The sequence below is a fragment of the Nocardiopsis sp. LOL_012 genome (genome assembly GCF_048060475.1).
Lineage (GTDB): Bacteria > Actinomycetota > Actinomycetes > Streptosporangiales > Streptosporangiaceae > Nocardiopsis.
This window is the reverse complement of the sequence record NZ_JBHMIV010000002.1, coordinates 115,343-169,284: the sequence shown is the minus strand read 5'-3', so window position 1 is coordinate 169,284 and position 53,942 is coordinate 115,343. Positions and strand designations below refer to the sequence as shown.

The window sequence follows — 53,942 nt, the reverse complement described above, 5'->3', positions numbered from 1 at the left end:
GCCCCGGGCGGGACGGCGTAGTAGAGGGAACGGGAGTTCTGGAACTCCGCCCAGTTCCGGCTCGGTGAGGCCGTGGCCACGGCCAGCGGTTCCTCGACCCTGGCAGCGACCAGCGCGGCCCCGGAGCTGCGGATCGGCGGGTACCAGCCGCCCGGCCAGACGGCGGGGGTGGCCGCGTAGACCAAGAGTCTGCCGTTGGGGAAGGAGAGTGGCCGCTCGGGCCAGTCCATACCGGGGGCGGGTTCGATGTCGGCCAGGCGCGCCATACCGCCGAAGCGGACCGGTCCGGTGGCCTCGTCCAGGGGGCGATGCCTGTCAGGATGGGGCGTGACGTGCGCTGCGAAGGCCCACCGCTCCCTCAAGCGCAGGTGGGTGGCCTGGTAGAGCGCGCCCTGGCGGGCGGTGCGCGTGGCGCGGTCCAGGGCCAGCCCGACCCGTGTCTCGGGTTCGAAGGGCTCCTCGGGGGCGAGTCTGAGCCGCCTCCTGGCCACCCTGCCGCCAGGGGCGACCAGTGTGCCGTGCAGGTAGTCCTGCAGGGCTCGGCCCGACATCCACCCGCTGAGGGTCTCGGGATCGTCGACGCCGTCGGGGACGGCGAAGGTGCGCAGGCGCGCTCCGTGGTCGGCGGCTTCCTCGTCCAGGTCGCTTCTGGTTCCGTCCTCGGCCCGCTCCAGGGCCGACATACGCCGCACGTCACCGCGCGGGGGGTGGACGAGGTCGGCGGGGACGGGGAAGTAGGGCTCCCATTCCCGCCCCTGCGATCCGCGACGCCGGGCCAGGACTGGTCCGCGCACGCTCTCCGGTTCACCGCCCAAGCCGCCGTCCCTGGAAGCGAGGGCCCCCGCGACGGTGGAGGGCCAGGGGCGGACGGTCTGTGCGCTGCCGCCGGTCCCGGCGTCGAAGGAACGGCCGTCGCGCACCTGGACCGTGTCGTGGGGGCGCAGCAGGAGCCATCGCTCTCCCAGGCCCCTACCCGAATCGGCGAAGGGGGTCGGGACGTGCGGTGTGTTCACTGGGCCTCCTGACGCAGGAAGAGGGCGACGCGGACCGCTCCCTCATCGACCAGGCGCTTGCCCGGTGCCATGCGCTCCAGGGCGCGGGCCGCCTCAACGGCGAAGGCCCTGCGTTCCGCACTGTCCTTCTTCTTCGGGATGCTGTCGTCCTCGCTCACCTCTTCGCCGGTCGCGGTGGTCAAGGACGTGTGGCGCTGCACCAGGCGGCGCATCTCCGCCCGGGCGACCTCTCGGTCCAAGGCTTCGTAGCCGCCCTGGTCCTGCTCTCCCCCGCCGTCGAGGTGCACCTGTTCGGTGAGCAGGTCAGGAAGCAGGCGCGGTGACAGCCGGGCACGGGGGTGGCTGTCGTAAGAGGCGAACAGGTCGAGGGCATCGACCGGGGAGCCCTCCGACGCGGGTGCGCCGTCCCGTCGCTCCTGCCACGGCAGGACGCATTCCGCGTGGCTTCCGCTGCCTCGGATGAACCCGACGCCCAGGCTGTTCTTGCCGTCGCGTTCCTTGGCCTTCTCCAACAGTTCGTGCGCCTGGGCGAGGGCACGGCGGAGCGAGGAGCCGTGGTGGAAGAACAGGATGCCGTTGCTCGCGTGCGGCAGGCCAGGAGCGATGGCCGACCGGGCGGTGCGGGCGGCCTCCAGCGCGCGGGCGGCGGGGACGAGGGCGAGCAGGTCGTCGCCGCCCGCGTAGACCACGAACCCGCCCACCCGTTCGACGGCTTCGCGCTGGTCCCGTGCGGTGCGGGCGAGTCGGCCCGAGACCTCGGTGTGGACGGTGTGTCCCTGGGACAGGTCCATGTCGGACAGATAGCGCCCCATGGAGTCCAGGTCCTGGACCAGGACGGCCAGGTGGGGTGAGGGTGGCCGGACGCCGTGTTCGGACATGGTTCGGGCGAGTGCGTCGGCGGCCTCACGTCCGTCGCGGACCGCGGAGGCGAACTTCGGTTCGCCGCGTCTGGCCTCGGACGCCTCAGGGGAGTCGGTGAACTCGCGGGCGAGGACGTCGAGGTGCCAGGATTCGGGAAACACCCAGCGGCTGCCGCGACCGCGCAGCCACCTGGGGTCGCCCCCCTCGGGTTCCTCGGGCAGGCCGGCCGTGGGGGGTTCGGTGATCGGGTCTTTGCCCAGGGCAAGGGCGGCCCGGTGGAGTCGGCTGACGAGGGCACTGATCTCGGGCACCGTGTTCCACCGTTCCAGGACGGCACGCCGGTAGGGGCTGGAGGCGATGGCGTTGGTGGAGGAGAAGGTCACACGACTGCCGGGTTCGGTGTGCTGCCACAGGCGCTTGGCCCAGTTGGCGACGGCCAGCCGCTCGTCTTTCATGTGCTCGAGCGCCTTGGCCGGGACCTCCGCGGAGCGCCAGCGCGGGGAGAGCATGCACAATTCACCGGGGGTGTCATCGGGCTGCTCGAAGTTCCGGGTGTTCTTGCGCTGGGCCAGGGACCGCTGGGCCCGGTCCCACTGGTCGGCGTAGGACGCGGACGGGTCGGCGGGCACGCTCACCCACTGCACCGTCGGCCATCCGGGGGTCGCGTGCATGTGCCGTCCGAAGACGTCGTACACCCACTTCTCCCACACGGCGTCCAGGCGGTCCTTGGTGTCGGAGGCCGCCGTGCGACCGGTTCCGGGTTCGAGTAGGGCCACGACGCGGTTGGGCATCCCGTCTCCGACGCCATCGGTGCCCTCGCCGGTGGGGGCGGGGAAGACGATCGTCGCCCCGTGGGCACTGACCAGTCGGCTGACCGCCTTGTCGGCCAGGTGGGCGACGATCTGGCTGCCCGAGCGGAGATCCGCGGTGGTGCGGGATTCGGTGATGTAGCGCTGCACGCCGGAGAGGGCGATGACGACCAGGTCGCGCGGGTCGTTCCCGCTCATCTGCCTCCGATCGGTTGATGGTTCTGGCTGTGAAGGGTGGTGTCGATGGGTCCCGTGTTCCTCTCTCGGACAGTGCTGTCCTGTGAGGCGGGCAGGTCGTATACGTGGACGCGGACGTGACCGAGGCCGTGAGTGGTCTGTGCCCCGGCCCCGGCGAAGGCGGCGAACGACCACAGGGCAGCGAAGGCCCGCTGCGCTGCGTGCGAGGTGCGGGGCGGCAGGCCGAAGACGGCGCGGCCGACGAAGCCCACACGCTGGCCCGAACCGGCGCCGACGGCGGCGGTACGGATGTCGTGGCGTGCCAGGTGGACCGCGCCCAGGAGTTCGGTGACCGCCTTGGAGGGCAGCGGTCGGGGACTGTAGACGTCCCAGCGGCGGGCCAGACCCGCGAGGAGGAGTTCGGGTTCGGGCAGGGGGAGCTGTCGGCCGGCCCGACTGATGTAGGCGGGGGTGACGAACTCGACCCGCACCTTCACCGAAGGCGGTGCGGCCGCGAGGCGCGCGTAAGGGGCCGTGTTCCGGTCGCCCGGCTGGAGGCGGTGGGTGCGACCGCCCAGCCGGGCGGACGTGTCCGGCCGGGAGGGCAGTTCCGGCTCGGTGGGATCGTCCAGCCAGCTCAGGAGCAGCCGATCACCGGCGAGAGCCGCGGTGAAGGGCTTGACCTGCGCGGTGTGGTCGTCCCCGGGCTCCTCCAGGAGGGTGCAGGCCAAGGCGTGCAGGTGCGCGGGGCGTACGGGCCCGGAGGGCCGGGGTGTGAGGGTGAGTGTCCACCGGGTGGGCACACAGTTCTCCCGAGTGGCTGAGGGGTGCTGTGGCGTCGGGATGCGGTTTGCCGCGACGTGGCGATCACGCTAGCAGGACCGGTTGCACGCTGTCAGGAAAACCGTGCGGAAGTGGCCGGTTCCGGCACAGGTCTGGCGCATGTGATGGGACATGGGCTAGAGAGGGGTCGGAGCCCGACCAACCCGCAGGGCATGGGGAACAGCTACACAGGCTCATTCCGGCGCAGCACTACCGCACCGGATCTATCGGAGCAGCTTCTGCTCCCGGGACCAGGACTCGAAACCGCCCCTCGCAAAAGGAAGGCGCATGCCCGAATCCCGGAGTGCGTCGGCCAGGACCGAGGCGCCCGCCACCGTGCAGTCTCCCCTCCGGCAGGCATCGGCGATCAGCCCCATGGTTCCGCAGACGGACAGGCCGTGCCTGCGGGCGACCTTGCGCGCGAACCTGTCGTCTAGAACGAGAACGCCTCCGCGAAGGTCGGCATACGCGCACAGCATGGTCTCGCCGACGTTGTGGTCATCGGTCAGGCCCATGCGACCGGCCCACTCCGCGTAGGCGACGAGAAAGTCCAGTGAATCGGTGGGGACCGTGCTGATCCACGCCGCCTGCACCACCTCGGCATACGCTTCGGCGTCGTTGCGCCGGATCTCGTCCAGGACCGATCTCGTGGTCAGGCACGGACGTTCTCTGGCCAGGTCTCCCAGAACGTCCAAGCGGTCGGCCTTGGCGGCGTGCAGGAGCGGTGAGGCGTCGAACAGGAACGGGGCGTCGAAGGAGGACAATCCGCTATTCCTCGGTGAGTTCCTTGAGAGTGATCTGGCCGTGCATCATCTCCACGGCGCGCGTGGGGGTGATGAGTTCTCTTCGCACGGCTTCCACCACCGCGGAGGCGTAGCGGGGGGAGACACGGATGGAGTCCAGGTCGGCCTGGGGCTTCCACCCGAGCGCGTCCTTGAACTCGACGTCGGTGGGCGCGCCAGCGCGCAGCCTTCCAGCTTCCTCCTGGCGGGACGACTCGCTGCGCTGGAGCTGGGTGAGGGCGAGCCCCCAGGAGACCCGGTAGGTCGCCGAGAGCCACACCAGGGTGTGGCGGCGGTCGCGCTCGGCCACCCCTTCCATGGCGGCGCGCACCCTGGACACGGGGAGCAGGAGTTCCGCGGCGAAGACCTCGATCATCCTCTCCCGCTCCTCGCGGGAGGCGTGGACGCCCAGGTCGGTGGAGAACTCGTCGCCCAGGACCATGTGCCCGAGTTCGTGGGCGGCGGTGCTGCGCCGTCGCCCCGGCTCCTGCTGCGTGCCGACGACGGCCACGGCGACGTCCCCCTCCACCAGGGAGGCGCCGTCCGAGGGCAGCGGGACGACGGCGAGGAACTGCCCGGCCCGCTCACACACGTCCGCGACCGATTCGATGGGGTCCGCGTCCAGCCCCAGGCGGGTGCGCAGCCACTCGGCGGCTTCGCGGGCGCTGCGGGGGTCGGAGACCTCGCCCGGGTAGCGGAGCAGGGGGTTCGGCCGCAGTACACCCAGGTCGATGAGCTGGTGGACCTCTCTGGACCACTGCGAGAGGCAGGCTTCGGTCCGGTAGGCGCTGCGGGCCGCAGCGCTGTCTCCTGCGCCGCTCTGCTCGGTGAACGCGGTCCTGCGTGAGACCACCTCGGGCACGGGTGCGAGGAAGTGGGTGACGGGGAAGTCGAGTTCCCCGGCGATGAGGGTCAGCTCCATCGCGTCGATGCGGCGGTCGCCCTTCTCCAGCTTGGAGATCATGCTGCGTTCCAGGCCGATCCGGTCGGCGAGCTCCTGTTGGGACAGTCCCGCCGATGCACGGCTCTCCCGCACCCGTTCGCCGATGCGCGCCCAGCTCAACTCATCCACCATGTGTGCGATCATCGCACATTTGGCGCCGCTCGTGTGCGGTGCACCGCACACACGGGGTGCGGAACCCGGACCACGGCACGTCGAGGCCGGCCCGACCTCGACGGTCGGGCCGGCCTCGGCCTCACGGGCTACCCGGCGCTCACACCAGGTCGAACCGGTCGGCCTCCATGATCTTCACCCAGGCGGCGACGAAGTCGTCGACGAACTTGCCCTTGGCGTCGTCGGAGGCGTACACCTCGGCGAGGGCGCGCAGCTCGGAGTTGGAGCCGAACAGCAGGTCGACGCGGCTGCCGGTCCACTTGACCGCGCCGGAGGCGTCCTTGGCCTCGAAGGTGTCCGAGGTCTCGGAGGTCTCTCCGGTCGGGGTCCAGGTGGTGCCGAGGTCGAGCAGGTTGACGAAGAAGTCGTTGGTCAGCCGCTCGGGGGTCTCGGTGAGGACGCCGGTGGTGGAGTTGTCGTAGTTGGCGCCCAGCACGCGCAGGCCGCCGACCAGGACGGTCATCTCCGGGGCGCTCACGCCCAGCAGGTTGGCCCGGTCGATGAGCAGGTACTCGGCGGGCAGGCGGTTGCCCTTGCCGTAGTAGTTGCGGAAGCCGTCGGCGACGGGCTCCAGGTAGGCGAAGTTGCCGGCGTCGGTGTGCTCCTCGCCCGCGTCCACGCGGCCGGGGGTGAAGGGCACGGTGACCTCACGGCCCGCGGCCTGGGCGGCCTGCTCCACGCCCACGCCGCCCGCGAGGACGATGAGGTCGGCCAGGGAGACCTTCTTCTCCGAGGAGGCGTTGAAGTCGGCGGCGATGGCCTCCAGCTTGCCCAGGACGGTGCGCAGCTCGGCCGGGTTGTTGACCTCCCAGTCGATCTGCGGCTCCAGGCGGATGCGGGCGCCGTTGGCACCGCCGCGCTTGTCGCTGTCGCGGTAGGTGGAGGCGGAGGCCCAGGCGGTGGAGACGAGCTGGGAGATGGTCAGGCCGGACTCGGCGACCCTGGCCTTGAGCGCGGCGACCTCGGCGTCGCCGATGGTCTCGCCCTCCTGGGCGGGCAGCGGGTCCTGCCAGATGAGGTCCTCCTGCGGGACCTCGGCGCCCAGGTAGCGGACCTTGGGGCCCATGTCGCGGTGGGTCAGCTTGAACCAGGCGCGGGCGAACGCGTCGGCGAACTCCTGCGGGTTCTCGTAGAAGCGGCGCGAGATGGGCTCGTAGACCGGGTCGAAGCGCAGCGACAGGTCGGTGGTGAGCATGGTCGGCTTGTGCTTCTTGCCGGGCTCGTGGGCGTCCGGGATGATCTCCGGGGCGTCCTTGGCGATCCACTGCTGGGCGCCGGCGGGACTGTGGGTGAGCTCGTACTCGTACTCGAACAGGTTCGTGAAGAAGCCGTGGCTCCACTCGGCGGGCGTGGTGGTCCAGATGACCTCCAGGCCGGAGGTGATGGTGTCGTTGCCCTTGCCGGTGCCGTGGTTGTTCTTCCAGCCCAGGCCCTGCTGCTCCAGGCCGGCGGCCTCGGGGTCGGCCTCCAGGTTGCTGTCGGGGGCCGCACCGTGGGTCTTGCCGAAGGTGTGCCCGCCGGCGATGAGGGCGACGGTCTCCTCGTCGTTCATGCCCATGCGGCCGAAGGTCTCGCGGATGTCGTGGGCGGCCAGCAGCGGGTCCGGGTTGCCGCCCGGCCCCTCCGGGTTGACGTAGATGAGGCCCATCTGGACGGCGGCCAGCGGCTTCTCCAGGTCACGGTCGCCGGTGTAGCGCTGGTCGTCGAGCCAGGTGGTCTCGGGGCCCCAGTAGACGTCCTCGTCGGGCTCCCACACGTCCTCGCGTCCGCCGCCGAAGCCGTAGGTCGGCAAGCCCATCGACTCCAGGGCCACGTTGCCGGCGAGGATCATCAGGTCGGCCCAGGAGAGGTTCTGGCCGTACTTCTTCTTGACCGGCCAGAGCAGGCGGCGGGCCTTGTCGAGGTTGACGTTGTCGGGCCAGCTGTTGAGCGGGGCGAAGCGCTGCTGTCCGGCGCTGCCGCCGCCGCGGCCGTCGTGGGAGCGGTAGGTTCCGGCGCTGTGCCAGGCCATGCGGATGATGAGCGGCCCGTAGTGCCCGAAGTCGGCGGGCCACCAGTCCTGGGAGGTGGTGAGGACCTCGGTGATGTCGGCCTTGACCGCGTCCAGGTCCAGGGCCTTGAACGCCTCGGCGTAGTCGAAGCCCTCGCCGAGCGGGTTGGCCACGGCGGGGTTCTTGGCGAGGATCTTCAGGTTGAGCTTGTTGGGCCACCAGCCACGGTTGCCGCCGCCCTCGGTGGGGTGGGGAGCGCGGCCGTGGGCGACCGGGCAGCCTCCGGTGGCGGTTGCTTCGTGGTTTTCAGACATCGATGTCCTTCCGAGCCAGGGAGGAGGTGAACACAGGGAAGCGGGCGCGGGCGGCGTCAGGAGCCGTCCGCGTTGGAGCAGTCGGGACACAGGCCCCAGTAGACGACCTCGGCCTCGTCGATCGTGAAGCCGCGGTCGTTGGACGCGGTCAGGCACGGCGCGTGGCCGATGGCGCAGTCGACATCGGCGATGGCCTCACACGACCGGCACACCACGTGGTGGTGGTTGTCGCCCACGCGCGTCTCGTAGCGGGCCACAGAGCCCTGTGGCTGGATACGCCGCACCAGGCCCGCGCTGGTCAGTGCCTTGAGCACGTCGTACACGGCCTGGTGGGAGACCGCCCCGATACTGCCGCGCACGGCGCCGATGATCGACTCGGTGTCGGCATGCGGGTGTTCGTGCACGGCGGACAGCACAGCCATCCGGGGACTGGTCACCCGCAGCGATGACTCGCGCAGCATGCGCTCGAAATCCAAGGGTGTCGGCATGTCTCGAAGTCTGCCCGCTTTTCTGGAACAAGTCAAATGATGTGATGGAACCAGTCAAACAACGTAGTAGGTCAGGCGTGGCAGGCCAGGGCGGAATCCCCTGTCCCCCAGGGGCTCCGGAGCCCTACTCTGGTTCCCGAACGAGACGGAAGGCACCCATGTCGCACACCCCACCCGCCCCCATCGACACTTCCCAGCCCCACTCCGCACGCGTCTACGACTACTGGCTCGGCGGCAAGGACAACTACCCCGCCGACCGGGCGATGGGCGACCAGATCCTGTCGGTCCTGCCGATGATCGGCGAGATGGCGGTCCAGAACCGTGCCTTCCTCAAGCGCACGGTCCGCTACCTGGCCCAAGAGGTGGGCATCCGCCAGTTCCTGGACATCGGCACCGGCCTGCCCACCGTGGAGAACACCCACGAGGTGGCCCAGGCGGTCGCCCCCGAGTCGAGCATCGTCTACGTCGACAACGACCCGCTGGTGCTCACCCACGCCCGCGCCCTGCTCACCAGCAGCCCCGAGGGCCACACCGCCTACATCGACGCCGACCTGCGCGAACCGGAGAAGATCCTGGCCGAGGCCGGGAAGGTCCTCGACCTGGAGCAGCCGGTCGGACTCATCCTGCTGGGGGTCCTGTTCCACTTCCCCGACGACGAGGTGTACACGATCGTGCGCACCCTGGTCGACGCCCTGCCCCCGGGCAGCCACGTGGTACTCACCCACGCCACCAACGTCGCCACCGGCGAGGCCATGGAGGAGTCGGTGCGCATGTGGAACGAGTCCTCCCCCGCCTCCATCATGCTGCGCACCCCGGAGCAGATCGAGGGCTTCCTGGAGGGGCTGGAGCCGGTCGAGCCCGGGCTGGTCTCGATCACCCAGTGGCGCCCGGCACCCGCCGAGATCGGTGAGCCCCAGCTCATGGACGAGTTCGGGGTGGTGGCCCGCAAGGCCTGAGCCGTCGGGCCTCACGCGCTTCCGGGCCGGGCTTGCACAGCCCGGCCCTCGGTGTTCCCAGGGGCGCCTGCGGAGAGTACTTTGTGACACGGAACACTCTTCCGGTCACCTCCCGTACTCAGGAAGGCCGACGTGATCCCCTCCCTCCACGACACACCGCCCGCCCCGCCGCCGAGGACCGACCCCCACCTGGGCGCCCTGCGCGCCCTGGCCCGCGGGGACGGCGAGCGCGTCCTCCTCGCCGCCGACGACCCCGCTACCGTCGAACCCGTCGTGCCCACCCTGGACCTGGCCGTACCCGCCGAGGAGGTCGGCTTCGCCTTCGAGGGCGTCGCCTACGGCCCGCACTCCCTACCCGTCACCTGGTGAACCGCAACCGCGGACAGCGAGAAGGAGAACCCTATGCGCGTGGAACTCGACGAACCCAAGTGCGTCGCCTCGGGGCAGTGCGTGGTCATCGCCCCCGACGTCTTCGACCAGCGCGACGAGGACGGCGTGGCCGTCATCCTCGAGGAGCACCCGCCCCAGGACCAGAGGGAGGACGTGGAGGAGGCCGTGGCGGTCTGCCCCGCCGCCGCCCTGCGCCTGGTGGCCGAATGAGGCGCGTCGCCGTGGTCGGTGCCTCGGCCGCCGGGCTGGCGGCGGTCGAGACGCTCCGGCGGCAGGGGTTCGGCGGCGAGGTGGTGCTCATCGGCGACGAACCCCACCCGCCCTACGACCGGCCGCCCCTGTCCAAGCAGATCCTGTCCGCGCGGTGGGAGCCCGACCGGCTGGCGCTGCGCACCCCCGACGTGCTGGAGGGCCTGGACGTCCGGCTCCGTCTGGGCTCGGCCGCCACCGGACTCGACACCCGCGCCCGCGAGGTGGTGCTCACCGACGGGGAGCGCGTCGCCTACGACGGACTCGTGGTGGCCACCGGCGTACGGCCGCGGCGGCTGCCCGGCACCGGCGGGCACGTCCTGCGCACCCTGGAGGACGCCCTGGCGCTGCGTGAGGGGCTCAGGCCCGGCCGACGCCTGGTCGTGGTCGGCGCCGGGTTCCTGGGTGCCGAGGCCGCCGCATCCGCCCGGGAACTGGGCTGCGAGGTCACCATGGTCGAACCCGCGCCGGTCCCGCTGGCGCACGCCGTGGGCGAGGAGGTGGGCCGGGTGCTCTCCCGGCTGCACACCGAGCGCGGCGTGGACCTGCGCACCGGCACGGGCGTGGCCGAGGTCCACTCGGACGGGGTGGCCCTGGAGGGCGGCGAGACGATCGGCGCCGACGAGGTGCTGGTCGCTGTCGGGTCGGTGCCGGGCACCGACTGGCTGGCGGGCAGTGGTCTGGAGGTCGGCGACGGCCTGGTCTGCGACGCCTACTGCTCGGCCGCGCCGGGCGTGTACGCGGCCGGGGACGTGGCGCGCTGGGAGCACCCCCGGTTCGGTTCGATGCGGGTGGAGCACCGCACGCACGCCGCCGAACAGGGGATGGCCGCCGCACGCAACCTGCTGGCACCCGAGGGGAAGGGCAAGCCGTTCGCACCGGTGCCCTACTTCTGGTCGGACCAGTACGGGGTGCGGATCCAGGCCTACGGGCATCTGCGGGGCCACGAGGAGACGGCGGTGGTCGAAGGAGACCCGGGCTCGGACCGGTTCGTGGTCGCCTACCGCGCGGGCGGGCACGTCACCGGGGTGCTGGCCGTGGGCGTCCCGCCGAAGGTACTGCGCTCCTGGCGCAGGGCCGTCGCCGACGGCGCGCCGTGGAAGGACACGGTCGAGGGGGCGGTCGCCGATGCGGTTCGATGAACGCGAGGTGGGGGCCGCCGCCGGCGCCGACCTACTGATCGACGGCGGTCATGCGGCGTGGATCCGCTGGCACACACCGCGTCCCTGACGGACCCGTGCCCGCCCCGGCCGGGGCGGGCACGGTGCGATCGCTAAGCGCCGTCCTGTTCGCGTTCCACCTGGCGGTTCCAGTCCTGCTTGCCCGCCTGCCAGCCGTCCTCGTTCAGGCCCAGGCGCCAGTAGCCGGAGATGGACACGTCCTCGCGCGGCAGGCCGCGCTCCTTCAGCAGCAGGCGGCGCAGTTCCTTGACCGACCCCGCCTCGCCGTGCACGAACGCATGGACGCGGCCCTCAGGGAAGGCGAAGCCCTCCACGGCGGCCACCAGGGCCTCGCCCGCCGGTGCGTCGCCCCTGTGCACCCAGGTCAGCGCCGTCTCGGCGGCCGACTCCAGCTTCTGCTCCTCCTGGGGTCCGGCCACCTCCACGAACACGTGGGCGCGGGCGTCGGCGGGCAGGCTCTCGACCGACGCCGCGATGGCGGGCAGCGCGCTCTCGTCGCCCACCAGCAGGTGCCAGTCCGCGTCCGGGTCGGGGGTGTAGCCGCCGCCGGGGCCGACGAAGCGCACCTCGTCGCCGGGCCGGGCGCGGGCGGCCCAGGGGCCGGCGAGCCCCTCGTCGCCGTGCAGAACGACGTCGATCGCCAGTTCCCGCGCCTTCTCGTCCCACCAGCGCACGGTGTAGGTGCGCATGACGGGCCACTGCTCGCGCGGCAGTTCCTCGCGGATGCGCGCCAGGTCGAAGGGGAAGGGGTACTCCACCCCCTCGGGGGTGAAGAGCAACTTGACGTAGTGGTCGGTGAACGCGCCGACGGTGAGGTCGGCGAGGCCGGGACCGCCCAGCACGATGCGGAGCATGTGCGGGGTGAGCCGCTCCACGCGCTGCACCTGCGCGAGTCTGGCCCGCGGTCTCCTGCGCTCGGGACGCTCTGCCATGGGGCCTTCCTTCCTCATCGGGGCCGCCGCCGGGGCCGGGCCCGGTGGGGCCCGGCCGCGCCGTCACACCTGGGGTACCTGGACGTCCAGCTTCTCGGCGGCGGCGGTGATCTGCTTCCAGACCTTAGCCGCCACCGGCACCCCGTTCCCCGAGCGGTCCACGGCGACCGCCGCGCTGTTCTCGCCCGGGTAGCGGATCTCGGTGCCCTCGTCGGCGCGCGGCAGGCCCTTGAGCGTGTCCAGTGCGAGCGCGACGTCCTCGGCGTAGGCGTCGGCGTCACCGAAGGCGGCCGGGTCGAACGCGATGACCAGGGCGTTCTGCCGGTGGACGCGCCCGTCGGGGTCGTCGCCGTGGAACGAGGACAGGATGGGGGCCTGCACCAGGACGCTGGTGATCAGTTCGAAGAGCAGGGACATCCCGGCGCCCTTGGCTCCGCCCAGGGGCAGCGGCATCTTGGCCAGGTTCGGGTCGGTGGTGGGCACGCCGTCGGCGGTGGCCGCCGCGCCCTCGGGGAGTTCGGTGCCGCTGTTGCGGTACTGCGCGATCTTGCCGAGGGCGATGGTGGCGGTGGCCATGTCCAGCAGGACGGGCGGCCGGCCCCGGGCGGGGACCGAGATCGCCAGCGGGCTGGTGGCGACGGCGGCGCCCTTGACGCCGGTGTAGGCCATGTTGGGCATGCCGGCGACGAAGCCCAGTCCGATCAGCCCCTGCTCGGCGATCCTGGAGGTGTAGTAGCCGATCGCGCCGGTGTGGACGGTGCGGCGGACCGCGACCGTGCCCACGCCGTTGGCGCGGGCCCGCTCGGCCGCCTCGTCGGCGGCGATGCTGAGGGCGACCGGGCCGGGGGCGCGGTCGGCGTCGACGACGGCGACGCCGGGCACGGTCGACTCCACCGTGATGTCGGCCTCGGCGTTGGCCTCGCCCGATGCGAGCAGTTCCAGGTAACGCGGGACGCGGGACATGCCATGGGAGTCCACGCCGCGCAGGCTGGCCCAGGTCAGCACGTCGCTGATGGTCCGCGCGTGCTCGGGTGTGGTGCCCGCGGCGCGGAACAGGTCCGTGACGAACGCGGCGAGCGCGTCGGCGGGGACCACGGTCTTGGGTGGTGCCATCGGTGTACTCCGTTGTGGTCGGTGGCTGTGGTCAGCGGGAGACGGCGACGTTGACGACGGCGGTCGTGCCCTCGCGGACGGCCTTGAGCGCCCGGGCCAGCGCCGGGGCCAGGTCGGCATTGGAGGTGACGCTCTCGGCGTGCATGCCGAAGGGTTCGGCGAAGGCAGACAGCTCGGGCTGGCCGCTGAGGTCGGTGCCCAGGAAATCGCCGGTCTCCACGGCGGCGCCCTCGGGGTAGAACCGCAGGTGGTTGAGTTTCATCGACCGGTACTGCCGGTTGTTGAACACGACGACGAGCAGCGGCAGCCCGTAGGTGCGGGACGCGTCCAGAGACTGGACGATGGGGTTGTACATGAACGCGCCGTCGCCGACGGTCAGGACGACGGGCCGCTCGGGTGCGGCGAGCTTGGCGCCCAGCGCCCAGGCGATGCCCTGTCCGAGTCCGCCCTGCACGTACAGGTAGGAATCGGGGGTGGACCTGCGCATGTGGCGCTGGACCAGGCGGCTGTGGGTGATGGTCTCGTCCACCACCACGGGGTCGTCGTCGGCGAGTGCCTCGCGCAGGGCGGCGACCAGCCCGACCGGGTCGATGTCCGCGCTCTCGGCGGCGCGCCGCTCGGCCGCCTCGAAAGCCTCGGTGTCGGCGGAGCGCCGCTGGAGCTGGGCGGCGCTCCGCCGCTCCAGGAGTGCTGCGGGGGCGGCCTTCCCACCGGCGATCCGGGTCATCTCCCGCAGGGTGGCGGCCACGCCGCCCTCCAGGTAGTGGTCGGCGTAAAGCACCTGGTAGGCGATGTGTGGGCGCTGCGGGACCTCGTCGATCACCACCACCTTGGCCTTGGCGGGCCGCCTGCTCGGCGGGTAGAACGGCGCGCGGCAGTTCACCAGCAGGATGAGGTCGGCGGTGTCCATGAACGGTTCGATGTCGCCGCCGGCGTGCAGTGCGTGGTCGCGGGGGAAGTTCACGCACACCGCGGAACCGGGTTCGACGACGGGGATCCGCAGGGCCTCGGCGAAGCCGACGAGCGCCTCCATCCCGTCGGCCTCGCGTCCGGTGGTCTCGGTGACGATGACCGGGTTCTCCGCCTCGGCGAGCAGGTCCAGGACCCGGGCCGTCTCGGCCGGGGCGCTGACGGTGGTGCCCTTGGCCGCGACGGTGGAGGTGTTCCGGTCCTCCCACGGCTCCAGCAGGACTTCGAGGGGGACGTTGAGATAGGTGGGGCCGGCGGGGGCCCGCTCCGCCATCTCGGCGGAGCGGGTCACCATGGTGTACAGGGTCGAGACGCTGCCCGCCTGGTTGGCCCACTTGACGAAGGGCTGCGCCATCGCGTGGGGGCCGCCCACGACCGACAGGTTGCGGTACCACTGGCCGCCGGGGTCGGGCCCGTCGCCGTCACCGTAGGTGGTCGATTCCGAGGAGGCGACCACCATGGGGGCGCCGGCGAGGAGGGCGCCGTGGATGGCCATGGAGCCCTGGAGGAGGCCGGGCCCGGCGTGCAGCAGCACGCCCTGGGCCCGGCGGGTGAGGAGACCGTAGCCGGTGGCCATGCCGACGGCGACGGTCTCGTGGGTCAGGTCGAGGTACTTCGGGCACGGGACCCCGTCGCGGTGGCGGCGGGCGAGCGACTCCCACGCCGGGGCCCACTCGGAGCCCGGCGAGGAGAAGATGTAGTCCGCCCCCGTGCGCTGGAACGCTGAGACAACGGCGTCGCCGCCGTCGAGATGGCCTGTCATGGTGACCTCAGTTCTCGATCGGCCAGTCGAGGACGTCGCAGATGCCGCGTCCCATGATCCACTCCAGCTCCTCGGCACTGAGGTCGAAGTGCTTGGTGAACTGCTCGATGGTGTCGGTGTAGCTCAGTCCGTGGCCGAGCAGCCGGGTGATGTCGGTGCCCCAGAAGCAGCGCTCGGGGCCCATCTTGTCGACCATCTCGCGCACGTACTTCTCGATGTTGAGGTTGGGGAAGGGCTGCGTGGAGTAGCCGGGCAGGGCGGAGACCTTGACGTAGATGTTGGGGTGCTTGTTCAGGTCGGCGGTCTCCTGGACCCAGTAGCCGATGGCGTCGTCGACACAGCGGGCCATGATGCCCATGTGGTCGATGATGATCTTCAGGTTCGGGTGCCGCTCGGCGATGGCGCCGAGTTCGGCCTTCCAGATGGGGGCGTGAACCATGGTGGGGATGCCGAGCTCCTCGGCGACCGGCCAGTACCAGTCGTTGGTGCCGTCGATCATCCAGTTGCGGTCCTGGGGGCGGTGGAAGGTCAGCCGGGTGCCCTTGATGTGGGGGTTCTGGGCGAAGTCCTTGAGCATCGCCGTACCCTCGACCGGGTCGTCCTGGGGGATGCGGGCCATGATCCCGAAGCGCTCGGGGTGGGCCTCGCAGGCCTCCAGGGAGTAGTCGATGCGGTTGCCCTCCCAGGAGGGGGGCAGGATGAGCGCGCGATTGACGCCGGCCTCGTCCATCAGTTCGAGGCACTCCTCGTAGCTGAAGGGCTCTTCGCGGTGGCCGTTGAGGCGGATCCGCTCGCGGGCTCCGGGGACCCAGGGGCGGTCCGGGGTCTCTTCCTTCCAGATGTGCACCTGGGAGTCGACAACGAACATGGATTTTTCCTTCTGTCTCTGAGTGACCGGCTACGGATTCGACAATAGGGATGGAATGGGCTTTTGCGGAGTCCTTGCCGTGCAATCGGTCCTTGCACGGAGCGAAAGGGTCGCGGGGTTCAGCGTGCTTTCTCGCCGTGAACGGTGTCGACCACGTGCTCGGCGATGGCCATGGACGACGTGGCGGCCGGAGAGGGTGCGTTGCGAACCGTCGTCACACGTCCGAGCCGGTGGATCCGGAAGTCGTCGACGAGGGAGCCGTCGCGGTCCAGCGCCTGGGCACGGACACCGGCGCCCCCGGTGACGACGTCGTCGAGGGTGATATCGGGGACGTACCGGTACGCCGATTTCATATAGGCGCGTTTGGAGAAAGACCCCTGCATCTCCTTGATCCCGGTGCGCCAGTGCCGCATTCCCATGGCCCAGAAACCGGGCCAGGAGAGATAGTCGGCCACGTCCCGTGGGCGTATGTCGGAGAGTCTGTAGCCCTCACGGGCGAAGGCGAGGACGGCGTTGGGTCCGACCTCCACGTCCCCCGACACCCGGCGGGTGAAGTGCACGCCGAGGAAGGGGTAGCGCGGGTCGGGGACGGGGTAGATGAGCCCGCGCACCATGTGGGTGCGTTCGGGGCGCAGCAGCATGTACTCGCCCCGGAAGGGGGTGATCCTGGGTCCGGGCCCGTCCCCGGCCATGCGGGCGACCCGGTCGGTGTGCAGCCCCCCGGCGACGATCAGCTCGCCCACGGACACGTTCCGGCCGCCCGCGAGGATCCGCAGCCCGTCCGGTGCCTCCTCGATCCGGGTGACCGGCGCGTTGAGGCGGACCTCGCCGCCCGCGTCGGCGATGTCGGCGGCGAAGGCCTCGGCGACGCGCGTGTAGTCAGTGATGGCGGTGCGCGGGGAGTGCAGGGCGGCCACCCCGGCCGCGTGCGGTTCGATGTCGCGGATCTCCTCGGGCCCCACCCGCCGCAGGCCGGGGACGGCGTTGGTGTCGGCCCTGGCGTAGATGTCGTCGAGCCGCGCCACCTCGCCGCCGTCCAACGCGACGACGAGTTTGCCGCACTCGTCGTAGGGCAGGCCGCGGTCGGCGCAGTAGTCGCGCAGCATGTCCCGGCCGCGGGTGCACAGGCGGGCCTTGAGGCTGCCGGGCTTGTAGTACAGGCCGGCGTGGACGACCCCGGAGTTGTGGCCGGTCTGGTGCGCGGCCACCCGGTCCTCCTTCTCCAGGACCACGACCCGGGTGTCCGGGCACCTGATCGTGATCTCGCGGCCGATCGCGAGCCCGACGATGCCCGCGCCGACGATACCGACGACCTCGTCAGCCATGGTGGTTCCCCCGTTTCCGGTTCTGGGGCGGGACCGTCACGAACCGGTGTTGATCGCGACGGTCTTGACACGGGTATAGAAGCGCAGTGCCTCCGTGCCCTGCTCCTTGAACGCCGAACCCGAGTCACGGAAGCCGCCGAAGGGGTGGTGCACGTCCCAGCCGATGGTCGCGGTGTTCACGGCGACCTGGCCGCACTCCACCTCGTCGACGAAACGGTGGGCGAAGGCCAGGTCGCGGGTGAAGATCGCCGCAGACAGGCCGTAGACGGAGTCGTTGACCGCCTCGACGGCCTCGTCGAAGCCGTCGACGGCGCGCACGGCCAGGACCGGGCCGAACACCTCGTGGCTCCAGACGTCCGTTTTCGGGTCCACGTCCACCAGCAGTGTGGGGTTGACGTAGCAGCCGTGGGCGCGCGCCTGGTCCGTGGGCGCGTCGCCCCCGGCGCGGACGAGGGCGCCCTGTTCGACGGCGCGGGTGATGTCGGCGAGCACGGAGTCGCGCTGGGAGGGGCTGACCAGGGGGCCCATGGTGGTGCCCTCGGCGGTTCCGGGCCCGACGGTCAGCCTCTCCAGGCGCTCGCACAGCAGGTCGACGAAGCGGTCGTGGACCTGGCGGGCGACGAGGAGGCGGCTGGTGGCGGTGCAGCGCTGTCCGGCCTGGCCGAAGGCGGCGGCCATGACGGTGTCCGCGGCGGCCTCCAGGTCGGCGTCGGCCAGGACGACGGTGGCGTTCTTGCCGCCCAGCTCGCCCTGGAAGCGCACGTTGCGGTCGGCCAGGCGCACGCGCAGGCGCTCGCCGACCCCGTTGCTGCCGGTGAAGGTGAGTGCGGCGATGCGGGGGTCGTCGAGCAGGGCGTCGGAGATCTCGGCGGTGCGCCCGGTCACGACGTTCAGCACCCCGGCGGGCAGGCCCGCGTCGTGCAGTGCCCGCGCCAGGTGGAGGGTGGACATCGGGGTCTCGCTGGCGGGCTTGATGACGGCCGCGTTGCCCGCCGCCAGGGCGGGGGCGAGCTTGCGGGCGGGGGTGAGCAGCGGGTCGTTCCACGGCGTGATGGCCAGGACCACGCCGATCGGTTCGCGCTGGACGCTGGCCCTGGTTCCGGGCCTGGCGTCGTGCAGCAGGGTGCCGTACCCCTCACGGGCCAGGGCGGAGTAGTACTCGAAGAAGTCGGCGGCCTTGCCGACCTCGCCGGTGGCCTCGGCCAGGGTCTTGCCCATCTCGGTGACCAGGGACCGGGCGATGTCGTCGGCGCGCGAGCGCAGCAGGGCGGCGGTGTCGGTGAAGATCCGCGCGCGGACGAACGGGGAGGTGCGCTTCCACTCGGCGAAACCGGCCTCAGCGGCGTCGTAGGCCCCGGTGACCTGGTCGGCGGTCAGTGCCGGTACACGGGCGGCCGGCTCGCGGACGTCGGTGGGGTCGTAGACGTCGACCGTGCGCTCGGAGCCCAGCCACCTCCCTCCCGCAAGGATCTCCATCTCTCGAACAGGCATGGCCGCTCCTCGTGACGTGTGTGGGTGAAGGCGCGGGGAGGCCGCGTCCTGGCAGCCCACGATAGGAACGGGGGGCGGTCGGGACCACGTGTCCGGGGACATCCATTGCTTGCGCGCCGCGCACTGCTGGGGGCTGGAGATCCGTGGTGGAATCTGCCCGAACCTCCAAGAAAGGGGCAGACATGCCGTACGCCGTGGTGGCCCACTACCGGTGCGAGCCGCAGGACGCCGACCTGGTCCGCGAGGCCCTGCTCAAGGCGCGTGAGCACACGCTGGACGAACCGGGGAACCTGGCCTACATCGTGCACGCCGACGCCGCGACCGAGGGCGCGTTCACGCTGTACGAGCAGTACGAGGACCGGGCGGCCTTCAACGCCCACGCGGCCTCGGAGCACTTCGCCGAGCACATCCTCGGCACGGTCCGGCCCCGGCTCGTGGAGCGCGACGTCCACTTCGGAGACGTGCTCTAGCGTCCACCGCCGATCATCGACGGCGGGGCGCACCCGAGAGAGGTCCTATGACCCGCCCTCGGGTGCGACCTGCCGCTTTTGTCATGTCTTGAGGGTGTAACAAAAAGACATCCCGACGTCCTCTGTACGAAACCGCATCCTAAGCTTGCGGTGTGACACGTAGCACACGCCTACTCCCGACGGCAGGATGAGGCCCTGTTCATCCGGTATTCACAGGCCCCTGACGAACGAACCCCCGGTTCGTCCCTTGTCAGTACGCCGTGAGGAGGCGTTCGAGAACCATGAGTGCAATCAAGACCCGATGGTCCACCGTGCCCGCGGCGGTAGCCGCGCTGGTGTTCCTGGCGGGATGCGGTGCGTCCGGCGGGGACGACGGGGACGCGGCGGCGAGCACGCTGTCCGTGAACTACGCCGGCTTCCCCGAGAGCTGGGCCCCCGGCGCGGAGATGGAACCCGGCTACATGCGGGTCCCCTACGAGAACCTCGTCTCCCTGAACGGCTCCGGCGAGATCTCCCCGGTGCTGGCCACCGACTGGGAGCAGACCGACACCGAGCTCACCCTGTTCCTGCGCGAAGGGGTGGTGTTCCACGACGGCACCCCGTTCAACGCCGAGGCGGTCAAGACCAACCTGGAGTACGTCAGGGACGGGACGGGCCCCTATGCGGGCTCGCTGTCGGTGATCGACTCGATCGACGTGGTCGACGACCACACCGTGCGGCTGAACCTCACCGAGTCCGCGCCCTCCCTGCTCACCACCCTCTCCACCCGCGCCGCCCCCATGGCCAGCCCGCAGGCGATCGAGGACGGGAGCGTCGCCGAACACCCCGTCGGCACCGGCCCGTGGTCCTACGACCCGGACTCCTCGACCACCGGTACGCGGATGGCCTTCGCCTTCTTCGACCAGTACTGGGACGGCGCGGACAGCGTCGGCTTCGACACCGTCGAGCTGTACGGCATCGAGGACGCCAACACGGCCGTGGGCGCGCTCACCAGCGGCGAACTCGACATCACCACCGCCGAGGTCGACCACCTGGAGCGGGTCGAGGGCGTGGAGGGCGTGGAGTCGCTAACCTACCCGGCCATCCGCAACAACCTCCTGTTCTTCGACCGCGGGGAGGGCGGCGTCTTCGAGGACGCCAACCTGCGCCAGGCGGTGTGCTACGCCCTGGAGGTCCCGGCCCTGACCGAGGTCATCCCCGACGTCACCCCGCGCCAGCAGCACTTCTCCGAGGGCGAGTCCGGCTACAGCGCAGACATCCCCGGCTACTCCCACGACCTGGACCAGGCGCAGGAGCTGTACGAGGAGGCCGGCAGCCCCGAGGTCGTCGTCGAGATGCTGGCCGCCCCGTTCAACTCCGACCAGATGGAGGTGTACGGCTTCCAACTCGCCGAACTGGGCATGGAGGTCACCGTCCAGACCGCGCCGCCGCCCCAGTGGTTCTCGGCCTGGTCCAGCGGCCAGTACCCCATGGGCGTGGGCAGCAACGACGAGCTGACCGCCTACGACTGGTACAACGCCTGGTTCGCCGCCGACGCCCCCGGCAACCCCGCGGGTGTGGAGAGCGAGGAGCTCAGGGCCGCCGCCGACGCCGCCATCGCCGCCGGGACCTCCGAGGAGGCCGACGAGCTGTGGGCCGAGGTCACCCGGATCATCTACGACGAGGCTCTGACCTGCGCCCACGTGGCGTCCGAGGAACTCATCCTCTGGCAGTCCCAGGAGGTGGACGGCGTCGGCGCCCCCACCCAGCCCTGGGAGCCGAACCTGGTCGACTACAAGAGCCTGCGCCCCACCGAGGGATAGGCGAGAAGCAAGAAGAAGGCCATGAGCATTCCCGAGTACGAAGCTAAGCGGAGGCAGTGATGGGCAAACTCATCGGCTACCGCCTCGCCATCGCCCTGCCACAGTTGGCACTGCTGTCACTGGTGGTGTTCTCCCTGACCTACCTGATCCCGGGCAGTCCGGCGGCGGCCGTCCTGGGAGTCCAGGCGACCCCCGACCGGATCGCCGAGGTGGAGGCACAGTTGGGCCTGGACCGGCCCTTCATGGTGCGCCTGGTCGAGTGGTACGGAAACGTGTTCGCCGGCGACTTCGGCAACTCCTACGTCTCCGGCCGACCGGTCATGGACCTGCTCCTGGAGAAGATGCCCGCGACCCTGTCGCTGGTGTTCGGCGGAGTGGTGGTGGCGCTGGTGCTCGGCATCGGCCTCGGGACGCTCGCGGGCATCCGGCCCGGCGGCGTCGCGGACCGCGTGATCGCGGCCGCGACGTCCGTCGGGCTGGCCGTCCCGCAGTTCTGGATCGGTCTGGTGCTGACCCTGGTGTTCGCCGTCAACCTGGGCTGGGTCCCCGTGATCGCCTACACGCCGATCTCCCAGGACCCCCTGGCCTGGCTGCACGGGCTGATCCTGCCCTCACTGGCGCTGGGGGTGAGCGCCGCGGCGCTCATCGCCCGCCAGACGCGCGCCGCGATGGTGGAGGCCCTCGCCTCGCGCTACGTCGACACGCTGACCGCGGCGGGCGTCTCCCCGCAGCGCGTCATCGTCCGCTACGGCCTCAAGAACGCGATGGTCCCGGTGCTGGCCGCCACGGGCATCACCTTCAGCATCATGATCGGCGCGAGCTTCGTCGTGGAGAAGGTCTTCGGCTTCCCCGGCGTGGGCAGCGCGATGCTCACCAGCGTGATCGGCAAGGACTTCCCCGTGGTCCAGGCCGGCGTGCTGCTCATCGCGTGCCTGGTCATCACCATCAACCTACTCATCGACGTGGGCTACGGCCTGCTCAACCCGAAGGCGCGTCCGCAATGAGTGAACCGCTGAAGAAATCCGACGCGGAGGAGGCACCCTCCAACGAGCGCACCTCCTCCGCCTCCGGCACCGCCCGGGTGCTCAGGCGGCTGGTACGCCAGCCTTCGGTCATCGCCTCGGCCGCCTTCCTCCTGCTCCTGGCACTGGCGTCGGCCCTGGCACCGCTGATCGTCCCCTACGACCCCAACCAGCCCGAACTCACCGCCACCCTGTTGGGCCCCTCGCCGGAGCACTGGCTGGGCACCGACGAGATGGGCCGCGACACCCTCAGCCGCCTGGTCTACGGCGCCCGGATCGCCCTCATCGTGGGGTTCGGCTCGGTGGCCATCGCGATGGCGATCGGTGTGCCACTGGGGCTGCTCCTGGGCTACCTCGGCGGCTGGTGGGACCGGCTGGGCAGCCGGACCATCGACATCTCCGACGCCCTGCCGGGCATGCTCGTCGGCTTCGTCGTCATCGCGATCCTGGGCCGCGGCCTGCTGCCGATGATGTTCGCGATCGGTGTCATCTTCTGTATGAACTTCGCCCGAATGACCCGTGCGGTGACGCTGGTGGAGCGGCGCAAGCTCTACGTCGAGGCCGCGCACGTGACGGGCCTGAGGGAGCGCGAGATCGTGTTCCGCCAGGTCCTACCCAACCTCGTCGGCCCCCTGGTCGTGCAGGGCGCGGTGTTCGTCGGATCGGCGATCATCGTGGAGTCGGCGCTGAGCTTCCTGGGCCTGGGGCTGGACAGCCACACCCCGACCTGGGGCGGGATGCTCAGCGTCGCCGCCGAGGAGCAGGTGCGCCAGCCCTTCCTGGCCTTCCCACCCGGTCTGGCGATCATCCTGAGCGTGCTCGCCTTCAACATCCTCGGCGACGGCGTCAACGACGCCATGAACAACACCCGCAAGAGGAAGCGGCCCCGGCTCGGGGCGCGCGGCGCCGCCCGTACGAAGGTCGTCCCGGCCGCCGAGCGCCGCGAGGTGCCGCCGGTGTCCGAATCCGCACTGCTGGAGGTGCGGGGCGTCACGGTCTCCGTGAACACCCCCGGGGCCGCGCCGGTGCCGCTGATCCGGGACGTGTCCCTGTCGGTGGGCCGCGGCGAGATGGTGGGCCTGCTCGGCGAGTCCGGTTCGGGCAAGTCGATGCTGGCCCGGTCCGTCCTGGGCCTGCTGCCCCCCGGCACCGAGCTCACCTCCGGTTCCATCCGCCTCGGCGGTAGGGAGCTGGCCCACCGCTCCGCGAAGGAGATGCGCGAGGTCCGCGGCAAGGAGCTGGCCGTGGTCTTCCAGGACCCCCTGGCCGCGCTCTCCCCCGTGCACACGGTCGGACAGCAGTTGGTCGAGCCGCTGCGGGCGCACCTGGGGATGTCGAGGTCGGCCGCCCGCGCCCGTGCCGCCGAACTGCTGGACCGGGTCGGCGTGGAGAACCCCCGGCGGCGGCTGGACGACTACCCGCACCAGTTCTCCGGGGGGATGGCCCAGCGCGTGGCGATCGCCATGGCGCTCACCGCCGAGCCCTCGCTGCTGATCGCCGACGAGGCGACCTCGGCCCTGGACGTAACGACGCAGAGCCAGGTCCTGGACCTGCTGTCGGACCTCAAGGACGAGTTCGACATGTCGATCCTGATGATCACCCACGACCTGGGCGTGGTTGCCGAGACGTGCGACCGCACCGCGGTGATGTACGCGGGCGAGGTGGTCGAGGCCGGCGGCGTGCACTCCCTGTTCGACCGGCCCCGGCACCCGTACACGGCGGCCCTGCTGGAGTCCAACCCCACGGGCGACGCCTCGGTGGACCGCCTGCCGACGATCCCCGGCCGGGTGCCGCTGGCCGGGGAGTGGCCCTCCGGGTGCCATTTCGCCAACCGCTGCGCGTTCGCCCAGGAGGGCTGCGCGAGCGGACCCGTACCCATCGCCGACGGCGTGCGCTGCCTGCGTACCGGCGAGTTGACCCTGGAGGTGTCGGTGCGATGAGCACCCCACGCGAACGGCTCCTGGACGTCAGGAACCTGACAGTGGACTACGAGTCCGGTTCGGCGCTGAACCGCCGCCGGTTCCGCGCCATCGACTCGGTGAGCCTGGACCTGCGGCGGGGCGAGACCCTGGGCGTGGTCGGCGAATCCGGTTCGGGCAAGAGCACGACCGGGCGGGCCGTCCTCCGTCTGGTGGAGGCCAGCGACGGGACGATCGACTTCGACGGGCTCGACGTGACGGCGCTGGGCCGCAGGACGCCGCTGTCCTACCGCCGCGACGTGCAGGCGGTGTTCCAGGACCCCTCGTCCTCGTTCAACCCGCGCCACCCGGTGTCGAAGTCGCTGACCAGCGCGCTGCGCCGCCACGGAATCGGGGCGAACCGCGCGGAACGGGAGGAGCTGGTCGCCGAGGCCTTCGAGCGGGTCGGTCTGTCCCGGGCGCACATGCGCCGGTTCCCCTCGGAGCTGTCGGGCGGCCAGCAGCAGCGGATCGCGATCGCGCGGGCGCTCGCCCTCCAGCCGAAGCTGGTGGTGTGCGACGAGGCGGTGAGCGCGCTGGACCTGTCCACCCAGAGCCAGATCATCAACCTCCTGGCCGACATCCAGGAGTCGACGGGCATGAGCTACCTGTTCGTCGCCCACGACCTGCGGGTGGTGCGCCACATCTCGGACCGGATCGCGGTCATGCACGCGGGCCGGGTGGTGGAGCTGGCGCCGACGGAGCAGTTGTTCGAGTCGCCCAAGCACCCGTACACGCGGGCGCTGCTCGCGGCCAGTCCGGCGGCGCACCCGGAGGGGCGCGAGCGGCGCCGGGCGCGGCGCAAGGCCCACGAGTCGAACCGGCAGGGCTCGGAGGCGGTGCCGCGCGGGGAGGCGGGGTGCCTGTTCCGCGACCGCTGCGGCAGGGCGATGGAGGTGTGCCGGACGCGCACCCCCGTGACCCGTGAGGTGGCGGGCGGCACACGGGTGGCCTGCCACCTCTACGAGGAGGGCCTGGCCGACCAGGTAACGCCGCTTCCGGAGAAGGCCAGGGCGTCCTGACGGCCGGCCCCCGCACGCAGGGACGCGGGGGCCGATCGGCGGGTTCGACGTGGGAAAGGGGAGCCCCCGCGAGGCGGGGGCTCCCCGGTGTCTAGGCCCCCGCGCTGCTCAGGAACGCCGCCCATTCGGCGGCGGGGAACGGAAGCTCTCCCCGCTCAGGGTGCCTGGAGTCACGGAGCACAGAGCCTCCGGTTACATCGGCAACGGCAACGCAGTTACTCCGGTCGCTGTAGGTGGATGTACGGAAGTGAAGTCCGGATCCCCTGTATCGCACCCGGGCGAGGAAACCGTGCCATTCCGCTGCGGAGAAGGTCAGTCGGGCGCCGTCACGGTGCTGGGTGTCACGAACGTCGGCACCGGTACTGTGCTCTCGCACCTCGACGCACTCGTTGTTGCCACCGCTGTAGGACGACTTGTGCCACTCAGCCACCATTGATCCTCTTCATCTCGTCGCGGACGACTTCCAGGAAGCAGTCCAACCCGGCCCCCTTCTCCCTGTGCGCATCAGCGCTGGGCAGCCTCCAGGAACGCGGCCCACTCGGCAACAGGGAACGCGATGTGCCCCAGCTCCGGCTGGGTGGAGTCCCGAACAGCGGACGCGCCGGGCACGTCCGCAACCTCGACGCACTCCTGAGCGGTGGTGCTGTACGAGGACTTACGGAAGTTCAACGGATGGGTCAGGTACACGGTTGTCCTAGTCGGTGAGTCGGTTCAGGTAGTGCACGGACTCAGCTGGAGACAGAGCCGTGCCCTGGAGATGATCCAAGACGTCGCGGTAGTCCGCGATCTGTTCCGGATCCTCCAGGTAGAGCCCATCGTGCCGTGTCTCCAGATACACGATGGGCCGGTCTACGGAGTTGGGGAAGTCCAACAGGACGAATGGGCCACCCGTGCCAGCGTGTAGTCCCGTCGAAAACGGCAGCACCTGCACGGTGATGTTCGGGTACTCGGTCATAGCCACCAGATGACGGAGTTGGTCGCGCATCACCTCGGGGTCAGTGGCGTTCGCCGGTCGGGCAAGGGTGGCCTCGTCGATGATCGCCCACAGCCGTGGCGGGGTCTCGTGCTTGAGGATGCGCTGTCGGCGCTGTCGCGCGTCGACAACCCGCTCGATGCCGTCAGTTTGAGTGAGGGCCGCTCTCGCGGACGCAGCCGCGTATTCGGGGGTCTGGAGTAGCCCAGGAATAGCACCGACCTGATATGTCGCAATAGATGACGCTTCAGCCTCGAATCCGAAGTACGGCCCTGCGAAGTCCGAGTACTTCGTCCACCAGCCCTTGATGCGGGACTGTCGGGTCAGCTCAAAGAGCGCTTCACGGCGCTGTTGGTCGGTGACACCGTAGATGTCCAGAAGTAGGCCGATATCGGTGACGTAGGGGCGCAGTCGCTTCCCGGTTTCGATGTTGGCAATTTTCGCGGGACCATTCGAGCTTCTTCGCCGCCTGCTCCAGGGTGAGCCCAGCCGCCGCACGTAGCTGCTTCAGCTCTTCAGAAAGTCTGCGGCGCCGGATGGTCGGGCTGAAGTCAGACGCGGGTTCGGGCATGCGTCGATGGTATGGGCGTGAGTACCTTGTGGCCAATGTCCGATTCACCTTATTGTCCCCACAGTGATGGATTCACTTCATGGACTTAAAAAACGGTGATTCACTGTTCTAGATGGACCATACCAACCCGATCGTGATCCTCATGGGCCTTCGCCGAAGGAGCCGCCCTGTGCGCTGCCTGCTGCTGTCCCTGCTGATGCTGTGGCCCCCCGCGTCGGCCACGGCCCGAACCGCCGCCTCCAGCCTGCGCCGCCGCTCCGGGCGGGTGCGCCGCTACGCCCGACCGCTCCCTCCCACCCGCCCCTCCGTGATCACCGGCCCCATCCCGCTGCTCGGCGGCACCTTCCCCGCCACCCCCACCGGCGCGACGGGGCGGCCCGATGAGCGACGCCGAGATCCGCCACGCGCTGGACGCCCTGATCGCGAGCCGCTGAATCGTCTCCTTCGACGAGGACGCCCACGGGACCCGCACCTACTACGCGATCCGCCCCGTGGGCTGGACCGGCCCCGGCGACCCCTTCGAACGCCTGGAGGCCCCCACCTACCGGGGCCTGTTCACACTCCTGGCCCGCCGCAGCGTCCCGGCCCAGCGCCCGCCCCTGAACGGAGACGCCTCACGACCCCGCCGGTACGCACGGTGTGCGACATCCGCCGGCTCCCCGACCTACCCGCCCTGGACCGGTGGGCCGCCCGGCACCGAACCCGGGTGCGCTGGCTCGGCGCCACCCTGGAGGGCGGCGAGGTGTGGGGCACCACCCACGGCGTCACCACCCGCGTGTGCGTCACCGCCCCCGACGGCCGCCCCCACCCGCCGATCTGGCGCTCCCCGCTGGAGCCCCGCCCGGCGGCCGAACCCCCGGACCGGACCGGCCCCGACGACGGCCCCCTCACCCCCGAGGAGGAACGCGCCGTACGCGTCCAGGGCGAGGGCCCCCTGGGGCGGGGCCGGGGCTCGCTGTCCTGTGGCCGGGGTTCGTTGTCATGGCCGAGGTTCGTCCTGCGACGAAGATGGGCGTCGATCTTCGTCCTGGGGAGAACCTCGGCCACAGGGTGCCGCTAGAGCTCGTTGCCCCAGCACATGCGGGCGACGGTCTCCACGTGGACCAGCTTGCGCCGCTGCTCGTCCTCGCTGAGCACGGCTCGGCCGGCCTGGTCGGAGAAGCCCTCGCTGGGGCTCACCGCCAGGTCGTCGATGTCCTTGACCTCGGCGGCGGCGTCCATCCGGGCCACGATCGCGTCGATGTCCTCCAGCTCGGCGGTCCGCGGGCTGACCACGCCCAGGCAGGCGTCGCGGTCGGCGGGCACCGCCCGCAGCAGGTCCATCTCGCCCTCGGTGCCCTTGCAGAAGGGCAGCACCCACCGGTCCACCGGCACCTCGGCGAACACGCGGGCGGCGGCCTCGGTGTCCACCTCCCCCTTCGCCGAGTGCGTGGGGCACAGCCCCACCCGGACGTCCTCGGGCTTGTTCAGGCCCTCCACCGCCGCGGAGTCCAGCGCGATGCAGTCGTCCAGGGACAGGTAGGGCGTGCGCCCCGGCGACAGGTGCCGTGCGTAGGCGAAGTCGTTGATCTGGACGAGCCTGGCGCCGCGGTCGATGGCGAGCTGGATCTCGTCGCGGATGATGCGGGCGATCTCCTCGCCCAGCTCGCGCACGCTCTTCCACGGGCCGCCCGGGTCGAAGGTCTGCGCCGCCAGCCAGGCCGGGGAGGGCAGGTTCACCTTGGGCACGGTCCAGGGGTGCTCACGGATGTAGGACACCCAGTCGGCGACCAGCGGGCGCCGCACCTTCAGCTCGCTCTCGGCCACCCACCTGGGGCGACCGTAGGCGTCCGCACCGTCGGTCTCGCGGAACCCCTCCACCGCGTCGAACACGGAGCTGCGGATGTCGTCGCGCGGGAAGTCGCCGTCGGTGGTGACCGTGTAGTACAGCTTCTTCTGCGCCCACACGGCCTGGGTGACGGCCTCCTGCTCAGCGGCGCGCATCTCCTCCTCGTCGATGGCTCCGGCCTTGCCGCGGCGGCGCGCCTCCATCAGGCCCGTGGGGCGGACGAGGCTGCCGTGGTGGTCGATGCGGAACTTGAAATCGTCAGCCACGCTTGTCGTCTCCTTCGTCCTTGTGCTGGGCGGAGCCGGCCCAGGCGGGGAAGTCCAGTTCGTAGCCGAACGAGGAGAGCACCTCGTCGCAGATCCGCTGGTCCTCCTCGCCGGTGCCGCCGGAGATGCCCAGGCCGCCGATGATCTCGCCGTCGCGTTTGATGGTCACGCCGCCCTCGGTGGCGACGATGGGCTGGTTTCCCATCTGCGAGAGCTGCGCGAAGAAACCGGGGTTGCTCTGCGCCCAGGGCTGGAGCATGCGGCTGGGACGGCGCATCACGGAGGCGGTGTAGGCCTTGGCCAGCGCGATGCTGGGGGTGAGCGGCCGCGCGCCGTCGGAGCGCTTGGCCAGCACGAGGAACCCGCCGTCGTCGACGATGGCGATGCTGAACGCCTTGCCGATCGCCTGCCCGCCCTTGAGCGCGGCCTCGGCGATCTCCTCGGCCTGGGCCAGGGTGAGCTTCATGAGTGGGCCTTCCTTTCGGTGAGGGTGTCGCGGACCCGGGCGACGGCGGCGTTGAACAGCTCGGGCGCCTCCCAGTACATGGAGTGCGGGGCGTCCGGCACCAGCTCCAGGAGGGATCCGGGCAGGAGCTCGTGCGCGCGCGTGACCGTGGCGGGGCTGATCACGGCGTCCTTCTCGCCCGCCAGGAAGCAGACGGGGACCCCGGAGGCGGTGATCTCCTCGATCGTGGGGCCGCCGGTGGACAGATTGCGCAGGTCGGCCATCTTAGCGACGTTGAACGTGCCCATCTGCTGGAACAGGAAGGTGCGCGCCTTCTCGTTCTCCTGGAAGTCCTTGCTCAGCAGCCGGTCGATCACCGGGAGCTTGACGGCCTCGGCGCGGTCGGCCGCGACCAGGTCCGAGAGCTCGGGGTGGCTGAGCCCGCCCAGGGAGTGGGCGAGGACGACACCGCTGATCCGCTCGGGGCAGGCCAGGGCGACCCGCAGGGCGGCCACGGCGCCGATGGACTGGCCGACGAGCATGACGTCGGTGAGGTCCTCGGCCTCCAGGACGGCGGTGATGTCGCCGGGGAACTCCAGGCTGTCGAACTCGGCCATGGAGGAGTCGGAGTTGCCGAAGCCCCGCAGGTCGACGGTGACGACGGTGTAGCGGTCGCGCAGCGCGGCGACCTGCTGCCACCAGGCGGCGTGGTGGCCGCCGGAGCCGTGCACGAGCAGGACCGCCGGGCCGGAGCCGTGGACCTCGTAGTAGATGGCGGAGCCGTCGGACTTGGCGTAACCCATCGTTGTTCTCCTTGCTCGGAACCGAAGGGCTATTCCGGACGGTTGCCGTGGTAGACCAGCTCGATCATGGTGTGGTCGGGGTCGTGGATGTAGCAGAACATCGAGTTGTTCTCGGGGCGCCGGATGGGGCGGGTGTGCCGGATGCCCAGCTCCTTGAGGTGGGTGAGGAAGCCGTCCCAGTCGTCCACCTCGATGGCGAAGTGGTAGGGCGCCATGCGCTCCATCTCCTCCACCGGCGTGAAGTGGAGGTCGAAGTTGCCGCGAGTCATCAGGACGACCCGGGTGTTGCTCTTGGGGGTGATGGCCTTGAGCCCGAAGACCTTGGAGTACCACTCCTTGGTCCGCTCGGGGTCGGTGGTCGGGAAGTTCACGTGGTGGATGTAACGGGGCCGGTTACTCATGGCTTCGTCCTTCGTCGGGGTGGCTGAGCCGGACGGGGTTCGACAGGGTGCCGATCCCACTGATCTCGATGTCCACGGTGTCGCCCGGTTCGAGCTGGCAGGTGCCGTCGGCCCCCATCCAGAGCACGTCTCCGGGGTGCATCGTGAGGTGGCGGGTGGCTTCGACGATGTACTCGTAGGGGTCGAAGATCATGTCGCCGGTGGCGAAGGCCTTCCTCGTCTCGCCGTTGACCCGCATGGTGGTGGTCTGGGCCAGGGGGTCGACGTCGGTCTCGATCCAGGGGCCCATGGGTTTGAAGGTGTCGCTGTTCTTGCTGCGCCAGAAGGAGCGGTCGGCGTGCTGCCACTCCCGGGCGCTGACGTCGTTGCCGACCGTCCAGCCGAAGACGCCGGCGCGGGCCTGCTCGTAGGTGGCGTGGCGCAGGGTGCGGCCGATCACGGCGACCACCTCGCCCTCGGCCTCGAACCGGCCGGTGACCTCGGCCGGCTTGACGATCGGCGCGCCGTGGCCGGTGAGGGCGTTGTTGGCCCGGTAGCCCACCTCGGGGCGCTCGGGGACGGCGCCCGGGTAGCCGTGGGCGAGGGCATGGGCGGCGTGGTCCTTGTAGTTGAGGCCCACGGCGTAGAACACCCCGGGCACCACGGGCGGCAGGAGGCGGGCCTCCTCCAGGGACAGGGCCGGGCCGGTGGGGGCGGGTTCACCCTCCAGGGGCGAGCCGTCCAGCAGCAGGACGGTGCCCTCCTCCACCCGGCCCCAGGCGGGCCCGGCCTGCGTCGACACGCGGCAGTACCTCACCTCAGGCCTCCAGCAGGTGGGAGACGCGCTTGGTGACGAGGTAGGCGTCCAGTCCCTCGGGGCCGCCCTCGCGGCCGTAGCCGCTGGACTTGACGCCGCCGGAGGGGGCCTCGTGCACGGAGCCGCCGCAGTGGTTGATCGACAGGATCCCGGCCTCCAGGCCCCGCACGAGGCGTTCGGCGGTGGCCGCCGACTCGGTGAAGCCGTAGGCGGCCAGGCCGTAGGGCAGGGCGTTGGCGGTGCGCAGCGCGTCGTCGAGGTCGGTGAAGGAGGTGATGGGCGCAACGGGGCCGAAGGGCTCCTCGGACATGATCCGGGCCTCGTCGGGCACGCCGGTCAGGACGGTGGGGGCGAAGAAGTAGCCGGGCCGGTCCAGGCGGAAGCCGCCGCAGCGGACCTTCGCGCCGCGGCCGACGGCGTCGGCGACCAGTTCCTCCATGGCGGCCAGGCGGCGGTCGTTGGCCAGCGGCCCCATGGTGACGCCCTCGGCGAGGCCGTCGCCGATGACGACCTCCTCGGCGGCCTCGGTGAAGGCCTCGGTGAACGCCTCGACGAGGGAGGCGTGCACGAGGAAGCGGCTGGGCGAGGTGCACACCTGTCCGGCGTTGGCGAACTTGGCGGCGGCGGCGCGCTTGGCGGCGGCCACCGGGTCGGCGTCGGCGCAGACGATGACGGGGGCGTGGCCGCCCAGTTCCATGAGGGAGGGCTTCATGGCCTGCCCCGCCGCGGCGGCCAGCAGCTTGCCGACGGGGATGGAGCCGGTGAAGGCCACCAGCCTGGTCTGGGGGGCGGCGATCAGGTGCGCGGAGACCTCGGCGGGTTCGCCGAAGACCAGGTTGAGGGCGCCGGCGGGCAGTCCGGCCTCGTCGAAGCAGCGGACGATCTCGCAGGCGGTGCCGGGGGTCTCCTCCGAGGCCTTGATGACGATGGAGCACCCGGCGGAGAGCGCGGCGGCGATCTTGCGCATGGGCGATCCGGCCGGGAAGTTCCAGGGGGTGAACGCGGCGACGGGGCCGATGGGTTCGCGGCGCACCGACAGCAGGGTGCCGGGGGCGGAGGGGATGACGCGCCCGTAGGCGCGGCGGGCGTCGTCGGCGTCCCAGCGCAGGGTGTTGGCCACGCGCAGCGCCTCGCCCCGCGCCTCCCGGAAGGGTTTGCCCTGTTCGGTGCTCATGAGGCGGCCGACGCGGTCGGCTCGGGCGGTGAGGCGGTCGGCGGCCTCGTGCAGGATCGCGGTGCGCTCGGCGACGGGTGTGGCGCTCCAGGCCTCGAATCCGGTGACGGAGGCGGCCAGGGCGCGGTCGAGGTCGGCGGCGGTGGCCAGCGGCACCTCGCCGAGGGTCTTCTCGTTGGCCGGGTTGACCACCGGGGCGGTGCGGCCGTCGCCTCCCTCGCACCACGCGCCGTCGATGTACATGCGCAGGGTGGGGTAGGTGGGTTCAGTCATTGCGGTTCTCCCGTGAGGTGCGCAGCGTCCAGAGGGTGTGGGGCGGCGCGGTCTCGTGGACGCGGGGGCCGTAGGAGTCGTCGACCCGGTCCATGTCGGCCGCGTACTCCACCCGTCCGCCGCACGGTGCGTGCAGGAAGCGGAAGACGTTGGAGCCGATGGTGTGGCGCCCCAGGCGCCGGGACTCCATCCAGCCGCGCTCGATCATGTGGTTGGCGCCCTCGACGACGTCGTCGAACCCGGGGACCTCCAGCGCGATGTGGTTCATTCCGGCGCGGTCGGGGCGGTGGCAGAGCAGGAAGTTGTGGTGCTCGACGTCGTCGGAGCACCGCATGAAGGTGCCGACGGGTTCGACGACGTCGGTGGGGACGAAGCCGAGCCGGTCGAGGTAGAGGCCGACGGCCTCCTCCCGGCCCTCCTTGGGGATGTTCAGGGCGACGTGGCAGATCCGGATGGGGCGGGCCCGCTGGATGGACTCCAGGGGTTCGCTCACGCGGTTCACGTCGCCGGTGGTGTTGCGGGGGCGGGGCTGGGGCGGGGTGAAGCCGCCGTCGTCGGCCAGGGCCAGGCCCAGGCCGAAGCCGGTCCCGTCGACGGTGTGGTGGACTCCGTCCTCGGTGCGGTGCACCTCTCGGTCGGCGGCGAGACGGGCGACGAGGGTGTCGAGTTCCTCGGCGGTGTCGACGCCCCAGACCACCTCGCGGAGGGTGGGCCCCTCCTCCAGGGGCGGGGGGAGGAAGTCGTCGGGGTCGGTCTGGAGCCGGATCTTCTGTCCGGCCAGGGTCGCGAAGACGGCCTCGATGGGGCTGGCCCTGACGAGGGTCAGCCCGAGGTCGCCGAAGAAGCGCATACTCTCCGTGAGGGAATCAACACCGTAGGTCACTGATTCGATGCGCTGGATTCCCACTGCCGCCACCTCTCTCGTGGTCGTGGACGGGTTGGCCACCGCCGACACTGGTGATCCTAGGAAGCCCCCGAAGAGGCGATCAATAGTGCGAACGGCGCTGATGGCTCAATCGTTTATTGCGCGCGGCGCGGGGCGGGCGCCTGGCCGTAGGACGGGATGGGGTTGGCGGAGAACCACTCCGTCATGAAGTCGAGGAAGACCTTGACCTTGCGCGGGGTGTGCTGCGCCGGCCCGTAGATGGCGTACAGGGACCGGTCGGGGACCGGCAGGTCCGGGAGCAGGACGCGCAGCGAGCCCTCCACCAGGTCGTCGTAGGCGGAACGGTGCGGGATCAGCGCGATGCCCCGGCCGTGGACGGCGGCCTTCTTGAGTGCGAGGTAGGAGTTGGACTGGAAGACGGCGTTGCGGATCTTGTGCAGCGTGCTCTCGTGGCCGTGGCCGATCCGCCAGACCGGGTCGTTGACGTGCACCAGGCAGTCGTGGTCGGCCAGGTCGTTGGGGGAGGCCAGCTCACCGCGGCGCTTGACGTAGTCCTCGGAGGCGCACAGGACGAACGGCAGGGCGGCGACCTTCTTCAGCCGGACACTGGAGTCGCGCAGGTCCCGGGTGTGGAAGGCGACGTCGAACCCGCTGTCGAGGAAGTCGTAGGTGCGGTCGGACAGTCCGCCCAGCTCGAAGCGCACGTTGATCTTCGGATGGGCCAGCGAGAACGCGGCCACGGCATCGCCCAGGTCGAGGCTGCCGATCCACTTGGGACAGATGATGGACAGCGTCCCCTCCGGCCGGTCGTGGATCCCGGCGATGCTGGCGTCCTCCTCGTCGATCTCGTCGAGGACCCGCTGGGCGAACTCGCTGTAGCGCGCGCCGAGTTCGGTGAGGCTGACCGACCGCGCGGTGCGGTTGACCAGCCGCACGCCGATCTGCTTCTCCAGGTCGGCCACGTGGCGGGAGATGAGTGAGCCCGACGTCCCGAGTGTCTTGGCCGCTCCGCTGAAACTGCCGACCTTGGCGACGGTGACGAAGCTGCGCATGACGAGAAGACGGTCCATGATCACCTTTCGGGTTGCTGGGGCGAGTGCCCCAGGTCACACCACCCATAGTGCACGTGAAGCCTAGCCAAAGGCCTATACAAGTACCAAATATGATATTCGTTGCAATTCGGACATCTAGGCGTCCTCGACTCGGGCGTAGCCGCGGATGTCGGGGAACGGCGGCGTCCGGTCGGCCTGGAGGTCCACCTCGAAGGCGTTGAGCAGCATGCCCAGCATGGTGAAGTTGCCCAGCGCGCCCACCGCGTCCACCAGGCCCTGCGCGCCGAAGTGCCGCTCCGCCGCGCGGAAGGTGTCCTCGGAGACCAAGCGCTCCTCCAGCAGCTCCTGGCAGAAGCGGTAGAAGGCGGCGTCCTCCTCCCGGTCGAACTCCGGTTCGCGGCGCTCGGCGATCGCCCGCACGGCCTCGGCGGGGATGCCCGACTCCACGGCCTTGTCCACGTGCGCGTTCCAGGAGTACTGGGCGTCGCGGTGGCGCGCGGCCATCAGCAGTGTCAGCTCGCGCAGGCGCAGGGGCAGGGAGGACTCGAACCGGCAGAACGCGCCGAGCGACTCGACCCGCTCGCACAGCTCCGGGCTGCGCAGCCACACCTGGTAGGGGCCGCGCACCGCGCCGCGGCGGCCGGCGATGCGGTCGGCCATCTCCTTCTGGCGGCCGCTCATCTCGTTCGGGTCGATCTTGGGCACTCGCATGGGGAACCTCGCTTCGGGGACGGTTGCAGAGCGACCGTACTGCGCGTTCCGCGCCGCTCACAGAGCCCCGGACGCAAGGTAAAGATGCACGCCGCACGGCTCCCCGCGGGCCGCCGACCGGCCTAGCCTCGAAGCGTCCCGAGAGCCGGGCGACGTGAGGAGGAGACCGTGACGGTCATCATCAAGGCGGCGGAGGTGCCCGTGCTCGACCGGGGCGGGGCGGTCTCGACCACCCCGCTGGTCACCAGGGCCGCGGCCGGCGAGGAGAACCGGATCACGAGCGGGATGAGCGTCTACCCCGTGGGCTCGGGGGCGCCGATGCACTCGCACAACTGCGACGAGCACGTCACCGTCCTGGAGGGCGAGGCCGAGGTGCTGGTGGAGGGGAGGGTGACCCGGCTCAGCCGGTTCGACACCACCTACATCCCCTCGCCGCTGCCGCACCTGTTCCGCAACGTGGGCGACACGCCCCTGCGGATCCTGTGGGTGTACACCTCGGCCACCGTGACGCGCACGTTCACCGAGACGGGCGTGACGGTGGAGCACCTGTCCCCCGAGGACCAGATGGGCAGGGACTAGTCAACGCGGCCGGGACCGGAAATCGGCCCACCGGTCCACGGCCTGTTCCAAGTCAAGGGCCGCTACCTCCTCAGGAGGCATGCCCGCGGTGTGGATCAGACGTTCAGCCAACCAATCCGGGACCGGCTCTCTGCGAGGAGTCGGGTCCGCAGTTCCTCTTGGGAAGCCGAGCCGCTCGATGACAACGGCAAGCCTCCAGGCAACGACATTGTCCCTGGAGACCCCACGAACCCGTCGGGCGGCTTCCGCATAGACCTGCGCATCAGCTCGTGCTCCCACAGCCCAGACCTCACAGATCTCCACATGCTTGTCATCGGCCACCCGGTACACAATCCGCCAGCTATTGCGCCCGACGACCAGCTTGCGGAACCCTGTGAGCTCACCCCCCAGTGGATATCCCGCTTCGGGATTCTGTTCCAAGAGAACGACCTTCTTAAGGACCTTCGAAACGACGTCAGGCCCGAGACGGCGCAGGTCGTCGACTGCCTGAGCAGTGAAAGTGATCTCGACCATCAGTCCTCAGGAAGCTCCTCAAGCGAGGCGCGGGTATGCCCGAAAGCAGCCAGGACGTCATCCAAGGACGTCCGTTGACCGTCATCCGTAAGTGCGCGTGCCATGACCAGGGCGAGATCCCTCAGGTCCGCCTCAGCCCGTTCGAGTTCGGCGAGCCGGGAGAAGGCGACTACGGCTGCCACAGGCTCACCCCGCCGCGTAACGATAACCTCGCTGCCCTGCTCCGCTTCGTGGACGACACCGGCGACTCCACGTCTGGCCGCATCGGTGACACTGATCTGCTGGGTGTGCTGAAGAATCACCATGACCTAACTGTATAGAAAAATATACAGATCGGCGAGAGGTGATTGAGAGCAGTCGCAGGTCAACCGTAAGGAACGCGGGGCTCACTCGTCGTGCGGGGGCATGGGCACGGTGTCCAGGACCCGCTCGGCGATGGCGCGGGCGGGCACGGCGTAGGCGCCGTGCAGTTCGTGCACCAGCTTCTGCGCCCGGACGGCGGGCCAGTCGCCCGGCAGGTAGGCGAGCGGGATGCGCGGGTCGCTGCGGATGGTCTGCAACCAGTCCGACATCAGGTGCAGCAGCCGCGCCAGGTCGTCGACCGCGCCCGGCAGCGGGTCCGGGGTGTCCCACCGCTCCAGGAAGCCCCGGTAGCGGGCGGCCAGGTCGTCCAGGTCGTAGGCGTCGGCGATGAGCCGCTCCACCTCGGTGGGGGCGACGGGCCGGGCGTGGAACACGCGGACGTTGTCGCCGATCCCCGAACCCTCCACGATGTGCCGCGCGTCCATCTGCGAGGGCGCGATCCACAGTCCGTTCTGCAACGGCCCGAACCCCGCCCAGGCCAGGCGGGTACGCAGGTCGTGGCGGTCGCGCTGGCGCCCCTCGGGGAAGGAGAACGCCAGCAGCGTCCACGGCGACTCGGTGTCGGTGTTGACCACGCCGGTGCTCCAGATCCGCCGCTCACCGTCGGCGAGGACGTCGGCGTAGCCGCGGGTGAGCCCGTAGTAGACCCTGCGGCCGCGGCGCTCGCGGTGGAAGTGCCCGCGCCGGGCCATGCGGCTGAGCGTGGACCGGGCGGCGTGCTCGGACACGCCGACGCGGGCGAGGACGTCGATGAAGCTTCCCGAGAACACGCCGATGTCGCGGCCGAGCACGATGTTGCCGAGGAAGCTCAGCATCAGTGACTGCGGGCGCGGCCGCGGCTCCGAAGCGTCGACGGCCCGCTCGGTCTGCTCGGTCGTCATGCGCACACCTCCGCTGGCAGGGTAGCCCGCGAAATAATGTTAGGCAAGTTCTTGACGGGAGTGGAAGATGTGCCTAAGTTCAAGATCACTGGGGTTCGGGAGTGACGCCAGTCACTTCCGGCCTCCGACGCCCCACGACGAAGGAGACCCATCACCATGGCGGACAGCATCGACCTGTCGGGCAAGAGCGCGCTGGTCACCGGGGCCGGACGCGGGCTCGGCCTGGCCTACGCCCGGCACCTGGCGGCGGCGGGCGCCTCGGTCGTGGTCAACGACGCCGACGCCGACGCGGCCAAGGCGGCCGTGGAGACCATCACCGCCGAGGGCGGCACCGCCGTCGCGGCGGTCGCGGCGGTGGGCTCGACGGAGGCCGCCCAGCAACTGGTCGGCCGCGCCGTCGAGGCGTTCGGGAAGCTGGACGTCCTGGTGACCAACGCCGGCGTGCTGCGCGACCGGGTCCTGTGGAAGATGACCGACGAAGACTTCGACACCGTCATCGACGTGCACCTGCGCGGCACCTTCACCTGCGCCCGCGCCGCCGTGAACCACATGCGCGAGCGCGGCGAGGGCGGGCGCCTGGTCCTGGTGGGCTCCCCCGCGGGCCAGCGCGGCAACTTCGGCCAGACCAACTACGCCGCGGCCAAGGCCGGCATCGCCGCCATGGCGCGCACCTGGTCGATGGAGTGCGCCCGGGCCGACATCACCGTCAACGCGATCATCCCCGTCGCCGCCACCGCCATGACCGAGACCATCCCCGCCTTCGCCCCCCTGATCGAGAAGGCCCGCGAGACCGGCGAGCCGCTGCCCGCCTGGCTGCGCAAGGGCGAGGGCTTCGGCACCCCCGAGGACGCCGCCGGACTGGTCACCTTCCTGGCCTCGGACGCCGCCTCCTCGGTGACCGGCCAGTGCGTGGGCATCGGCGGCGACCGGCTCTCGCTGTGGTCGCACCCGGCCGAGACGTCGGTGGCCCTGACCGAGGGCGGGTGGAGCGCCGAGGACATCGCCGCCGCCTGGCCCTCCACGCTGGGGCGCTCCCCCGAGAGCGTCGGCATCCCCGCCCCGGCCGTTCCGGAGGGTGAGTCCTGATGGGTATCGACCTCTCCAGCGTCACCGCGATCGACGTCCACACCCACGCCGAGGTGTCCTCGTCGGGCAACCAGTCCCTGGACGACTCGCTGCACGAGGCCTCCAGCGCCTACTTCGGCTCCGACGCCGCCCACCGCAAGCCCACGCTGCCCGAGATCGCCGCCCACTACCGCGAGCGCTCCATGGCGGCCGTGGTCTTCCCCGTGGACACCGAGTCCACCACCGGGCTGCCCGCCGTGCCCAACGACGAGGTGGCCGAGGCCGCCGCCGAGCACTCCGACGTGCTCATCCCCTTCGCCAGCATCGACCCGGCCAAGGGCCGCCTGGGCGCCCGGCAGGCCGAGCGGCTGGTGCGCGAGTACGGGGTGAGGGGCTTCAAGTTCCACCCCAGCCTCCAGGAGTTCTTCCCCAACGACCGCTCCGCCTACGTGCTCTACGAGAAGCTGGAGGAGCTCGGTGCGATCGCGCTCTTCCACACCGGCCAGACCGGGATCGGCGCGGGCACCCCCGGCGGGGGCGGCATCCGGCTCAAGTACTCCAACCCGCTGCACGTGGACGACGTGGCCGCCGACTTCCCCGGCATGCCGATCATCATGGCCCACCCGTCCTTCCCCTGGCAGGACGAGGCTTTGTCGGTGGCCGTGCACAAGCCGCAGGTCTACATCGACCTGTCGGGGTGGTCGCCCAAGTACTTCCCGCCGCAGTTGGTCCACTACGCGAACTCGCTGCTCCAGGACCGCGTGCTGTTCGGCTCCGACTACCCGGTGATCTCCCCGGACCGGTGGCTGGCCGCCTTCGACAAGCTGGAGATCAAGCCGCACGTGCGCCCCAAGATCCTCAAGGACAACGCCGCCCGGCTGCTCGGGCTGGACGGGGGCGGCGATGCGTAACGAGGGGATCGGCTCCTGGCCGGCGCGGCGGGCGCGCTCCTCCCCCGAGCGCGTCGCGATCACCCACGACGGCCGTTCCCTCACCTATGCCCAGTTGCACGAGCGCGTCACCCGGCTGGCGGCGTCGCTGCGCGGCCTGGGGGTGCACCGCGGCGACCGGGTCGCCTACCTGGGCACCAACCACCCCGCCCTGCTGGAGACGCTCTTCGCGGCCGGAACGCTGGGCGCGGTGTTCGTCCCCCTCAACACCCGCCTGTCCGCGCCCGAACTGGCGTACATGCTCGACGACTCGGGCACCCGCGTCCTGGTGCACGGCGCCGAGCAGGCGGAGAGGGTCGCGCTCCTGCGGGAGCGGGCCGGTGCGCTGACCGCAGTCGCCGTCGGCGGGGACGCTCCCGGCGGGTACGAGGACCTGCTGGCCGCCGCCCCGGCCGAACCGGTGGACGAGCCGGTGGGCCTGGACGACCCCTGCATGATCATGTACACCTCCGGCACCACCGGGCGGCCCAAGGGGGCCACCCTCACCCACGGCAACATCACCTGGAACTGCGTCAACGTCCTCATCGACGTCGACGTCACCGCCGACGAGGTCACGCTGGTCAGCGCGCCCATGTTCCACACCGCGGCGCTCAACATGACCTGCCTGCCCACGATCCTCAAGGGCGGCCGGGCCGTCATCGAACCCGGGTTCGACCCGGCACGCACCATCGAACTGTTCTCCACCGAGCGCGTGAGCTGGATGTTCGGCGTCCCGGCGATGTTCGACGCCCTGGCCGCCCACCCTGACTGGGAGGGCGCCGACACCTCCTCGCTGCGCGTGCTGATGGCGGGCGGCGCCCCGGTGCCGGACGCGACCATCGCCGCCTACCAAAAGCGCGGGCTGACCTTCCTCCAGGGCTACGGCATGACGGAGACCGCGCCCGGCGTGCTCATGCTCGGCGCGGCCGACAGCGTCCGCAAGGCCGGGACGGCGGGGCGGCCGAGCATCTTCACCGACGTGCGCGTGGTGCGCCCCGACCTCACCGACGCCGAGACCGGCGAACCCGGGGAGATCGTCGTGCGCGGGCCGAACGTGATGCGCGGCTACTGGGGTCGCCCCGAGGAGACCGCGCGCTCCCACACCCCCGACGGCTGGTTCCGCACCGGCGACGTGGCCTCGGTGGACGGGGAGGGCTTCGTCCGCATCGTGGACCGCGTCAAGGACATGATCATCTCCGGCGGCGAGAACGTCTACCCCGCCGAGGTGGAGAACGTCCTGCACGACCACCCCGACGTGGCCGAGTGCGCCGTCATCGGCGTCCCCGACGACCGCTGGGGCGAGGTGGGCCGAGCCGTCGTGGTCCCCAAACCCGGCAGCTCGCCCACCGAGGCGGGGATCCTCTCCCACTTCGAGGGCCGTCTGGCCCGCTACAAGGTGCCCAAGTCGGTGGTGTTCGCCAACACCCTGCCCCGCAACGCCACCGGCAAGCTCCGCAAGGCCGACCTGCGCCGCAGCCACGGCGCGTCCTGAACCACCCCCCGACGACCATTCCCGCCCTCTCAGGAGAAGGAACCCATGCCGCTCACCGTCAACGGACTCGACGAACTGCGCGCCGCCGCCGGCCAGCACCTGGGGCAGAGCCCCTGGCGCACCATCGAGCAGCACCGCGTCGACACCTTCGCCGACGCCACCGACGACCACCAGTGGATCCACACCGACCCGGCCAAGGCCAAGCAGGGGCCGTTCGGCGGCCCGATCGCCCACGGGTACCTGACGCTCTCCCTGGTCATCCCGATGTTCGGCGAGGTCCTGGAGATGAACGGCATCGAGATGGCCGTCAACTACGGCCTCAACAAGGTGCGCTTCCCCTCCCCGGTCCCGGTCGGCTCGAAGGTGCGGCTCTCGGCCCGCCTGGCCGAGGTCACCGACGTCCAGGGCGGTGTGCAGGCCACCGTCAACGGCACCGTCGAGATCGAGGGCGCCGACAAGCCCGCATGCGTGCTCCAGGCCGTGTACCGCTACTACGCCTGAGCGCCCCGGCCCGCGGGGGCGCGCGCCGCCGCGGGCCACCCCTCATCCCCCATTCCCCTACGAGAGGAGAACCCCCCATGACCTCTTCCTCACAGCCCCCTCCCACACCGCCGCCGGACGCCGAGGTCGACCCGAAGGAGATCCGCAAGGTCGCCCTGTCCAGCTACATCGGCACCACGGTGGAGCTGTACGACTTCCTCCTGTACGGAACCGCGTCCGCGCTGGTCTTCGGGCCGCTGTTCTTCCCCGAACTCGACCCGCTGATCGGCATCATCGCCTCGTTCGGCACGCTGGCGGCGGGCTACTTCGCCCGTCCGCTCGGCGGCGTCCTCTTCGGCCACTTCGGCGACCGGCTCGGGCGCAAGCGGATGCTGCTCACCACGATGATCATCATGGGTGTGGCCAGCACGCTGATCGGCCTGCTGCCCACCTACGAGACCATCGGGCTGGCCGCTCCGATCATCCTGGTGACGCTGCGCGTCCTCCAGGGCATCGCCGTGGGCGGTGAGTGGGGCGGTGCGGCCCTGATGACCGTCGAACACGCCAAGGCGGGCAACCGCGGCGTGTGGGGCGGTGTCACCCAGATGGGTGCGCCCACCGGCGCGGTGCTGGCCACCGCCGCCCTGACCCTGGCGACCCTGCTGCCCGAGGACCAGTTCCTCTCCTGGGGCTGGCGCGTCCCGTTCCTGGCCAGCGTGGTGCTGATCGGGGTGGGGCTGTTCGTGCGGCTGAAGATCACCGAGAGCCCGATCTTCGCGCAGGCCCAGCGCAAGGAGGCCGAGCAGAAGGCCGAGCAGAAGGCCAAGGGCCGCATCCCCTTCGTGCAGGTCCTGACCAGCCGTCCGAAGAACCTGCTGCTGGCCGTGGTGGCGGGGATCGCCGCCTTCGCCACGCAGGGCATCTTCACCGCGTTCATCATCTCCTACGCCATCGGGATCGGCTACGAGCGCTCCACCGCCCTGAGCGCGGTGGTGATCTCCTCGGTGCTGGCGATCATCCTCACCCCGGTCTACGCGCGCCTGTCGGACCGGATCGGCCGCAGGCCCGTGTACCTGGCCGGTGCGCTGGCCGTGTCGGTCATCGCGTTCCCGTCGCTGTGGCTGGTCAACACCGGTGAGGCGTGGGGGATCATCGCGGCGACGGTGCTCGGACAGGCCGTCGTGGTGACCGCGATGTACGCGCCGATGGCGGCCCTGCTGTCGGAGATGTTCGACACCCGCCTGCGCTACACCGGCGCCTCGGTGAGCTACCAGACCGCGACCGTGCTCGGCGCGGGCCTGAGCCCGCTCGTCGCCCAGTCCCTGCTCACCGCCGCGGGCGGCGGGACCGCCACGCACGGCATCTCCTGGATGCTCGTGGGCGTGGGACTGGCCAGTGCCGTGGCCATCTGGTTCACCGGGGAGACCCGGAGCCGCGACCTCTCCGACATCGACCAGGAGACCGCGGCGGCCGGATGACCACAGACGTGCCGGGCCTCTCCGGGTCGCACGTCCCCGGAGCGGTCCAGCACCCGCTCCCCGCCGGCCCCGTACCCAGCGGGGACGGCGGGTCAGCGCGGACGGGCGTTCGGGTTGCGTTCACTGGCCGCGGCGAGGTCGGCCTCGATCCTGCGCGCGGTCTCCCGCAGTTCGGGCAGGACCTCCTCGCGCAGGGAGTCCAGGCTCCGGTGGGCGGCGTGCGCGGCCACGTTCATCGCCGCGGCGACCCGCCCGTCCCGGTCGCGTACCGGGACGGCGATGGAGCGCAGGCCCTCCTCCAGTTCCTGGTCGGTCAGGGCGTAGCCCCGGCGACGGACCTCCGCCAGGTGCGCGGAGAGTTCCGGCGGAGGGTCCTCGGCGAGCAGGACCCGGCCCATCGAGGTGGGGGCGGCCGGCAGGCGGGTCCCCACCCCCAGGTCCACGCCGATGATGCGGGTGGTGGCCACCCGCGCCACGTAGCGGATGTGCTCGCCGTCGAGCACGGAGACGGAGGCCGAGTCGTGCACCCTTTCCACGAGGTCGGCGAGGTGGGGTCGGGCGATCTGCTCGAACGTGAGCCGCGACAGGGGGACGTACCCCAGTTCCAGGACGCGCGGCAGCGGGGAGAACCGGCGCCCGTCGCTCTCGGCGACGTAGCCGAGCCGGATCAGCGCGAGCAGCGAGCGGCGGACGGTGGCCCGGGCCAGGCCGGTGGCGTCGGCGGCCTCGCTCAGGGTGAGCCCGGCGGGGGCCCGCAGGCAGGCCAGGACCTCCAGGCCGCGGGCGAGCGACTGGAGGAAGTCGGCGCCCAGCTCCTCCTTGGCCCGGCGCAGCGCGTCGGAGCGCGCGGGGTCGGGCACCGGCCGCTCGTGCGTGCGGCCGTCCTCGGCCAGCGCCCGTCCAACGGTGTCGGCGCAGGCGCGCAGGCGGTCGAGCGCGTACCCGGTGAGGCTGTCGGCGGTGTGGCGGCTGGTGTGGCTGACCACGCTGACCGCGCACGGGGACCGGCCGTCGCGTCCGCGCACCGGCACGGCGACGGCGACCAGCCCGGATTCGACGAGCTGGTCGTCCACGGCCAGGCCCGATCCGGCGGTGCGGGCGATCCGGTCGGGCAGTTCCCGGGCGGCCTCCTCGGCGGTCTGGGGCGGTGCGGCGGGCAGGGCGGGGTAGGCGGCCCAGGCCCGGCTGTCCTCGGCCTCCTTCACACGCTCGCGCCAGATCCGCCAGGTGTCCTCGTCCCAGTCCGCGGCGAAGATCGCGCCCGGGGCGCAGCGCTCAGCGGGCAGCACGTCGCCGACGTGGAAGGTGACGGCCATGGCCCGGCGCCGGGGGCACTGGAGGACGAAGCGCACCCCGTCGCCGTCGGGGACGCACACCGACACCGACTCGTCGAGCGCGTCGGCCAGGGCGCGGGCGGGGGCCGCGGCGGCGTGGGAGACCGGGTCGGCGGCCAGGTAGGCGTTGCCGAGTTCGAGCAGGCGGGGGGCGAGGACGACCTCGTTCTCCTCGGCCCTGAGGTAGCCGAGCCGCACCAGGGTGCGGGTGACGCGGTCGAGGGTGGCCCGGGCCAGGCCGGTGGCGCGCACGAGGTCGCCGCGGCGCATGCGCGCCGAGGGGGCCGCCGCCAGGGCGCCCAGCACCGCCAGCCCCCGTTTCAGGGTGGTCACGGGCTCCCCGGCGGGCTTGGGAGAGGTGGTCTCGGCGACCGGCATGGGACCTCCACAGTTCCTCGTTCGGGGGAACGCTACCGGGGCTTGACACGTGCGGCGTCCTCACGCGAAACTCAAAGCGTTCATAAATGAACTTTAGTTCACTAAGCGAACATTGGCTAGACCAGCGGCCCACGGGCGGCGTTCCGGAAGGATGGAAGCGGATGGACAAAGTGGTGGCCACGACCGCCGAGGCGGTGGCGGACGTCCACGACGGGGCGTCCCTCGCGGTCGGCGGTTTCGGCGTCAGCGGCGTCCCAACCGTCGTCATCCAGGCGCTGTTGGACAAGGGCGTCCGCGACCTCTCCGTCGTCTCCAACAACTGCGGCGCGATCGGCACGGGCCTGGCGGTCCTGCTCGACGCGGGCCGGATCAGCCGGGTGACCGGCAGCTACATCGGTGCCAACAAGGAGTTCGCCCGGCAGTACCTGGGCGGCGAGATCGAACTCGAACTCATCCCCCAGGGCACGCTCGCAGAGCGGCTGCGCGCGGGCGGCAGCGGCATCCCCGCCTTCTACACCCCCGCCGGCGTCGGCACGCAGGTCGCCGACGGCGGCCTCCCCTGGCGCTACGACGGACAGGGCGGCGTGGCCGCCGCCTCCCCGCCCAAGGAGGTCCGCGAGTTCGACGGCGTCCCCTACGTCCTGGAGCGCGCCATCGAGACCGACTTCGGCCTGGTGCGCGCCGCCAAGGGCGACCGGCACGGCAACCTCGTCTTCAACAAGGCGGCCCGCAACTTCAACCCCCTCGCCGCCATGGCCGGGCGTGTCACCATCGCCGAGGTGGAGGAACTGGTCGAACCTGGGGAGATCGACCCGGACCACGTGCACGTGCCCGGCGTGTTCGTCCAGCGGGTCGTCGAACTCACGCCCGAGCAGGCGTGCGACAAGCAGATCGAGAAGCGCACCGTGACGGAGGCGAGTTCCTGATGGCCTGGACCCGAGAGCAGATCGCCGCACGCGCCGCCCTCGAACTGCGCGATGGCGAGTACGTCAACCTGGGCATCGGGCTGCCGACCCTGATCCCCAACCACCTGCCGCCGGACGTGGAGGTGACCCTGGAGTCGGAGAACGGCATCCTGGGCACCGGCCGCTACCCCCGCGAGGACGAGGTCGACCCCGACCTCATCAACGCGGGCAAGGAGACCGTCACCGTCCTGCCCGGCGCCTCCTTCTTCGACTCGGCCCTGTCGTTCGGGATGATTCGCGGCGGCCACATCGACACCGCGGTGCTCGGCGCCATGCAGGTCTCCGCCCGCGGCGACCTCGCCAACTGGGCCGTCCCCGGGAAGATGGTCACCGGCATCGGCGGGGCCATGGACCTGGTGCACGGCGCCCGCCGCGTCATCGTCACCATGGCGCACACCGCCAAGGACGGCTCGCCCAAGATCCTGGAGGAGTGCGCGCTGCCGCTCACCGGCAAGGGCTGTGTCGACCGGATCATCACCGACCTGTGCGTCCTGGACGTCACCGGCGACGGCCTCGCACTCGTCGAACTGGCCCCCGGCACCACCGCCGACGAGGTGGCCGCCAGGACCGGCGCGAAGGTCCGCGCCGACGCCGCCGTCTGAACCCGGCACACCCTTCCACCTTCCAGCCGCACTTCTCGAAAGACACCCAGATGAGCGCACTGCCACCGGACCTGCCGCAGTCCGAGATCGACGCCGAAGTGGCCAAGGCACAGGCCGCCGCCACCACCGAGCACCACCCGCCGCGCGACTTCCCGCCCTACCGCAGCAGCGCGCTGCGCCACCCGAAGCACCCGCTGATCCCGCTGCGCGACCCCGAGGCGGTCGAGCTGAGCGGGCCGGCGTTCGGCACCACCGACATCGGCCCCCTCGACCAGGACCTGACCCGCCACCACACCGGCGAGCCCCTGGGCGAGCGGATCACCGTCACCGGGCGCGTCCTGGACCGCCGGGGACGCCCGGTCCGCCGACAGCTCGTGGAGCTCTGGCAGGCCAACGCCGCGGGCCGCTACGCCCACCAGCGCGACCAGCACCCCGCCCCGCTGGACCCCAACTTCACCGGGTTCGGCCGCTGCCTGACCGACGACGAGGGCCGCTACTCCTTCACCACGATCCGCCCGGGCGCCTACCCGTGGCGCAACCACACCAACGCCTGGCGCCCGGCCCACATCCACTTCTCACTGTTCGGCGAGGCGTTCACCCAGCGCCTGGTCACCCAGATGTACTTCCCCGGCGACCCGCTGTTCCCGTTCGACCCGATCCTCCAGGCGGTGACGGAGCAGAGCGCCCGCGACCGCCTGGTCGCCACCTACGACCACGACCTGTCCGTGCCCGAGTGGTCACTGGGCTACCGCTGGGACATCGTCCTGGACGGTCCGGCCGCCACGTGGTTCGAGGACGAGGAAGAGGGCCACTGATGACCTACTCCTACGAGCTCCCGCCGACGCCCTCGCACACCGTCGGGCCGTTCTTCGGCTACGCCCTGCCCTTCCCTGAGGGCGGCGACCTGGCACCCGCCCACCACCCCGATACGCTCACCCTGCGCGGCCGCGTCCTCGACGGCGCGGGCGACCCGGTGCCGGACGCCTTCGTGGAGATCTGGCAGCCCGGACCGGACGGCTCGCGCGCCGGAGCACCCGGTTCGATGCGCCGCGACCCCGTGACCGGGCAGGGCGCCGGACGCAACGGCGTGGACTTCACCGGTTTCGGGCGGATCTCCACCGACGCAGACGGCCAGTGGGCGATGCACACCCTGCCGCCCGGGGGCGTGCCCTACGTGTGCCTGGCGGTGTTCGCCCGCGGGCTGATGCACCACCTGCACACCCGCGCCTACCTGGCCGACGACCCCGCCGACGCGCTGCTGTCCTCGCTGCCCGAGGAGCGGCGCGCCACCCTGATCGCCGAACCAGTGCCCGGCGCCCACCGCACCTACCGGTTCGACATCCGCCTCCAAGGCGAGGGGGAGACCGTCTTCCTGGAGACGGCGTGAGCCCGGACGCGCCCGCCGACGACGCGCTCGACACCGGTCTGCTCGATCCCGGGCGGGCCGGTTCGGCCGTCGAGGCCGCCACCGGTGACACCGCGTTCCTCGCGGCGCTGCTGGAGGCGGAGGCCGCCCTCACCCGGGCCCAGGCCGACCTGGGCCTGGCCCCCCGCGAGGCCGCGCGGGCGGTGGCCGAGGCCGCCGACCCGGCCCGCTTCGACGCGCGCGGCCTGGCGCTGCGCGCCCGGGGCGGCGGCAACCCCGTCATCCCGCTGGTCGCCGACCTGACGGCGGCGGTGGCCGCCGAGCACGCGCCCTACGTCCACCGGGGGGCGACCAGCCAGGACATCATGGACACCGCGGCGATGCTGGTGGCCAGGCGTGCCCTGGAACCGGTCCTGGCGGACCTGGCCGCCACCGTCCGCACCCTGGCCGACCTGGCCGCGCGGTACCGCGCCACCCCGATGGCGGGGCGCACCCTGACCCAGCAGGCCGTGCCGACGACGTTCGGGCTCAAGGCCGCGGGCTGGCGCTCGCTGGCCGCCGACGCCGAGCGCCGCCTCGCCGCGGCCCGTGCCGCGCTCCCCGTCCAGCTCGGCGGCGCCGCCGGGACCATGGCGGCCTTCGCCGAGTACGCCGCCGGGGACCCCGGTACCGGGCCGCGCCTGCTCGCCGCCTACGCCCGCCGGACCGGCCTGGCCGAGCCGCGCCTGCCCTGGCACGTCCTGCGCGCCCCGATCGCCGACCTGGGGGCGGCGCTGGCCTTCACGGCCGGGGCGCTCGGCAAGGTCGCCGCCGACGTGCTGGTGCTCTCGCGCACCGAGATCGGCGAGGTCGCCGAGGGCTCGGGCGGCGGCTCCTCGGCGATGCCGCACAAGTCCAACCCGGTGCGGGCCACGCTCATCGCCGCCGCCGCCCGCCGCCTGCCCGCGCTGGCCTCGGTTCTGCTGTCCGCGCTGACCTGCGAGGACGAACGCCCCGCCGGGGCCTGGCACGCCGAGTGGCAGACACTGCGCGAGGCGCTGCGCGTGGCGGGCGGGGCCGCGCGCGAGGCCGCCGAACTCACGGCGGGCCTGCGGGTGGACCCCGAGCGGATGGCCCGCAACCTGGCGCTGACCGGCGGCCGCGTCACCGCCGAGCGGATCACCTCCGCGCTGGCCCCGGTCGTGGGGCGCGGCCGGGCCAAGGAACTGCTCACCGAAGCCTCGCGGGCCGCCGCCGAGGAGGGGATCGCCCTCGCCGAGGCGCTGAGCCGTCTGCCGGAGCTGTCGGAGCTGTCCCAGGGGTACCTGGACGGGCTCACCGACCCGGCCGCCTACCTGGGTTCGGCCCCCGCACTGGTCGACCGGGCCCTCGCCCCCGAGGGGCCCGGGGGCCGGTGACGACCGGCCCCTGCGCACACCGCCCACCCCGAGCACTGGACGAAGGACCGCCATGACCGAACTCCACCACCGCCTCGACGGCCCCGAGGCCGCCGCCCCGCTGATCCTCGGCCCCTCCCTGGGCACCTCCCTGTCCGTGTGGAACCCGCAACTGCGCGCCCTGGCCCGCGACCACCGCGTGCTCCGCTACGACCTGCCCGGACACGGCGGCTCCCCCGCCGGCGCCGCCACGGCCGGGGCCACCGTCGCCGACCTGGCGCGGCTCGTCCTGAACCTGGTCGACGCCCAGGGCTGGGAGAGGTTCCACTACGCGGGGGTGTCCCTGGGCGGGGCGATCGGCGCCCACCTGGCGGCGCACCACCCCGACCGGGTGGCGTCGCTGGCCCTGGTGTGCTCCTCCGCCCGCTTCGGCGAACCCGCCGCGTGGCGCGCGCGGGCCGAACAGGTGCGCGGCCAGGGCCTGGCCGCCCTGGTCGAGGGGGCGCCGGGCCGCTGGTTCGCCGACCCCGGCACCGCCGACGGCCCTGCGGGCAAGGCGCTGCTGGCCGACTTGGCCGCGACCGACCCCGAGGGCTACACCGCGTGCTGCGACGCCCTGGCCTCCTACGACCTGCGCGGCGACCTGGGCAGGATCGGTGCCCCGACGCTCGTCGTCTCGGGCCGCGAGGACGCACCCACCCCGCCCTCCCACGGACGCGAGCTCGCCGACGGCATCCCGGGGGCGGCGCTCACCGAGATCCCCGGCGCGGGCCACCTGGCACCGGCCGACCGGCCCGAGGAGGTCACCGCCGCGCTGCTGGGCCACCTCTCGCCCGGCACCGACGGGGCGCGGCACGCGGCGGGGATGGGGGTGCGGCGTGCGGTGCTCGGCGACGCCCACGTGGACCGGGCGATCGCGCGCACCACGCCCTTCACCGCCCACTTCCAGGACTTCATCACCCGCTACGCCTGGGGGGAGGTCTGGACCCGCCCGGGCCTGGACCGGCGCACCCGAAGCTGCATCACCCTGACCGCCATGATCGCGCTCGGGCACCACGACGAGTTCGCCATGCACGTCAGGGCCGCGGTCAACAACGGCCTGACCGACGACGAGATCGCCGAGGTGGTCCTGCACTCGGCGATCTACTGCGGCGTGCCCGCCGCCAACTCCGCCTTCGCCATCGCCCAGCGCGTACTCGCCGACCTCAAGGACTGACCATGACCCTTCCCCAGCACACGACCGTCGCCGTCATCGGGGCGGGTCCGGCCGGGCTGCTCCTGGCCCGGCTCCTGGAGCGCTCCGGTATCGACTGCGCCGTCCTGGAGAGCCGGGACCGCACCTACGTGGAGCAGCGCCAGCGCGCCGGGATCCTGGAGCAGGGCACGGTGGACGCCCTGCGCGAGGCGGGTGCGACCGCGCGGCTCGAAGCCGAGGGCATCCCGCACGACGGGATCGAACTGGGCTTCGGCGGGCGGCGCCACCGCGTGGACTTCCCGTCCCTGACGGGCGGGCGCCGGGTGTGGGTCTACGCCCAGACCGAGGTGGTCAAGGACCTCATCGCCCTGCGCCTGGAGAGCGGCCTGCCGATGCTGTTCGAGGCGCCCGTGCACGCGGTGGAGGGCTTCGACGCCGACCTGTGCACGGTGCGCTACACCCACGGGGGCGAGGAGCGGACCCTGACCGCCGACTACGTGGTGGGCTGCGACGGCTTCCACGGGGTGGCGCGCACGGCGGTCCCCGAGGGGGCGAGCCGCACGTTCGAGCGGACCTACCCCTACTCCTGGCTGGGCATCCTGGCGGACGCCGTGCCCGCCTACGAGGAGCTGATCTACGCGCACTCCGAGCGCGGCTTCGCCCTGGCGAGCATGCGCACGCCGATCGTGAGCCGCCTCTACCTCCAGGTGCCCAACGGGGAGGACCCCGGGAACTGGTCGGACGAGCGGATCTGGGACGAACTGGACCACCGTCTGGGCGCGGACGCCTCGTGGCGGCTCAACCGGGGGCCGATCACCTCCAAGGCGGTCCTGCCGATGCGCAGTTCGGTGACAGAGCCGATGCGCCACGGCCGCCTGTTCCTGGCGGGCGACTCGGCGCACATCGTGCCGCCCACCGGCGCGAAGGGGCTCAACCTGGCCGCCTCGGACGTGACCGTGCTGGCACGGGCCTTCGCCCGCCTGCACACCACGGGTTCGACGGAGCTGCTGGAGGCCTACTCCGACACCTGCCTGAAGCGGGTGTGGCGCGCCGAGCACTTCTCCTACTTCATGACCACCACCCTGCACACCGACCCGGGGCAGTCGGGGTTCGAGACTCGGTTGCAGTTGTCGCAACTGGAGCGGATCACCACCTCGGCCTTCGCTGCGGGTGAACTGGCGGAGAACTACACCGGCCTGCCGATCGACTGACGCCGACGCCAGGTTTGATCCGGCCAGAGAGCGGCTAGAGGAGCATTGGAGGATGAAACAGGACAAAAGGGAGGAATCATGGCAATCTCCATCTCTGACCTGATGACCAGCCCCGCCCGCACCATCGGCAAGGACACGACCCTGCGCGAGGCGTCCCAGATCATGCGGGACGGCGATGTCGGCGACGTGATCGTCACCGACAGCCAGGGCGCGCTGTTCGGGATCCTCACCGACCGGGACATCATCATGCGCTGCCTGGCCACCGGCGGCGACCCCGACACCCAGACCGCGGGCGCCACCTGTACCGAGCACGTCAGCACCGTGCCGCCGCAGTGCCGGGTCTCCGAAGCCGTGGACATGATGCGCTCCCAGGCCGTGCGCCGCCTGCCGGTGACCGACGGCGACGACATCGTGGGGATCATCTCGATCGGCGACCTGGCCCGGGCCGTGGACGAGCACTCCGCGCTGGCCGACGTCAGCTCCGCGAACCCCAACCACTGAACACCCGTGTTCCCGGCGCCCGAGCGCGCCGGGAACACCGGACACGGCGGCGGCCCCGCCGCGGAGCGCGCACGGAGACGCACCGGAGCCGGTCGGGGCACGCCGACCCTTCGGCTCCGCGGAAGCGGGGCGAACGCGTATCTTCGTCAGTGCCCACCGCGACCGGGAGCCCTCGGGCGACGGGCACCGAACGCACGTCCACGCGACCGAAGGAGGCCTCTTCCGTGGCCACGCCACCCTCCCCCTACGACTTCCTGCCCCAACTGCCGTCGTTCACGCTGACCAGTGACGACGTGGCCGACGGCCAGACCCTCGCCAAGCCCCAGGTGAGCGGGATCCTGGGCGCCGGGGGCGAGGACGTCTCGCCGCACCTGTCCTGGAGCGGCTTCCCCGAGGAGACGCAGAGCTTCACCGTGAGCTGCTTCGACCCCGACGCACCCACCGCGAGCGGGTTCTGGCACTGGTCGGTGGCCAACATCCCCGCCGACGTGACCGAACTGGCGACCGGCGCCGGCGACGGCTCCGGCATCCCCGAGCCGGCCGTCACGCTGCGCGCCGACGCCGGGGGCAACCGCTACGTCGGCGCGGCTCCGCCCGCCGGGCACGGGCCCCACCGGTACATGTTCGCCGTCCACGCGGTGAGCGTGCCGAGCCTGCCCGTGGACGAGTCGAGCACCCCCGCCTTCGTGGGCTTCAACCTGTTCTTCAAGGCCATCGCGCGCGCCGTGATCACCCCGGTCTACGAACAGCACTAGGGACCGGTGCTCCGCCGCCGCCCGCCCCGGAGCCGGACGGCGGCGGAGCACGCTCAAGACGCCGGAAGGTTCACTTAGCAACCGATTCCGGCCAATTCGACCGTTCGACACCATGAGGACCGGGCGGCCCCTTACCCTCAGCGTCAACACCGGGGGAGGCGCCCCCGTCCTCGTGGAAGGAAACGGCCATGCCAGAGCAGCCGCCGACGAAGCCGACGGTCGTGGTGACCACGGCCGGATCGGCACCGACCCCCGGCACCATCCTCCACCTGCGCAGGTCGGGCTTCCGGGTGGTGGCCACCGACATGGACCCCGCCGCCCCCGGCCTGTACCTGTCGGACCGCGGGTACCTGGTGCCCGGCGGCGCCAGCGACGCCTTCCTGCCCCGCATGCGCGAACTGTGCGCGCGGGAGGGCGCGGTGGCGGTCGTGCCGCTCGTGGACGAGGAACTGGTGCCCATCACGGCTCTGGCCGAGGACGGGGTGTGCGTGCTCCTGCCGCGACCGGGGTTCGTGCGCACCTGTCTGGACAAGGCCGCCCTGATGCGGCGCCTGGACGAGGCGGGGATCGGGGTGCCCCGCACCTGGTCGGCCGAGGAGTGGCCCTCAGGCGCCGCGGCCTCCCCCGGCGGGTTCGTCGTCAAGCCGCGCACCGGCCGGGGCAGCCGCGGTGTGACGGTCGCCCACTCCCCCGACGAGGTGTCACGGGTGCTCTCCGAGAGCGGCTACGCGGCCGACGACCTCATCGTCCAGGAGCGGATCACCGGCCCCGAGTACACGGTGTCGGTGGTGGTGTGGCGCGACGGCGAGGTCCAGGCGGTGGTGCCCAAGGAGGTCGTCCTGAAGGAGGGCGTCACCCGGTACGCGGTGACCCGGCGCGCCCCCGAGGTCGCCGCCGCCTGCCGCGAGGTGCAGCGGGCCCTGCGCGCCGATGGCCCGTTCAACGTGCAACTGTGCCTGGACTCCGAGGGCCGGCCCCGGATCTTCGAGATCAACCCGCGCTTCTCCTCGACCGCCGCACTGACCGGCGCGGCCGGGGTCGACGAGGTGGTCGGGCTGCTGCGCCAGGCACTGCACGGCGGACCCCGGCTGACCGACGACTGGCGCGAGGGTGTGGCCATGGTGCGGCGGTGGGCGGACGAGTTCATCAGCGAGGAGGAGTTCACCTCCCACGGCCTGTCCCCCTCCCCCGCGGGCGCCTCCCCCGTCACCGCGGCGGACGCCGCCGTCCGAGCGGGGGTCCGATGAGCACGCCGCGGGACCTGCCCGGCGCGATGGCCACCGCCGTCCACGAGGTCGGCGCCCTGCTGCGGCGGTGGCGCTCGGACGCCGCCACGCGCGAGGGCGTGTGGGAGGGCGGCCAGTTCAAGGCGCGGGCCGACGCCCTGGCCCACCGGGCGCTCACCGAGCGCCTGAGAG

Annotated in this window: 57 protein-coding genes and 1 pseudogene (2 of these 58 running past the window's edge); 27 read left to right on the top strand and 31 right to left on the bottom strand. The window is 71.5% G+C overall.

Annotated features, from left to right (window positions below; all coding sequences use genetic code 11):
- From ACFHWE_RS02155 to ACFHWE_RS02125, 7 genes are all read right to left on the bottom strand, one after another.
- On the bottom strand, positions 1 to 1,013 hold the 5' portion of the coding sequence (locus ACFHWE_RS02155; RefSeq protein ID WP_416598831.1) for a type III-B CRISPR module-associated Cmr3 family protein. The gene continues 160 nt to the left of window position 1, outside the view; the window shows 1,013 of its 1,173 coding nt (coding positions 1-1,013); the start codon lies at positions 1,011 to 1,013; its stop codon lies beyond the left edge, outside the window.
- Complete coding sequence (locus tag ACFHWE_RS02150; RefSeq protein ID WP_416598830.1) at positions 1,010 to 2,881, bottom strand: Cas10/Cmr2 second palm domain-containing protein; 1,872 nt, start codon at positions 2,879 to 2,881, stop codon at positions 1,010 to 1,012. The genes ACFHWE_RS02155 and ACFHWE_RS02150 overlap by 4 nt, the downstream gene beginning before the upstream one ends.
- Positions 2,878 to 3,663, bottom strand: coding sequence for a CRISPR system precrRNA processing endoribonuclease RAMP protein Cas6 (cas6, locus tag ACFHWE_RS02145; RefSeq protein WP_416598829.1), 786 nt, complete (start codon positions 3,661 to 3,663; stop codon positions 2,878 to 2,880). The genes ACFHWE_RS02150 and cas6 overlap by 4 nt, the downstream gene beginning before the upstream one ends.
- Positions 3,664 to 3,906: 243 nt before the next feature.
- On the bottom strand, positions 3,907 to 4,446 hold the full coding sequence (locus tag ACFHWE_RS02140) for a hypothetical protein (protein WP_416598828.1): 540 nt from the start codon (positions 4,444 to 4,446) through the stop codon (positions 3,907 to 3,909).
- Between the two features lie 4 nt (positions 4,447 to 4,450).
- The gene (locus tag ACFHWE_RS02135; RefSeq protein WP_416598827.1) at positions 4,451 to 5,539 is read right to left on the bottom strand and encodes a helix-turn-helix domain-containing protein; all 1,089 of its coding nucleotides are present in this window, start codon (positions 5,537 to 5,539) and stop codon (positions 4,451 to 4,453) included.
- 139 nt (positions 5,540 to 5,678) lie between these two features.
- Positions 5,679 to 7,883: a catalase/peroxidase HPI gene (katG, locus tag ACFHWE_RS02130; RefSeq protein ID WP_416598826.1), complete on the bottom strand. Its 2,205-nt coding sequence runs from the start codon at positions 7,881 to 7,883 to the stop codon at positions 5,679 to 5,681.
- A 56-nt stretch (positions 7,884 to 7,939) separates the two neighbouring features.
- A complete protein-coding gene (locus tag ACFHWE_RS02125; protein WP_416598825.1) occupies positions 7,940 to 8,371 on the bottom strand; it encodes a Fur family transcriptional regulator in 432 nt (143 codons plus the stop codon).
- 158 nt (positions 8,372 to 8,529) lie between these two features.
- On the opposite strand from ACFHWE_RS02125, the gene ACFHWE_RS02120 reads away from it, so the two are divergent.
- From ACFHWE_RS02120 to ACFHWE_RS02105, 4 genes are all read left to right on the top strand, one after another.
- Positions 8,530 to 9,327, top strand: a complete 798-nt coding sequence (locus ACFHWE_RS02120; RefSeq protein WP_416598824.1) for an SAM-dependent methyltransferase — start codon at positions 8,530 to 8,532, stop codon at positions 9,325 to 9,327.
- A gap of 132 nt (positions 9,328 to 9,459) precedes the next feature.
- Entirely contained in the window at positions 9,460 to 9,696 is a 237-nt protein-coding gene (locus ACFHWE_RS02115) for a hypothetical protein (protein ID WP_416598823.1), read from the top strand.
- Positions 9,697 to 9,729: 33 nt separating this feature from the next.
- Positions 9,730 to 9,927 carry a ferredoxin gene (locus ACFHWE_RS02110; RefSeq protein WP_416598822.1) on the top strand — a complete coding sequence of 66 codons (198 nt, stop codon included), beginning with the start codon at positions 9,730 to 9,732 and terminating at the stop codon, positions 9,925 to 9,927.
- Entirely contained in the window at positions 9,924 to 11,108 is a 1,185-nt protein-coding gene (locus tag ACFHWE_RS02105; RefSeq protein WP_416598821.1) for an NAD(P)/FAD-dependent oxidoreductase, read from the top strand. Before ACFHWE_RS02110 ends, ACFHWE_RS02105 begins: the two co-directional genes overlap by 4 nt.
- 131 nt (positions 11,109 to 11,239) lie before the next feature.
- On the opposite strand, the gene ACFHWE_RS02100 is transcribed toward ACFHWE_RS02105, so the two are convergent.
- The 6 genes from ACFHWE_RS02100 to ACFHWE_RS02075 form a co-directional block, all read right to left on the bottom strand.
- Complete coding sequence (locus ACFHWE_RS02100; protein ID WP_416598820.1) at positions 11,240 to 12,079, bottom strand: siderophore-interacting protein; 840 nt, start codon at positions 12,077 to 12,079, stop codon at positions 11,240 to 11,242.
- Between the two features lie 63 nt (positions 12,080 to 12,142).
- On the bottom strand, positions 12,143 to 13,192 hold the full coding sequence (locus ACFHWE_RS02095; protein WP_416598819.1) for an Ldh family oxidoreductase: 1,050 nt from the start codon (positions 13,190 to 13,192) through the stop codon (positions 12,143 to 12,145).
- A 31-nt stretch (positions 13,193 to 13,223) separates the two neighbouring features.
- Entirely contained in the window at positions 13,224 to 14,924 is a 1,701-nt protein-coding gene (locus tag ACFHWE_RS02090) for a thiamine pyrophosphate-dependent enzyme (protein WP_416598818.1), read from the bottom strand.
- 7 nt (positions 14,925 to 14,931) lie between these two features.
- A complete protein-coding gene (locus ACFHWE_RS02085) occupies positions 14,932 to 15,792 on the bottom strand; it encodes an amidohydrolase family protein (RefSeq protein ID WP_416598817.1) in 861 nt (286 codons plus the stop codon).
- A gap of 119 nt (positions 15,793 to 15,911) precedes the next feature.
- The gene (gene lhgO / locus ACFHWE_RS02080; RefSeq protein WP_416598816.1) at positions 15,912 to 17,117 is read right to left on the bottom strand and encodes an L-2-hydroxyglutarate oxidase; all 1,206 of its coding nucleotides are present in this window, start codon (positions 17,115 to 17,117) and stop codon (positions 15,912 to 15,914) included.
- A gap of 36 nt (positions 17,118 to 17,153) precedes the next feature.
- Positions 17,154 to 18,608 (bottom strand): aldehyde dehydrogenase family protein, encoded by a 1,455-nt coding sequence (locus tag ACFHWE_RS02075; RefSeq protein ID WP_416598815.1) that lies wholly within the window; start codon positions 18,606 to 18,608, stop codon positions 17,154 to 17,156.
- 182 nt (positions 18,609 to 18,790) lie between these two features.
- Here ACFHWE_RS02075 and ACFHWE_RS02070 point away from each other — a divergent pair, with 182 nt between their 5' ends.
- From ACFHWE_RS02070 to ACFHWE_RS02050, 5 genes are all read left to right on the top strand, one after another.
- Entirely contained in the window at positions 18,791 to 19,078 is a 288-nt protein-coding gene (locus ACFHWE_RS02070) for a putative quinol monooxygenase (protein ID WP_416598814.1), read from the top strand.
- Between the two features lie 281 nt (positions 19,079 to 19,359).
- Positions 19,360 to 20,880, top strand: coding sequence for an ABC transporter substrate-binding protein (locus tag ACFHWE_RS02065; protein ID WP_416598813.1), 1,521 nt, complete (start codon positions 19,360 to 19,362; stop codon positions 20,878 to 20,880).
- Between the two features lie 59 nt (positions 20,881 to 20,939).
- A complete protein-coding gene (locus ACFHWE_RS02060) occupies positions 20,940 to 21,884 on the top strand; it encodes an ABC transporter permease (RefSeq protein WP_416598812.1) in 945 nt (314 codons plus the stop codon).
- Complete coding sequence (locus ACFHWE_RS02055; protein ID WP_416598811.1) at positions 21,881 to 23,842, top strand: dipeptide/oligopeptide/nickel ABC transporter permease/ATP-binding protein; 1,962 nt, start codon at positions 21,881 to 21,883, stop codon at positions 23,840 to 23,842. Before ACFHWE_RS02060 ends, ACFHWE_RS02055 begins: the two co-directional genes overlap by 4 nt.
- The gene (locus ACFHWE_RS02050) at positions 23,839 to 24,882 is read left to right on the top strand and encodes an ABC transporter ATP-binding protein (protein ID WP_416598810.1); all 1,044 of its coding nucleotides are present in this window, start codon (positions 23,839 to 23,841) and stop codon (positions 24,880 to 24,882) included. Before ACFHWE_RS02055 ends, ACFHWE_RS02050 begins: the two co-directional genes overlap by 4 nt.
- A gap of 91 nt (positions 24,883 to 24,973) precedes the next feature.
- Here the strand turns inward: ACFHWE_RS02050 and ACFHWE_RS02045 are convergent, their stop codons facing one another.
- The 5 genes and pseudogenes from ACFHWE_RS02045 to ACFHWE_RS02025 all read right to left on the bottom strand — a co-directional run bounded on the left by ACFHWE_RS02045 (position 24,974) and on the right by ACFHWE_RS02025 (position 26,426).
- Positions 24,974 to 25,156, bottom strand: a complete 183-nt coding sequence (locus ACFHWE_RS02045; RefSeq protein WP_416598914.1) for a DUF397 domain-containing protein — start codon at positions 25,154 to 25,156, stop codon at positions 24,974 to 24,976.
- 3 nt (positions 25,157 to 25,159) lie between these two features.
- Positions 25,160 to 25,315, bottom strand: a pseudogene (locus tag ACFHWE_RS02040) (DUF397 domain-containing protein); the annotation flags it as partial.
- Between the two features lie 71 nt (positions 25,316 to 25,386).
- Positions 25,387 to 25,569 carry a DUF397 domain-containing protein gene (locus tag ACFHWE_RS02035; protein ID WP_416598809.1) on the bottom strand — a complete coding sequence of 61 codons (183 nt, stop codon included), beginning with the start codon at positions 25,567 to 25,569 and terminating at the stop codon, positions 25,387 to 25,389.
- A 7-nt stretch (positions 25,570 to 25,576) separates the two neighbouring features.
- Positions 25,577 to 26,227 carry a DUF5753 domain-containing protein gene (locus tag ACFHWE_RS02030; RefSeq protein WP_416598913.1) on the bottom strand — a complete coding sequence of 217 codons (651 nt, stop codon included), beginning with the start codon at positions 26,225 to 26,227 and terminating at the stop codon, positions 25,577 to 25,579.
- Positions 26,196 to 26,426, bottom strand: coding sequence for a helix-turn-helix domain-containing protein (locus ACFHWE_RS02025; RefSeq protein ID WP_416598808.1), 231 nt, complete (start codon positions 26,424 to 26,426; stop codon positions 26,196 to 26,198). Before ACFHWE_RS02025 ends, ACFHWE_RS02030 begins: the two co-directional genes overlap by 32 nt.
- A 637-nt stretch (positions 26,427 to 27,063) precedes the next feature.
- Here ACFHWE_RS02025 and ACFHWE_RS02020 point away from each other — a divergent pair.
- On the top strand, positions 27,064 to 27,486 hold the full coding sequence (locus tag ACFHWE_RS02020; RefSeq protein ID WP_416598807.1) for a hypothetical protein: 423 nt from the start codon (positions 27,064 to 27,066) through the stop codon (positions 27,484 to 27,486).
- Here the strand turns inward: ACFHWE_RS02020 and ACFHWE_RS02015 are convergent.
- From ACFHWE_RS02015 to ACFHWE_RS01975, 9 genes are all read right to left on the bottom strand, one after another.
- Positions 27,483 to 28,520, bottom strand: coding sequence for a hypothetical protein (locus ACFHWE_RS02015; RefSeq protein ID WP_416598806.1), 1,038 nt, complete (start codon positions 28,518 to 28,520; stop codon positions 27,483 to 27,485). The two genes, ACFHWE_RS02020 and ACFHWE_RS02015, sit on opposite strands and share 4 nt — an antisense overlap.
- Positions 28,513 to 28,986 carry a GlcG/HbpS family heme-binding protein gene (locus ACFHWE_RS02010; protein WP_416598805.1) on the bottom strand — a complete coding sequence of 158 codons (474 nt, stop codon included), beginning with the start codon at positions 28,984 to 28,986 and terminating at the stop codon, positions 28,513 to 28,515. Before ACFHWE_RS02010 ends, ACFHWE_RS02015 begins: the two co-directional genes overlap by 8 nt.
- On the bottom strand, positions 28,983 to 29,768 hold the full coding sequence (locus tag ACFHWE_RS02005; protein WP_416598804.1) for an alpha/beta fold hydrolase: 786 nt from the start codon (positions 29,766 to 29,768) through the stop codon (positions 28,983 to 28,985). The genes ACFHWE_RS02010 and ACFHWE_RS02005 overlap by 4 nt, the downstream gene beginning before the upstream one ends.
- A 29-nt stretch (positions 29,769 to 29,797) precedes the next feature.
- Positions 29,798 to 30,169, bottom strand: a complete 372-nt coding sequence (locus tag ACFHWE_RS02000; RefSeq protein ID WP_416598803.1) for a VOC family protein — start codon at positions 30,167 to 30,169, stop codon at positions 29,798 to 29,800.
- On the bottom strand, positions 30,162 to 30,950 hold the full coding sequence (locus ACFHWE_RS01995; RefSeq protein WP_416598802.1) for a fumarylacetoacetate hydrolase family protein: 789 nt from the start codon (positions 30,948 to 30,950) through the stop codon (positions 30,162 to 30,164). Before ACFHWE_RS01995 ends, ACFHWE_RS02000 begins: the two co-directional genes overlap by 8 nt.
- Positions 30,951 to 30,966: 16 nt before the next feature.
- Positions 30,967 to 32,412 carry an NAD-dependent succinate-semialdehyde dehydrogenase gene (locus ACFHWE_RS01990; protein ID WP_416598801.1) on the bottom strand — a complete coding sequence of 482 codons (1,446 nt, stop codon included), beginning with the start codon at positions 32,410 to 32,412 and terminating at the stop codon, positions 30,967 to 30,969.
- Positions 32,405 to 33,319, bottom strand: coding sequence for a VOC family protein (locus ACFHWE_RS01985; protein WP_416598800.1), 915 nt, complete (start codon positions 33,317 to 33,319; stop codon positions 32,405 to 32,407). The genes ACFHWE_RS01990 and ACFHWE_RS01985 overlap by 8 nt, the downstream gene beginning before the upstream one ends.
- Before the next feature lie 113 nt (positions 33,320 to 33,432).
- Positions 33,433 to 34,368 (bottom strand): LysR family transcriptional regulator, encoded by a 936-nt coding sequence (locus ACFHWE_RS01980; protein ID WP_416598799.1) that lies wholly within the window; start codon positions 34,366 to 34,368, stop codon positions 33,433 to 33,435.
- Between the two features lie 117 nt (positions 34,369 to 34,485).
- A complete protein-coding gene (locus ACFHWE_RS01975; protein ID WP_416598798.1) occupies positions 34,486 to 35,061 on the bottom strand; it encodes a carboxymuconolactone decarboxylase family protein in 576 nt (191 codons plus the stop codon).
- Positions 35,062 to 35,229: 168 nt separating this feature from the next.
- Here ACFHWE_RS01975 and ACFHWE_RS01970 point away from each other — a divergent pair, with 168 nt between their 5' ends.
- Entirely contained in the window at positions 35,230 to 35,640 is a 411-nt protein-coding gene (locus ACFHWE_RS01970) for a cupin domain-containing protein (RefSeq protein ID WP_416598797.1), read from the top strand.
- On the opposite strand, the gene ACFHWE_RS01965 is transcribed toward ACFHWE_RS01970, so the two are convergent.
- The 3 genes from ACFHWE_RS01965 to ACFHWE_RS01955 all read right to left on the bottom strand — a co-directional run bounded on the left by ACFHWE_RS01965 (position 35,641) and on the right by ACFHWE_RS01955 (position 37,397).
- Complete coding sequence (locus tag ACFHWE_RS01965) at positions 35,641 to 36,153, bottom strand: type II toxin-antitoxin system RelE family toxin (RefSeq protein ID WP_416598796.1); 513 nt, start codon at positions 36,151 to 36,153, stop codon at positions 35,641 to 35,643. It abuts the gene before it with no gap.
- Positions 36,153 to 36,458 (bottom strand): type II toxin-antitoxin system Phd/YefM family antitoxin, encoded by a 306-nt coding sequence (locus ACFHWE_RS01960; protein ID WP_416598795.1) that lies wholly within the window; start codon positions 36,456 to 36,458, stop codon positions 36,153 to 36,155. Before ACFHWE_RS01960 ends, ACFHWE_RS01965 begins: the two co-directional genes overlap by 1 nt.
- A gap of 81 nt (positions 36,459 to 36,539) precedes the next feature.
- A complete protein-coding gene (locus tag ACFHWE_RS01955) occupies positions 36,540 to 37,397 on the bottom strand; it encodes a PaaX family transcriptional regulator C-terminal domain-containing protein (protein ID WP_416598794.1) in 858 nt (285 codons plus the stop codon).
- Positions 37,398 to 37,553: 156 nt separating this feature from the next.
- On the opposite strand from ACFHWE_RS01955, the gene ACFHWE_RS01950 reads away from it, so the two are divergent.
- The 5 genes from ACFHWE_RS01950 (at position 37,554) to ACFHWE_RS01930 (ending at position 42,841) form a co-directional block, all read left to right on the top strand.
- Complete coding sequence (locus ACFHWE_RS01950; RefSeq protein WP_416598793.1) at positions 37,554 to 38,483, top strand: SDR family NAD(P)-dependent oxidoreductase; 930 nt, start codon at positions 37,554 to 37,556, stop codon at positions 38,481 to 38,483.
- Positions 38,483 to 39,373: an amidohydrolase family protein gene (locus ACFHWE_RS01945; protein WP_416598792.1), complete on the top strand. Its 891-nt coding sequence runs from the start codon at positions 38,483 to 38,485 to the stop codon at positions 39,371 to 39,373. The genes ACFHWE_RS01950 and ACFHWE_RS01945 overlap by 1 nt, the downstream gene beginning before the upstream one ends.
- Positions 39,366 to 40,883, top strand: a complete 1,518-nt coding sequence (locus ACFHWE_RS01940; RefSeq protein ID WP_416598791.1) for an acyl-CoA synthetase — start codon at positions 39,366 to 39,368, stop codon at positions 40,881 to 40,883. Before ACFHWE_RS01945 ends, ACFHWE_RS01940 begins: the two co-directional genes overlap by 8 nt.
- Before the next feature lie 45 nt (positions 40,884 to 40,928).
- On the top strand, positions 40,929 to 41,384 hold the full coding sequence (locus ACFHWE_RS01935; protein WP_416598790.1) for a MaoC family dehydratase: 456 nt from the start codon (positions 40,929 to 40,931) through the stop codon (positions 41,382 to 41,384).
- Positions 41,385 to 41,461: 77 nt separating this feature from the next.
- The gene (locus tag ACFHWE_RS01930) at positions 41,462 to 42,841 is read left to right on the top strand and encodes an MFS transporter (protein WP_416598789.1); all 1,380 of its coding nucleotides are present in this window, start codon (positions 41,462 to 41,464) and stop codon (positions 42,839 to 42,841) included.
- A gap of 92 nt (positions 42,842 to 42,933) precedes the next feature.
- On the opposite strand, the gene ACFHWE_RS01925 is transcribed toward ACFHWE_RS01930, so the two are convergent.
- Complete coding sequence (locus ACFHWE_RS01925; RefSeq protein ID WP_416598788.1) at positions 42,934 to 44,553, bottom strand: IclR family transcriptional regulator domain-containing protein; 1,620 nt, start codon at positions 44,551 to 44,553, stop codon at positions 42,934 to 42,936.
- Positions 44,554 to 44,714: 161 nt separating this feature from the next.
- Between ACFHWE_RS01925 and ACFHWE_RS01920 the strand changes: the two genes are divergently transcribed.
- From ACFHWE_RS01920 to ACFHWE_RS01870, 11 genes are all read left to right on the top strand, one after another.
- Entirely contained in the window at positions 44,715 to 45,479 is a 765-nt protein-coding gene (locus ACFHWE_RS01920; RefSeq protein ID WP_416598787.1) for a CoA transferase subunit A, read from the top strand.
- Positions 45,479 to 46,120 carry a CoA transferase subunit B gene (locus ACFHWE_RS01915; RefSeq protein ID WP_416598786.1) on the top strand — a complete coding sequence of 214 codons (642 nt, stop codon included), beginning with the start codon at positions 45,479 to 45,481 and terminating at the stop codon, positions 46,118 to 46,120. Before ACFHWE_RS01920 ends, ACFHWE_RS01915 begins: the two co-directional genes overlap by 1 nt.
- A gap of 50 nt (positions 46,121 to 46,170) precedes the next feature.
- Complete coding sequence (pcaH, locus tag ACFHWE_RS01910; protein WP_416598785.1) at positions 46,171 to 46,935, top strand: protocatechuate 3,4-dioxygenase subunit beta; 765 nt, start codon at positions 46,171 to 46,173, stop codon at positions 46,933 to 46,935.
- Entirely contained in the window at positions 46,935 to 47,507 is a 573-nt protein-coding gene (gene pcaG, locus ACFHWE_RS01905; protein ID WP_416598784.1) for a protocatechuate 3,4-dioxygenase subunit alpha, read from the top strand. The genes pcaH and pcaG overlap by 1 nt, the downstream gene beginning before the upstream one ends.
- Positions 47,504 to 48,883: a 3-carboxy-cis,cis-muconate cycloisomerase gene (pcaB, locus tag ACFHWE_RS01900; RefSeq protein WP_416598783.1), complete on the top strand. Its 1,380-nt coding sequence runs from the start codon at positions 47,504 to 47,506 to the stop codon at positions 48,881 to 48,883. The genes pcaG and pcaB overlap by 4 nt, the downstream gene beginning before the upstream one ends.
- A gap of 52 nt (positions 48,884 to 48,935) precedes the next feature.
- Positions 48,936 to 50,078: a 3-oxoadipate enol-lactonase gene (pcaD, locus tag ACFHWE_RS01895; RefSeq protein ID WP_416598782.1), complete on the top strand. Its 1,143-nt coding sequence runs from the start codon at positions 48,936 to 48,938 to the stop codon at positions 50,076 to 50,078.
- A gap of 2 nt (positions 50,079 to 50,080) precedes the next feature.
- Positions 50,081 to 51,268 (top strand): 4-hydroxybenzoate 3-monooxygenase, encoded by a 1,188-nt coding sequence (locus tag ACFHWE_RS01890; protein WP_416598781.1) that lies wholly within the window; start codon positions 50,081 to 50,083, stop codon positions 51,266 to 51,268.
- A gap of 78 nt (positions 51,269 to 51,346) precedes the next feature.
- Entirely contained in the window at positions 51,347 to 51,769 is a 423-nt protein-coding gene (locus tag ACFHWE_RS01885; RefSeq protein ID WP_416598780.1) for a CBS domain-containing protein, read from the top strand.
- A 224-nt stretch (positions 51,770 to 51,993) separates the two neighbouring features.
- A complete protein-coding gene (locus tag ACFHWE_RS01880) occupies positions 51,994 to 52,524 on the top strand; it encodes a YbhB/YbcL family Raf kinase inhibitor-like protein (RefSeq protein ID WP_416598779.1) in 531 nt (176 codons plus the stop codon).
- Positions 52,525 to 52,745: 221 nt separating this feature from the next.
- Complete coding sequence (locus tag ACFHWE_RS01875) at positions 52,746 to 53,771, top strand: ATP-grasp domain-containing protein (RefSeq protein ID WP_416598912.1); 1,026 nt, start codon at positions 52,746 to 52,748, stop codon at positions 53,769 to 53,771.
- On the top strand, positions 53,768 to 53,942 hold the 5' end (the start) of the coding sequence (locus ACFHWE_RS01870; RefSeq protein ID WP_416598778.1) for a 3'(2'),5'-bisphosphate nucleotidase CysQ family protein. Its footprint extends 614 nt past the window's final position; only the first 175 of its 789 coding nucleotides appear in the window; its start codon is at positions 53,768 to 53,770; the stop codon falls past the right edge of the window. The genes ACFHWE_RS01875 and ACFHWE_RS01870 overlap by 4 nt, the downstream gene beginning before the upstream one ends.

What these genes read in the sequence shown, in the direction of transcription:
- ACFHWE_RS02120 (WP_416598824.1), top strand. Translation starts at nt 8,530, where the DNA reads ATGTCGCACACCCCACCCGCCCCCATCGACACTTCCCAGCCCCACTCC.
- ACFHWE_RS02025 (WP_416598808.1), bottom strand. Translation starts at nt 26,426, where the DNA reads ATGCCCGAACCCGCGTCTGACTTCAGCCCGACCATCCGGCGCCGCAGA.
- ACFHWE_RS01945 (WP_416598792.1), top strand. Translation starts at nt 38,483, where the DNA reads ATGGGTATCGACCTCTCCAGCGTCACCGCGATCGACGTCCACACCCAC.
- ACFHWE_RS02135 (WP_416598827.1), bottom strand. Translation starts at nt 5,539, where the DNA reads ATGGTGGATGAGTTGAGCTGGGCGCGCATCGGCGAACGGGTGCGGGAG.
- ACFHWE_RS02060 (WP_416598812.1), top strand. Translation starts at nt 20,940, where the DNA reads ATGGGCAAACTCATCGGCTACCGCCTCGCCATCGCCCTGCCACAGTTG.
- ACFHWE_RS01920 (WP_416598787.1), top strand. Translation starts at nt 44,715, where the DNA reads ATGGACAAAGTGGTGGCCACGACCGCCGAGGCGGTGGCGGACGTCCAC.
- ACFHWE_RS02090 (WP_416598818.1), bottom strand. Translation starts at nt 14,924, where the DNA reads ATGACAGGCCATCTCGACGGCGGCGACGCCGTTGTCTCAGCGTTCCAG.
- pcaG (WP_416598784.1), top strand. Translation starts at nt 46,935, where the DNA reads ATGACCTACTCCTACGAGCTCCCGCCGACGCCCTCGCACACCGTCGGG.
- katG (WP_416598826.1), bottom strand. Translation starts at nt 7,883, where the DNA reads ATGTCTGAAAACCACGAAGCAACCGCCACCGGAGGCTGCCCGGTCGCC.
- ACFHWE_RS02070 (WP_416598814.1), top strand. Translation starts at nt 18,791, where the DNA reads ATGCCGTACGCCGTGGTGGCCCACTACCGGTGCGAGCCGCAGGACGCC.
- pcaD (WP_416598782.1), top strand. Translation starts at nt 48,936, where the DNA reads ATGACCGAACTCCACCACCGCCTCGACGGCCCCGAGGCCGCCGCCCCG.
- ACFHWE_RS01950 (WP_416598793.1), top strand. Translation starts at nt 37,554, where the DNA reads ATGGCGGACAGCATCGACCTGTCGGGCAAGAGCGCGCTGGTCACCGGG.
- ACFHWE_RS02075 (WP_416598815.1), bottom strand. Translation starts at nt 18,608, where the DNA reads ATGCCTGTTCGAGAGATGGAGATCCTTGCGGGAGGGAGGTGGCTGGGC.
- ACFHWE_RS02000 (WP_416598803.1), bottom strand. Translation starts at nt 30,169, where the DNA reads ATGAGTAACCGGCCCCGTTACATCCACCACGTGAACTTCCCGACCACC.
- ACFHWE_RS01965 (WP_416598796.1), bottom strand. Translation starts at nt 36,153, where the DNA reads ATGGTCGAGATCACTTTCACTGCTCAGGCAGTCGACGACCTGCGCCGT.
- ACFHWE_RS02105 (WP_416598821.1), top strand. Translation starts at nt 9,924, where the DNA reads ATGAGGCGCGTCGCCGTGGTCGGTGCCTCGGCCGCCGGGCTGGCGGCG.
- ACFHWE_RS02110 (WP_416598822.1), top strand. Translation starts at nt 9,730, where the DNA reads ATGCGCGTGGAACTCGACGAACCCAAGTGCGTCGCCTCGGGGCAGTGC.
- ACFHWE_RS01930 (WP_416598789.1), top strand. Translation starts at nt 41,462, where the DNA reads ATGACCTCTTCCTCACAGCCCCCTCCCACACCGCCGCCGGACGCCGAG.
- ACFHWE_RS02095 (WP_416598819.1), bottom strand. Translation starts at nt 13,192, where the DNA reads ATGGCACCACCCAAGACCGTGGTCCCCGCCGACGCGCTCGCCGCGTTC.
- ACFHWE_RS01955 (WP_416598794.1), bottom strand. Translation starts at nt 37,397, where the DNA reads ATGACGACCGAGCAGACCGAGCGGGCCGTCGACGCTTCGGAGCCGCGG.
- ACFHWE_RS01990 (WP_416598801.1), bottom strand. Translation starts at nt 32,412, where the DNA reads ATGACTGAACCCACCTACCCCACCCTGCGCATGTACATCGACGGCGCG.
- ACFHWE_RS02100 (WP_416598820.1), bottom strand. Translation starts at nt 12,079, where the DNA reads ATGGCAGAGCGTCCCGAGCGCAGGAGACCGCGGGCCAGACTCGCGCAG.
- pcaH (WP_416598785.1), top strand. Translation starts at nt 46,171, where the DNA reads ATGAGCGCACTGCCACCGGACCTGCCGCAGTCCGAGATCGACGCCGAA.
- ACFHWE_RS02150 (WP_416598830.1), bottom strand. Translation starts at nt 2,881, where the DNA reads ATGAGCGGGAACGACCCGCGCGACCTGGTCGTCATCGCCCTCTCCGGC.
- ACFHWE_RS01925 (WP_416598788.1), bottom strand. Translation starts at nt 44,553, where the DNA reads ATGCCGGTCGCCGAGACCACCTCTCCCAAGCCCGCCGGGGAGCCCGTG.
- ACFHWE_RS02055 (WP_416598811.1), top strand. Translation starts at nt 21,881, where the DNA reads ATGAGTGAACCGCTGAAGAAATCCGACGCGGAGGAGGCACCCTCCAAC.
- ACFHWE_RS01885 (WP_416598780.1), top strand. Translation starts at nt 51,347, where the DNA reads ATGGCAATCTCCATCTCTGACCTGATGACCAGCCCCGCCCGCACCATC.
- ACFHWE_RS01940 (WP_416598791.1), top strand. Translation starts at nt 39,366, where the DNA reads ATGCGTAACGAGGGGATCGGCTCCTGGCCGGCGCGGCGGGCGCGCTCC.
- lhgO (WP_416598816.1), bottom strand. Translation starts at nt 17,117, where the DNA reads ATGGCTGACGAGGTCGTCGGTATCGTCGGCGCGGGCATCGTCGGGCTC.
- ACFHWE_RS02085 (WP_416598817.1), bottom strand. Translation starts at nt 15,792, where the DNA reads ATGTTCGTTGTCGACTCCCAGGTGCACATCTGGAAGGAAGAGACCCCG.
- ACFHWE_RS01915 (WP_416598786.1), top strand. Translation starts at nt 45,479, where the DNA reads ATGGCCTGGACCCGAGAGCAGATCGCCGCACGCGCCGCCCTCGAACTG.
- ACFHWE_RS02010 (WP_416598805.1), bottom strand. Translation starts at nt 28,986, where the DNA reads ATGAAGCTCACCCTGGCCCAGGCCGAGGAGATCGCCGAGGCCGCGCTC.
- ACFHWE_RS01935 (WP_416598790.1), top strand. Translation starts at nt 40,929, where the DNA reads ATGCCGCTCACCGTCAACGGACTCGACGAACTGCGCGCCGCCGCCGGC.
- ACFHWE_RS02125 (WP_416598825.1), bottom strand. Translation starts at nt 8,371, where the DNA reads ATGCCGACACCCTTGGATTTCGAGCGCATGCTGCGCGAGTCATCGCTG.
- ACFHWE_RS02065 (WP_416598813.1), top strand. Translation starts at nt 19,360, where the DNA reads ATGAGTGCAATCAAGACCCGATGGTCCACCGTGCCCGCGGCGGTAGCC.
- ACFHWE_RS02050 (WP_416598810.1), top strand. Translation starts at nt 23,839, where the DNA reads ATGAGCACCCCACGCGAACGGCTCCTGGACGTCAGGAACCTGACAGTG.
- ACFHWE_RS02005 (WP_416598804.1), bottom strand. Translation starts at nt 29,768, where the DNA reads ATGGGTTACGCCAAGTCCGACGGCTCCGCCATCTACTACGAGGTCCAC.
- ACFHWE_RS01980 (WP_416598799.1), bottom strand. Translation starts at nt 34,368, where the DNA reads ATGGACCGTCTTCTCGTCATGCGCAGCTTCGTCACCGTCGCCAAGGTC.
- ACFHWE_RS01975 (WP_416598798.1), bottom strand. Translation starts at nt 35,061, where the DNA reads ATGCGAGTGCCCAAGATCGACCCGAACGAGATGAGCGGCCGCCAGAAG.
- ACFHWE_RS01890 (WP_416598781.1), top strand. Translation starts at nt 50,081, where the DNA reads ATGACCCTTCCCCAGCACACGACCGTCGCCGTCATCGGGGCGGGTCCG.
- ACFHWE_RS01960 (WP_416598795.1), bottom strand. Translation starts at nt 36,458, where the DNA reads ATGGTGATTCTTCAGCACACCCAGCAGATCAGTGTCACCGATGCGGCC.